Raw genomic sequence first — 57,671 nt, 5'->3', positions numbered from 1 at the left:
GCAGGCTAAAAATGGTTTGATAAAGGAAATCCGCAAAGCGATCAGCATATCTGTTTTTATTTTGTACAGCAAAATACACATAGTGGTTACTTAAAACCACTATGTGTAAAATTTATTTTCTAAAATGGATATACTGAAGCGATAAATGACTTATCAGTAGGTGATAATACGGTATTCCATCCCACCTCGAAATCACCAATGGTTAATTCGTTTGGAACCGAATAGTGCATGATCGAATATTTATCGTAAGCGCTATAATTGGTTTGTGTTGTACTGTATTTTGCAAATAAGTTATTGTCTACATCTGCCTGGCTCCAGTAATTTGGTGCAGCAGCATAATAGGCATAAACAGCAGGTTTATCCCAAGGAATAGCCACTAATGGGTGTTGGTGTTCATGGATCAATCCTAAGGCATGGCCGAATTCGTGGATGACCACGCGGCTATATTCAGAATCTGCGGTAGTTGCAGTTAACCAACCATAGTTCATGGTTGCACCGGTGCTAGGCGTTGATTTTCCAATGTACGACCAAGATCCATCCCCGCTTACAAAACTTACCCTGATTTTGGCTGTATTATCGTTTGTTACAAAGTTGAATTTGATGTTGGCATATTGTTCCCACGCTTTCGCATATTGGATTACTTTAGCTCTGATGGCCGATGTGCTTCCGTTTAAACTTACTTTAATCGTAGTTCCCGGAATCCATTTTGTTGACTTTAGAACGGCGCCTCTTGGGGTAGTTCCATCCAATGATCTTTCTGTACAGATCTGGATGTCGCCAAGGGGATTAACAGCTGATAATTCAGGTTTTTGTAAATCTGCCGTCTCTGTAGGTTTTTCTTTTTTACATGCGAATAATACTGTGGTTAGCGCCAGGGCAGTTAATAGGGTTTTATTTAATTTTAAGAATTTCATGTTTAGGTTTTTTAGGTAAAAATTAATGATCTGTATTTGACTTAGAAATCAAGTTAGAAGATCGTAAAAACAGGAATTCTTCTTCTTTGAAAAAGAATAATCAGGTTGAAAAACATAGATAGACATTTAGGTTAATTGCCTCTGCATTTGCAAAGTACAATCCTAAAGTAAAGGAATATTATATCAACACCAAGAGAATTGTAATATTTTTATTGCATATGTGTATTTTTTACACTAGTTTATTTGTTTAATATAAACTATTTTATTGTAGTTTAAATATTACATATATCAAGAAATACACAAGTGAAGCCACTTGCTATTTTGTTATCAATTCAGAGATTGTTGGGCTATTTTTAATTGTAATTAAGGCTTCTTCGTGTGCCAGCCAATAAATATCTTCTGCACGTTTCATATCGAATGTGCTAATGGCCCCTAAACCTTTTGGTTCGATTAATACGTTACAGAATTTTGCCTTTCTTTCCATATCGTGGTTAATAGACATGATACCCGCACGCCCCATCAAATTGGTAATACCGGTAATTTTATCAACTGGTTTAAGGTGGTTACAGGACGAGCCTATAATGAAGTCGCAGTCATCCATTAAAGGTTCGACCGGGAAATTATTTAAAATGCCGCCATCCACATACATCTGGCCATCAATCATAATGGGTTTAAAAATACCAGGTATACAGCTAGAGGCATGAATAGCCCTAATAAGCGGTCCTTTTGTAAAATAAACCAATCGGCCTTCGCTAAAATTTACGGCAGCAATGGTTAAGGGTATTTTTAGCTTTTCAATGGAATCTTCCGGAAAATATTCCTTTAAAATCAGAGAAGTGTTTTCGATATTGATTAAACCCAGAGAACCCACCGCCGGACGAACGAAGCGCCAGAGTTTCGTTTTAAGGAAAATATTCAAACCTTCCTCCGGATCTATGCCTGCGGCAAAAAAGGCCCCGGCTATCGCTCCTGCACTTGTTCCGCTAATGTGACTGAAGGTAATACCCAAATTGCTAAAGGCTTTTAAAACGCCTAAATGTGCTATTCCCCTAATGCCTCCACCTGATAATACAATGCCAACTTTCATAGGTTTAATTTAGATGATTACTTTAAAGTTCAACTGATCGATTTTATTGCTTAATTGTGGTATTGTTCCGGCCTGTAAACCGATAACTAAAAACTGCAAACTGATAAACTATCGCTGTTGTTTCGGTTTATACTTCGATTGATTTAAAATTTTCTGTGCATCGTTATCTGTCATTAATTGTTGTAAAGTAACATCTGGGTGTTCTTTCATATATTTTCTTACAATTTGCCAACCCATCCATACGCCCAATTTTGGTGCCGAATCTCTATTTTCACCTAAACCTGGTGTAAAAGGTCCTTCAGATAAAAACACCTGAATTTTTTGATAGTCGGTTTCATACAGGTAATTGTTCTCCAAAAAATATGCCCAAATATCGCCTTCGAAATTTTGTGTCCAGTCTAACTGCTGTTGAGTATATCCGATTTTGGTAGAATCGCTTAAGCTTTCAGGTAAAACCTGATCTAAGAAGTATAAAATCTTTCCCTGGAAGATCATTTTAGACAAGAGGGTTCTATTGTCATCAGGCTCTGTAAAAAGTTCTTCGTGGGCGTATGTTTCGGCTACACGGGGCACAATATATTCAGGTGCAAACCTTCTTGATAGGTATAAGGGCACACTTTGCACAATCGCCTTATAAAATTTGCTGTCTTTGCCCAGAAACATATCCAAGCCAATGCCCAAATAGTTATCACCTACCGGCATTTGGTAAGCGAAACCTGAAGCAAAAGAAATAAATTTTGGAATCTTCGCTTTCGGGTAATAGTATTTAATGTATTTAAAAGTTTCGGTCAATCCTTCTTCGTGCGCTTTTAAGTTTGGAAAAACACTATCAACTTCTTTGCTTAAATCGGTATAAGCCTGGTCGCGGTACAGGTTGGTCAACGATTCGGTGTTGGAATATTTACTGTCCAGAATCCGGTGGATAAAATCGTCATAAAACACACCATATTTTGAACTAAGCTGTTTATCTACCTCAATAACATTTTTGTTTTTCCCGTCAAATAGCTCGTTATCAAATCTTTCGATTCTAATGTTTACCTGTATATTGCTTACATCGGGCCTGTTGCTTTGCCTACAGGAAATAAATGTGACGGCAAAAAGAAAAATTAGATAAATTTGCCAGTGTTTTACGTTATACATCATGTACAACAAATATATATAAACACCTATAGCATGAAAAGAATATCGACCATTTTAATTTTGTCTCTTTTAAGTATTGGCGCATGGGCGCAAAATTCTCCTTTAACCAATTACGGTTTTAGGTTAGGTTTAACCGCTACGCCAACTTTTGGTTGGATTAAGCCTGAACAAGGAAAAACAGACGGAATAGCTTTGGGCTTTTCTTATGGATTAATTGGTGATTTTAATTTTGCGCCGAATTATAGTTTTTCTACTGCGCTAACCATAACTTCGATAAATGGTAAAAGTACAGAGGCGAATGTTCTCCCTTATTATAGCGCCAGTAGCAGCACTGCACCGAAAGCTTACGATTTAAAATACAAATTACAATATGTAGACTTGCCTTTAACCATTAAACTAAAAACAGTTAAGGCTGATGGAAAACGTTGGTATGGTCAGTTTGGATTATCTAATTCAATCAACATCAGTGCTAAACAAGATGCTGTAACAGGCGGAACGGTTGTTGGCGATAATTTAAATGTATCCGATAACATTAAACTTTACCGTGCTGGATTAATCATCGGTGGCGGCGGCGAATTCGACATTTCGGGCAATACCAGCATCGTAGCTGGTTTAACTTTTAATAACGGTTTCACTAATATTGTAACAGATAAAGCCAGAGATGTTAGAAATCATTATTTGGCACTTAATTTCGGTGTATTCTTTTAATCTGGATAGTTGTCTTGATATCTGATACTCACTACTTGATACATTAATATGAAAATAGCACTAGCACAACTCAATTACCATATCGGGAACTTTGAGGCAAACACGAAAAAAATAACTGAAAATATTCAATTGGCGAAAGATAAAGGCGCAGATTTGGTTGTTTTTGCCGAGCTTGCTATCTGTGGCTATCCGCCAAGAGATTTTTTGGAGTTTGATGAGTTTATCGTATTGTGTGAAACTGCTGCTCAGGAAATAGCCAAACATTGTACAGATATTGCCTGTATTGTGGGCCTACCTATTAAAAACGAAGTATTACAGGGAAAAGATCTGTTTAATGCTGCCTATTTTATCGAAGAAGGGAAAGTTAAAGCCGTGGTTAAAAAAGCACTTTTACCAACTTACGATGTATTTGATGAATATCGTTATTTCGAACCTGCCACACAATTTAACTGTATCGATTTTAAGGGAAAAAAAATTGCCTTAACCATTTGTGAAGATCTGTGGAATATCAACGATAATCCACTATATGTTTCTAATCCAATGGATGAGCTGATTAAGGAGCAGCCAGATGTGATGATTAATATTGCGGCATCTCCTTTCTCTTACACCCATGACGATGAACGCATTAAAGTATTAGGCGATAATGCAAAAAAGTATAACCTGCCTGTGTTTTATGTAAACCAGGTTGGTGCGCAGACTGAAATTATTTTTGATGGCGGTTCTTTGGTTTTTGATGCTGATGGAGCCGTGAAAGCAGAGATGAAGTATTTTGAAGAGGATATTCAGGTTTTTGATCTGGAAGAGGTTGAAAATGTGCGTAATAAATATCCCCAATCGGAAAGATTGACCGATATTGAGCAGATTCACGACGCGTTGATTTTAGGTATAAAAGATTATTTCAGTAAATCTGGTTTCAGTAAAGCCGTTTTGGGCTTATCAGGTGGGATCGACTCCGCTGTGGTTTGCGCTTTGGCTTGTCGTGCGTTAGGCCCAGAGAATGTAATGGCCGTTTTAATGCCTTCTAAATTCTCTTCCGACCATTCTGTTCAAGATGCTTTAGATTTGGCTAATAATATTGGTTGTATGCACGAAATTGTGCCAATTAAAGAAGTTGCAGAAGCTTTCGATCATATACTTGCACCAGCTTTTAAAGGCCTGCCTTTCAACCTTGCCGAAGAAAATGTGCAGGCCCGTATCCGCGGCATTATTAATATGGCCATGAGTAATAAGTTTGGCTATATTTTATTGAATACATCAAACAAAAGCGAGTGTGCTGTTGGTTATGGTACTTTATACGGTGATATGTGCGGTGCTATTGGGGTAATTGGCGATGTGTATAAAATGCAGGTCTTTGAGCTGGCAAAGCACATTAATAAAGAAAGGGAAATTATCCCGGTCAATACCATTGTTAAACCACCATCTGCAGAGCTGAGGCCCGATCAAAAAGATTCTGATTCGTTACCTGAATATGAAATTCTCGATAAAATATTATATCAGCATATCGAAAAGAAACAGGGCTCTAAAGCCATTATCGCTCAAGGTTTTGATGAGGCATTAGTGCTGCGGATTCTCAAAATGGTAAACATTGCAGAATTTAAACGTTATCAAACTCCACCTATTTTAAGGGTATCGCCAAAAGCATTTGGTATGGGCAGAAGAATGCCTATCGTTGGAAAATATATGGCTTAGTTATTTTAAGGCTGTAAAGTTAGGTTAACTGTTTAAACTGCGAACTGCAAATTGCCAACTGAAAACGGTCTAATTATGGTTGAGCTGATTTAATGCAATTTGCCTGATGTCGCTCTCCTTCTCAAAAGAGATGATGTGGTTTAGATGTGCCTGATTGCTCATTTTACCAACGGCAAGTTTTCTTACTTCTTTGTCCTGATCAAAACAAGCAATGTGAAATAAATTTGCTTGATTATTTAAGTTACCAACTGCAAGTTTCCTTACCGCTACATTCGTATCAAAATTAGCAATGTGAAATAGGTTTGCCTGATTATTTAGGTGTGCCACAGCGAGCTTCCGTACGTCTATATCAGCATCAAAACTGGCAATATGAAATAAGTTTGCTTGATTATTTAGGTGTGCCACAGCGAGTTTTCGTACGTCTACATCAGCGTCAAAACTGGCAATGTGAAATAGGTTTGCCTGATTATTTAGGTTTGCAATAGCTAGCTTCCTTACGTCTACATCAGCATCAAAACTGGCAATGTGAAATAGGTTTGCCTGATTGTCTAAGTTGCCAATAGCGAGCTTCCTTACATCTACATCAGTATCAAAACTGGCAATATGAAATAAGTTTGCCTGATTGTCTAAGTTGCCAACAGCAAGTTTCCTTACCTCTACATCAGCATCAAAACTGGCAATATGAAATAAGTATGCTTGATTATTTAATTTGCTAACGGCAAGCTTCCTTACTGCGGTGTCAATATCAAAACTAGCAACATGAAATAGATTTGCTTCGTTATTTAACCTACTAACAGCGAGTTTTCTTACCGCCACATCAGTGTCAAAACTGGCAAAATGAAATAAATCCTCTTCAGAGGATGCATTATTGACGCCTTCAGTAGCAGCAACTGTACTAAATGTTGTTTCCTTTTTACTGCTAAAAGAGACACAACTGCTTAAGAATAAAACAGTGCTTAAGAATAGGAGAGATTTTTTCATGTTAACTTAGCTTGTAAAGCTAAGTTATACAATTAATTTTATATTGTAATACAACGAATAAGTAGTCGTGCTAAGGTTTAATTATGTTTCATAATCAATGTAAATAACATGGTTTTTAGGGAAGTGTAGTCTGCATGAAATCGTCATTCCCAACTCGATTGGAAATCCTAATGCAATAAGCTTTAAGATTCCCGCCTGCGCGAGAATGACGACCACTTTATTGGCATCTTGTCAATGGTAAGTACGAAGAGAGTCTATTTCAGCTCACGATGATTCGTGCCTCAGCATGATTATAGGCTATGCTAAGGTTGCATCTACAGTAATCGTTGTGTTTAATAATTTAGAGATTGGGCAGTTTTTTTCTGCATCTGCTACCAATTCATCAAACTTCTCCTGAGTTAAATTTGGTACAGTTGCTGTTAAAGTTAAATGCGATTCTACAATTTCACCTTTTGATGGATCCAGGTTAATTTCACATTTGGTTTCCAATTTATCTGCTGTAAATCCTGCTTCAGTTAAGTTAGCAGATAATTTCATGGTAAAACAGCCTGCGTGTGCAGCAGCAATTAATTCTTCTGGATTTGTGCCAACACCTTCAGCAAAGCGAGAATTAAAAGAATATTGAGTATTATTTAAAGTGGTACTTTGTGTAGTGATGTTGCCATTACCTTCTTTAATAGAACCTTGCCATACGGCTGTTGCATTTCTTTTCATGATTGGATTTTATTTTTAGATTGTTTAACACCTAAAGATAAAAATATGTTTGTTTAAAGGTGGCAATTCTTTGTTAAGAAATTCCTTTATTAAAATCATTTGCAAATATTGTTTCAAAAAAGAAGCTGCTTCAGAGAAACAGCTTCCATTGCATTACGATCTTTTTAGGTTATTTGTCTGATTTTTAATTATAAAGGGTACAATACTGCGGTAGCTTGTTTATCTTTTGCTGATAAAACAGTTGCACCACTTCCACATTGCCCGCCGTTCATTAATGATAGCGCATCGGTTCCCCCAACTCCAGGGACATTAATAGTTGTAGATTGGTTGGTGTGTTTAAACGCAATCGTGTGCCCAAATTCATGTGTTATGGTTCTCGTACGTTGTGCAAAAGAATTATTCTGGATCAGGTTCTGGTTAATCCAAACTGTGTTGCCAGCTTTACCGTTTGAAGTTGATAAATAGGCCTGTCCGCATGTAGAACTTCCAATGGTATTGTCTACCTTAATTAGAATATCATAAATAGTACCTGTTGTAATTACAAATTTGATTTTAGAATTAGGTACCGTATTCCATTGGTTGATTGCAGAATTGATTTCACTGATCATCCCATTTATAGAAGGGTCTACTTTAACGCGTATATTAGTGCTATTGGTTACAATATATCCATTATAATATTGTTCGGTTATTGGTTTTCCATTATCGGCAGGAACTTCCATGTTTTTGCTAAATACGATATCGCCGTCTACAACGTAATTATCTCCGCTTTCTACAATCTGTGCATCTGTAAAACCAAGATTTTTGATGTAAGCGAGAACTTTTTGGTTTTGAACGGTTTCGTTTTCCTGATCTGCTGGTAGCTCATTTTTCTTCGAGCACGAGATTATCATTACTGAGAGCAATGCAATCAGCATAGTTTTTGTTAATAGGTTTTTCATAGTTAGGTTTTTGGTTTAGATCGTAATATGCTGCAATTGAGTATTACATGAATAAATATAATACAAAAAATACATATTTGTATTTTTAATTTACATTTTTTGTATTCTTAATTAGTATTACGAAATCTTGCCTGCTATCCTAATCTACCTCGTGTTTTAGCCTTTTACTTCTAATCGACTGGAAAAGTAATATACCTACACCAATCATGATCGAAATATCAGCAAAATTGAAAACACCTGTTTGGAAGAGGTAAAAATCCATATGCATAAAATCGGTAACCGATCCGTGTACAATCCGATCATATAGGTTGCCAATTCCGCCGCCTATCAGAAAACACAAAGCAATTTGCATACTCATTGGTAAATTGCGTTTGGCAAAGAGGAAATATAAGCCATAGCCCAAAAATAGTAATGGCAAGCCTGTTAGAATAATGAGCCTAAATATATAGGGCATATTATCACCAAGACTTAAAAATGCACCACTGTTTTCTACTTTGGTTAAGGTAAAACGGTCTTTTATAATGCTGATGTGTTCGTAATCGCTGATCTCGGTACGCACAATTTTTTTTGAAACCTGATCGCAACCAAAATTTAATGTGAGCAGTAATAATAAAACGGACCACCTAAGGTTTTTAAACTGTTGCATGTTTTTTTAATTAGAAGTTTACAGACGGGTTTTTATTTCTTTACCCATTTTCTATAAGGGATAATCAAGGCTAAGACAATAGCCAAAGCACTCAATATTTTTGCAATAATATCGCCGCTTTTTACATAAAAGGTAATCTCGTCGTTTAGGTTGATGTTGGCCTTGATAGCAGTTCTTGTCCACCATTCTGTGCTTTGTGTAATATCGCCACGTTGATTAATGAAACAGGAGATTCCAGTATTTGCTGAGCGGGCTACATCACGGTGGGTTTCAATTGCCCTGAGTTTTGCATACATCTCGTGTTGATCTTTGCCTGATGTATTGCCCCACCAGCCATCATTAGTGATAATAGCAATAAATTGAGCCCCATCTTTAACCTGTTGGCCAATCCAGTCTCCCCATAAACTTTCGTAACAAACCACTGGTGCGGCGCCAATGCCACTTTGTGCATAAAGTACACTTGGCTTTTCTTGCCATCCCCAACCACCAACTGTTCCACCCAATTGCGCAAAAACACCATCTAAAAATGAAAATACTTTGGGGAAAGGCATTTTCTCTACCCCTGGTACCAGCTTGGATTTATGGTAAAACTGAACATTGGCAGAATTTTCTACCTGCATGGCTGTATTGAAATTGTCGAAATAAAGGCCTTTCTGATTGTCAAATTTAGCTGTTATTGTTTTTTTGTCAGGATAGATTTTAATACTTTCTATCCCTGTAATTAATGTTCCATTTTTATACTTGGCCAAAAAGCTTTGTAGGTTAATAAAATCAGGATTGCTCCGGATTCTATCCTCATTTGCATAATTTGGGATGGCCGTTTCTGGCCAGATAAAATATTCAGTATTGGTTTGTCCGATCGAATCAGATAAATGAGTTAGTATCCTGATCTGTTCAGCAGGGGGAATATTCTCCAGCTTTTGATAAGGATCTATATTGGGTTGAACCACTACCACATTACTCGGCGTCCCCTTTTGTTCAGCAGTAAAGTATTTGGTTAATGAAATGCTGATGGGAATAATCACTACCAAAGCCCAGATTCCCCCAGTTCTAAGCCTTAAATAACCTGTTTGTGATTTAAATTTCTTGTAGGCTTCAAAAGCCAGGATATTGCTCACTAAAATCCACAGTGAACCTCCGTAAACGCCGGTAAAATCATACCATTGCGCCAGCTGATGCATTCCTGCTAAGCCATTACCTAAAGTCATCCAAGGGAAAGCTAAATCCCAGGTTTGTTGCAAATATTCCAAAGCGATATAAAAGGCAATTAACCCAAGGTAGGCGATCTTTTTATTTACGTATTTGCCCAATCGATAGTATAACCAAAAAGCAAAAGTCATTAAAAGTGCACCTAATCCATAAGGAATTAAAGAAACTGGTAAGGCTACCGCCGGACCATTATAAGCACTTATCGCGTTGTACACCCAATAAATTGATGCTGTATTCCAAACTAAAAAAGTTAAGCCTGCGGTCAGGAAAATTCTTTTTCCCTGCTTTTTTTCAGCATTGCCTGAAATGGAATTGAGCGCAATGAATAAAGGCACCAGGCCGATCAACAACAAAGGTGTGGTAAAAGGCATTGGTGGCCAGGCTAGCCAAAGTAAAAATGCACTTAAGAGGGCGAGGAGGTAAGTTTGTTTAGATTTCATTACTAGGCGGTAAAATCGTCATGCTGAATTTATTTCAGCATCTTAAATGCTGTTTTATGGTAAGGATTTAAAGGAGCGAAGCAGTTATTCAAGTGTCAAGAATAAATCATCCCAATTAGGATTTAATTTATTTATTAGGTTTATTTTTCATGCCCTTTTCCAATTCTTTAATTGCTTTTCTCTTATTATGGCTCCTTCAATGCTGTCAAATTGTTCAAAAAAGACCAACAGATTACAGTTATACTTTGCCGAAAATGAATTAGGATAATATTTATCTTTATGCTCTTTAATCCTGAAATATAACTCTGATGTTACGCCAACATAAAGAACTGTATGTTTAAAATTGGTTAATATATAAACACATCCGCCTCTTTCCATCTTTTACATCAATTAACACCCTGAAATAAATTCAGGGTGACGCAGCTTGTTTACAAACTATCTAAAATATTTGCTTTTTTAGCTTCGTATTCTTCCTGAGTAATCAGGTGTTTATCGTACAAAGTTTTAAGCTTGCGTAATTTTAATGTGGTTTCGTCTTCTGGTTCTTCTACAACTTCAGCGATCTGAATAACAGGTTGTACTGGCTCAGGAGTTGGTTCGTAAGCAGGAATTTCGGCGAACGGTTGAGCGTTTAAATTAGTTGTAGAAGCGGTTGCACGGTTTTCTTCCAGCTTTTGCTGACGGAGCATTTCCTTATACTCATCCAATTGCTGGTTTGCAGCCTGATGCAATTTACGCGCCTGTACTTTCGGAATAAATTCAGTTACGATGTTTTCGCCATGTTGTGGTACACAGATAAATTTAGAACCAAAAAATTCTTCCTTAAACGAAACCTCTTTAATGCTTTTCCAGGAAATATCTTTAAAGTTCATGGTTAAACCTAAATTACCTGGCTCGCAATAAAAAATACGCTTATTTGAAATTGCAATACTGTCTGGTAACAAGTTTACCGCAGGTTTTTTCTGTACAGCTAAATATAAAAGTTCTTCGCCCGTAGTTAAAAGGTCGTTTAATTTTCCAATAACTTTTTCAACCGCTTTTGGGTCTTGTTCGTCACTCAGAAATCTATCTATGCTAATCATAATATTTTTAAATTGTTGTGTTGGTTACGTTTTTGATGCTACTCTTCAGCAGCTTCATATTTGTTTTTGCTTTTAATGTTGGGTTTCCCCGCTATGCAAATTACAAATTCTCCTTTTAAAGTATTGTTTTCAAAATGTGATTTTATTTCCACCAAAGTTCCCCGAACCGTTTCTTCGAACATCTTGGTGAGTTCTCTACTTACCGAAGCTTGCCTATCGGCACCCAAATACTGTGCAAATTCCTCTAAAGTTTTTAATAAACGGTGTGGGCTTTCATAAAGTATAATGGTGCGGTCTTCTTCTGCCAATTTTTTAAACTTTGTTTGTCTGCCTTTTTTAACGGGTAAAAAACCTTCGAAACAGAATGCATCTGCAGGTAAGCCTGAGTTAACCAAAGCAGGTACAAAAGCTGTTGCACCAGGTAGGCACTCTACCGCAATATCATTTTTAATGGCCTCGCGAACCAGGAAAAAACCCGGATCGGAAATGGCAGGCGTTCCGGCATCAGATATTAAGGCAATTTTTTGCCCTTCATTTAAAAACTTGATGATTTCTGAAGTGGCCTTATGTTCGTTGTGCTGGTGGTGAGAAAAAACCCTTTTATCGATGCCAAAGTGTTTAAGCATCGGGGCACTTGTGCGGGTATCTTCCGCTAGGATTAAATCGCATTCTTTTAATATACGGATTGCCCTAAAGGTCATATCCTCCAAATTGCCTATGGGCGTTGGTACGAGAAATAGTTTGCCATCCATATTTCGGTTTGCAGTTTACAGTTAACGGTTTGCAGTTTTTTCCAAACTCCTTACCCCAAACTCCAAACTCTTGCTATCTTTGCTTAAAAAATTAAATAATGCTGCAAGTTAACTATATCCGCGAAAATAGAGAGAAAGTTTTAGAACGTTTAAGTATCCGTAATTTTAAACAGCCAGAACTGGTAGATGAAATCATTAAAATTGATGAAGACCGCCGTTCTACACAAACTTCCCTGGATAATATTTCTGCTGAAGCGAATGCAGCTGCCAAACAAATTGGCGATTTAATGCGTACAGGTAAAAAAGAAGAAGCAGAGGCAATTAAAGCACAAACGGCTTCTCATAAAGAAAATATTAAAACTCTGAGCGATAAATTAAATGAGCTGGAAGCTGCCCAGCATAATTTAATTGTTCAGTTGCCAAATTTACCATACCATTTGGTAAAACAAGGATCTACGGCAGAAGAAAACGAGGTTGTTCTAACACATGGAGCGCCTGCTAAATTACCAAACAAGGCTTTGCCGCACTGGGAATTGGCTGCGAAATATGATATTATCGATTTCGAGTTGGGTGTGAAAATTACTGGTGCAGGTTTTCCGGTTTATAAAGGAAAAGGGGCAAAGTTACAGCGTGCCTTGATTAATTTCTTTTTAGATCATGCTACTGAAGCAGGTTATAAAGAAATGCAGGTACCTCATTTGGTTAATGCGGCCTCGGGTTTTGGTACGGGACAGTTGCCGGATAAAGAAGGACAGATGTATCATTCAACTGTTGATGATTTATATTTAATTCCAACAGCCGAAGTTCCGGTAACCAATTTATACCGTGATGTAATTGTTAAAGAAGAAGATCTTCCAATTAAAAATACCGCTTATACGCCTTGTTTCCGTAGAGAAGCGGGCTCATACGGTGCACATGTACGTGGTTTAAACCGTTTACACCAGTTTGATAAGGTTGAAGTAGTACAGATTACGCATCCTGATAAATCTTACGAAACCTTAGAAGATATGAGCCAATATGTTCAGTCTTTATTAAAGGAGCTGGGATTACATTACCGTGTATTGCGTTTATGCGGTGGCGATATGGGCTTTACTTCTGCCATGACTTATGATATGGAGGTTTGGAGTGCCGCACAAGAGCGTTGGTTAGAAGTTTCTTCTGTATCAAATTTCGAAACTTATCAGAGTAACCGTTTAAAATTACGCTTTAAAGGAAAAGAAGGGAAGGCACAACTGGCTCACTCATTAAACGGAAGCGCATTGGCATTACCACGTATTGTGGCTTCTATTTTAGAGAACTACCAAACCGAAAACGGAATTAAAATTCCGGAGGCTTTAGTAAAGTATACCGGTTTTGATATTATAGATTAGTCAGGGAAACTAATGAAGTTTCAATGGACTTGTGGCAGTGAATCTCGTTAGTTTTGCTTAGGCCACGCGGAGACTTGCGAAGTTCTCTTTCGCGCAAGGCTGAGTAAACTTCGCAAGATGGCATAAAAAAAGCTTTGCAGCAATGCAAAGCTTTTTGTTTTTATATAGATAGGTGTAATGCGGTATTGATTATAAAATCAAGATCAACAATAAAATGATGATAATGATTGCACCAACTGAAAGGTAAACACCTCCAGAAACTGCGCGGGCCTGGCCTTTTAATTCTCTTAACTCGCTACGTAAAGCTTTACGTTCTGCTCTTGTTAAGTTCGATTTGTCCATGTCTCTGATCTCTTCAACACGGGTTTTAATTCTTTCCAGTTTCACTGCTTGTTCGGCAGTTAATTCTGTTGGATTTTTCGCAGGTTTATCAGCTGCCTGAGCTGAATTAAAACTAATGCCTAAAGAGAAAACCAAGGCTAACGTGTAGATGAATTTTTTCATAATATTTAATTTTTTAGTGTTCGACCTCTACGTAACAAAAAACCTACCAAAATGTTCTGGTAGGTTTTAAAAAGCATTGATTTAGCTGTAAAACGTCTTATTTGATCTCGAAAATGGCATTTACGGTGAAATTCAGTTTAATTTTTTTGAAATCAATTTCAGGAGCGCCAGCAGCATCGGCCATTTCAGCTTTCATCGCATAATTTCTGTAAACAGGTTGTATTACATTGTCTCCACCATCTTGTATCTCAATTACGCCACCTAATTTATCGCCTAAAGCCTCAACCATATAAGCTGCTTTCTCTTTTGCTGCCAATAAAGCTTTAATTTTAAGCTCTTTTTTTATGGTTTCAATTTTAGAGTAATCGTAGCTTTCAATATTCGTGTTGGAGATTCCTTTGGCATCTATTGATTCTAATATTGCATTAAACTTGTTTAGATCACTAACTTTTAAGCGGTATTGTTTGCTGGCTAAGAAATCGGGGTTTTTCTTTTTTTCTGTAGCATAATTCCAGCTGCTTAAATTGCTGATGGTTAAATTTTCTTTTGCAATGCCTGCTTTTTGTACAGCGGCATACAATTGTTTTTCCAATTCTGTAATGTCTACTTTTTTCTTTCCGTTTAAGTATTCTTTAAGTGAAATGCCGATATAAATAATATCTGGTGTTACTTCTGTTTCTGCAGTTCCGCTAACATTAATTTTTCTGCGTAAATCTACTTGTTGAGCCATCGCTGATGATAATCCTAAAAATGCAACCAGTGCAAGTGCTATTAACTTTTTCATAATTCAATTTTTCTTTGTGTGTACTGTAATGATGTAAGCCGTGCACAAATTCCACACCGAGATTATCATTTTTTTTATTTTTTTGGAAATGAGCGTCAGTATTTCAGGGCAAAACCTGTCCCGCTATACACTTTAGCCCCGGAGAAAAATCGGGAGCTGCCGTTGTTATCGGGTTTATTAACAACGGATTATGCTACTATCGAAAAAGATCTATCAAACTTTAGCGATCGTTACAGGAATAAGTTTTAACCTGAAAAATATTATTCTCTTATCGTACAAATATTCATTCAGATATTTCATCCATTAAAAAAAGCTATTGTTCTAGCCACCTAAACCCGACAAGGCAGATAGCCCGGAATGAAAGTGCAGTGAAACGAGGAAAATAGCGACGGCGTGACCGAATTGGCCAATGCACATTGAAACCTGATTTTCTAAAATAAATAGAGAGAGAGTAAAATTATGCGCAAGGTTTTATGCTTAAATAGACGGAATTATAAATGGTTATAAAACCTAGCGCAGCAGAGTTTTCTGCAGAATTTTAATCATGTTTTGCAATTAGAAACTGCAAAAAGAATTGAATTGTGGTTGTTAAACCTTTGATACTTTAACAGCAGTTGGCCCTTTTTGACCCATTTCTACTTCGAACGTAACTTTATCACCTTCTTTAATCTGGGTGATTAAACCGTTTGCGTGAACAAAAATACTGTCTTGTGTTTCAGTGTTTTTAATAAAACCGTAACCTTTACTGTCGTTAAAGAAAGTAACTGTTCCTTTTTTAACAGGATTTTCATCGATGATGTCCTCTTGTCTTGAAATACCGATCTGAATATCTTCTGTATTAATTACTTTCTTTTTCTTCGGATCTGGTGGAGTAGAAGAGATGTTTCCGTTTTCATCAACATAAGCCATCATATCTTCAAGCGCTAAACCTTTTTTTGCATTAGCTTGGCGCTCTTCTTTTTTCTCTTGTTTGTCTTTTTGTTTTTTTAATCGTTTTTTTTCGTTCTCTTTTTTACTGTATGTTGCCTGAGATTTAGCCATATTTTATTTAATTGTTTTGTTTTGAAGGGTGAGTGGAATGGAGAATTATACAAAGATAACAATACTAAAGCATAAACACGATTTTATTCGGTTATGCTCTTGTCATTTGGATGCGAACCACAGGTGATTATAAATCTGTTTGCCACGGAAGCATAGATTTACACGGAATTAAGATCTATTCTTTAACCTTGTGTGTTTTTTGAGGCGATTGTCTTTTTTTTCACCACAGATGGAGAGGATGAGCACAGATGTTGGGTTGAGGTTTATACATTTTCTGTGGATTCAGTGTTTCCGTGGCAGGCTTTTTTTTGAAAAAATCAGTAGTTAAAATTAGTATTTGCCAGGGAAGCACGGGTTTACACGGAATTAATTTTTTCCTAAATTAAGTGTCTTTGCTGCCAGTAGTTTTTTCTTTTTACCACAGGTGAAGTGGATGAACACAGATGAGGAGGACATCGTATCTATGTTGATATGTGAAAATTTGTGGTTAAAACCTGCTATTAATTAGCTACTTACTGCATTACAAATGCAAACCCTTGGTCTTCCTCTTTATTCAAAAGGAATCACTTTGTGACAAACGAGGACGATCGAATGTTTATACCTTTTCCGTGGCAGACTCTTTCTGTGAAAATCTGTGGTTAAAACTTTAAGAACCTTTATTTACCCACTTATCTTTATCCACCTGATAAACAAAGTTCCATTTCAAGGGCTCACCGTAATAGGCTACCTCTAATTCGGCGATTTTAACGGCTCCTAATTTTTCTGTCGCTTTTTGTGAACGGAAATTAGTAGCACCGATATGTAAGATTACTTTACCTACAAATTGAAAAGCATAATCAAACATTAAAGTTTTTAAAGCCCTGTTATGCCCCTTGCCCCAAAATTCGCGGGCAATAAAAGTGTAACCAACGGCAACTGAATGGTCTGTTTCATTTAATTCGTAGTACCTGGAACTGCCCACAATTTTGTTGCTTTCTTTTTCATAAACGATAAAAGCACCCTTCGATTCTATTGCACCTTTAAAGAAATTTTCGAAAACCTCTCTTTTATACCGGTCTTTGTTTGGATGCTGCTCCCAAATCAAGGGATCAGAAGCTACCGCAAAAAGGGCTTCAAAATCCTCTTCTTTTAAGGGAACTATAGTAATTAAATCGTTTGCCAATGTAGGCTGTAAATCGAAATTCATATAGTTTGGATATAAAAACGGCTGGCTATAGGGCCAGCCGTTGTAATTAATGATTAGATTTCTCCATTCCGCTTTGCTCCAGTCGAAATGACGATGGAGGTTCAGGGTGACGAATCTAAGTAGTTAGTTTACTAAACCTTCAATTTCTACTACTTCCTGGGCATCTTTTTGATAATCAACTTTATCAATTTCGAAACCGAATAAGCTTAAGAAATCAGATCTGTAACCTGGTAAATCACCTATTGCCGGTAAAGTTTCGGTTGTTGCTTCATTCCAAAGTTCTGCAACTTTAGCCTGGATATCTTCACGCATTTCCCAATCGTCGATTCTGATTCTTCCTTTCTCATCAACAGGGATAGCGCTTCCAGTATACAAACGATCAGCATATAAACGTTGGATCTGCTCAATTGTACCTTCGTGCACACCTTCGGCTTTCATTACTTTGTACAACAATGAAATATATAACGGGATTACCGGAATAGCAGAACTTGCCTGTGTTACCAATGCTTTATTAACCGATACATAAGCTTTGCCATCAATATCTTTTAGTTTATCGCTGATTTTAAAAGCAGTAGCTTCTAAATCATCTTTAGCTCTGCCGATGGTTCCTTTACGGTATACTGGCTCAGTTAAAGCAGGGCCGATGTACGAATAAGCTACTGTTGTTGCACCATTGGCAAGCAGGTTTTCTGTTTTTAATGCATCAATCCACATGGCCCAATCTTCGCCACCCATTACGGCAACGGTATTGGCAATATCTTCTTCGGTAGCGGGCTCGATAGAAATTTCGGTCACATTACCAGTGTGGAAATCGACGGTTTTATTGGTATAGGTTCCACCGATAGGTTTTAACGTAGAGCGGTGAAGTACTTCTGTATCAGGATGTTTCCTAACTGGCGATGCCAGGCTATAAATGACTAAATCAACTTGGCCAAGATCAGCTTTGATCAATTCAATTGTTTTTTCTTTAATTTCTTTTGAGAAAGCATCGCCATTAATACTTTTTGCATATAAGCCAGCAGCATGTGCTTCTTTTTCAAAAGCTGCACTATTGTACCAGCCTGGTGATGCAGTTTTGCCTTCAGAAGGTGCTTTTTCGAAAAATACGCCAATTGTAGAAGCGTCAGACCCATAGGCAGCAGCAATACGCGAAGCTAAACCAAAACCGGTTGATGCCCCAATTACCAATACTTTTTTAGGACCATCTATAGCTCCTTTAGATTTTACATATTCAATTTGATTCTTTACGTTTTGTGCGCAACCATCAGGGTGTGCGGTTAAACAGATAAAGCCCCTCATTCTAGGTTCGATAATCATTTTTGTTCTATTTTACGTTTTGTAATGTTAAAATAAGGGCAATTTTAAGTGTATTGAAAATGCCGTAATGCCCAAATCTTTAACGAAGATAAATTTTTAATCGCTTAACATTAAATGAAATTTAAATAATGAACGTATTTAACCGCAAAGAAACGCAAAGGTGGTTATGTTTTTACCACAGAGGACATTGAGTTTTACACAGAGAATAGAGAGCACAGTTTTTAATAAATTGTACAATGGACTACAAACGCTGGACTTGAACTTTAGATCTCCGACCCCTGACTTTCTAATTAATTAACAACTCTTTTTTCACTTTACTATATTTCTCTTAATTTAGCGGCACACAGATAGAACCGGTTTATCTCTTCTTATGAAAAAAATATTATTGTCTGTCATGATGTTTGTTATCATGGCTTCTGGAAAGCTTTATGCGCAAACCCAACATCAAAATTCGGGTTGGTTTATGCTTTTAAATAACACCAAATTTAGTGATAAATGGGGGCTTCAGTTCGATGTTCAACTGCGTTCGGCTGATGATTGGGGTTATTTGAGAAATACCTTGGTGCGCCCGGCTTTACAATATTTTATTAACAATAAGCACAACGTAGCATTAGGATATTTATGGCAAACTACACATACAGAATCGGCAGGGAGCGCTGATCTTACCCTACATGAGCACCGCATATTTGAGCAGTACATTTATAGTCATAAAATAAAATCAGTTTTTGCCAGTCACAGGTTGAGGCTTGAGCAACGCTTTATTGGCCGTACCGGCGAAGATGTGTTTTCGCAACGCTTCCGTTATTTTTTCAGGTTGATCCAACCGTTGCAAAAAACACAACCAACGTTTGCTAAAGGACCATTTGTGGCTTTACAGAACGAGGTGTTTTTAAATATTCAGAATAAGGATAAAATTAACAATAGTATTTTTGATCAGAACAGGTTATATCTCGCTGCAGGTTATCGTTTTTCGAAACAGTTTGATTTGGAAGCTGGTTATATGAACCAGGCTACCCATGGCGTTTCAAATAATACGGTAAACAATATTATTCAACTGGCTGTTTACACGAGGTTTTAATGTTTTAAAGTCATTTTTTGTACAACAACTCTTACAAAATGTTAAAGCTGTTGTAATTGATTAGGCTTTTTGCTCAATTTGCCGCGTGAAAAGATTTACCATTCTATTTTTAGCACTCTTGTTTGGCAAGCGGATGCAGGCTCAAGAGATTCAGACTTCTTCAACTGATCATACCCCAACCTCAAAAAGTTTATTTAATCCTGAGCATAAAAGGAATTTTTCGCGTAAAGGCGATTTCTTTTTTCACTGGGGATACAACAGTTCGTGGTATGGTAAAAGCGATATCAGGTTTCAAGGCCCGAATTATGATTTTACTTTAAAAGACGTAGTTGCACACGATAGACAATCGAAATTGAGCTGGGCTTATTTAAACCCTGGACTTATCACCGTACCGCAATACAATATCCGTGCAGGTTATTTTATCAAAGATAACTACAGTATCTCAATCGGTTGGGACCACATGAAATACGTAATGGACATCCCACAAACTGTAGCGATCACTGGTCACATCGGGCCAAATATTTCTCCAACCAATACACCTACAGGTAATTTGGCCGGTGATTATAACGGACAAAACATTAATGTTAAGGAGAGCATGTTAACCTACGAGCATACTGATGGTTTTAATTATGCAAATATCGAAATTGAGCGTTATGATGATATTTGGGTGGCTCCGGGCGGCAATACTTCCTTAACCTTAGAAACCGGTTTAGGTGGTGGCATGATGGTTCCGCGTTCAGATGTACGTTTGTTCGGACAGGGCAGAAATAACCACTTCAGTATTTCGGGTTATGGTGTTTCTGCAAAAGTTGGACTTAAGTTTTATGTTTGGAAAAACGTTTACCTACAAAATACCACTAAGTTCGGCGCTACCAATTTAACCAATGTGCATACCACCGGTTGGGATGAGTACGATAAGGCTAGTCAGAAGATTAACTACATCGAAAATATGTGGCTGATCGGGGTTCAGTTTTAAAAGATATGGAAGGAGGCTTAAGCCTCCTTTTTGTTTTAGGTGTGACCAATTAGCATTGGCGCACTACAGTTGTCCCGCAGATTAAAAAGATCAATGCAGAATATTCTTTTTGATTAAAAATAGCCACGGAAACTCGGAAGACACGGAGAATTTTATATATTGTCTAATTTGTCATTCTGAACGGCTGTCTTTTATTTTGGCTAAATACTGCATTACCGCATCTTCTGCCTTTTTGTTCTGTTTGATGTTTTCGGTATAAAGATCACCGCTCAGGTTTTTATAAAGCGCGGTCGCATTTTCTAACGCAGTGATTAAAGATGTTTTATTGTATTCGGCAATGGTACCTTTAAGTAGATTAAAATCTTCGGCAGGAAGCTGCGATTCTACTTTACGCACACCTCGTGGTAGGTTGTTGTTTTTGATGTGCAGTAGAGGACCAAATACTACCATCCTTAAAAAGCCGAAGAAATCTAAGGCTTCCAGATATTCGCCCCTGCCGATTTTTAAAAGGGCGTAATGCATCCAGGTCCAGAAGCGATCTTCAATCCATTGGTAATCTGGTGAAGGAAATTTAGCTTTAGTTTGATCAAGAATTTGCTGTAATTGATTGTCTCTGTCGATTAATAGCATAGGGTTTTCTACTCTTGAAGCAAATTCATCAAGAGTTAAAAACTTAATATCAACATGGAGCAATGGCTTGTCGTAAAGGCAGATCAATACGCGGGGCTCACCAACATGCTCTCCTGTAAATGCAGAAATTAAATCGCCAAGACGGCTGGCATATTGCAGCATTTTCGATTTATCTGTTGATAGTTTTTCTTTGGTCACCAAAATGAGGTCGAGGTCTGAAAATTCGTCGATTTCGTTGCTGAGCCAGGAGCCGCCCACGGCTAAACCGATAACAGATTCATCGCTTTTAAATATTTTGGTTGCATTTTGGGCAAAGAGTTGTTGTATCATGGGTAATTTTCATCTATATAGTTACTGAGTTTTAAAACTTATTAAGTTAGCAAGCATATAAAAATCATTTTTAACAAATAATTTCTATTGTACAAGGCTAAGGTCTCCCTTCATCATGATAAGATCACTTTGCATATTGTTAAGGGTAAAAAAGTTGATCAGTTCCATTAATCTTTTCTCATTATCAAAGTTTAAACTAGAATTTAATTTGCTCTGGCAATTCGAGCACAACCTTAATATACTTTTGTCAGTTTCTAACATGCTATTAGTGCCGTTCATCACACAAGATGCATAGATGCAATGCTTTAAACCGAAGATATGACCAATTTCATGTGAACTGATTTTTAACAGGCGCATTAGGCTTAATTTATAATTTTTCTCAGATAAGGGGCCGTTTTGTAATCTGAAAACAGAACTTACAGCTAATCCTTTTTGATAAGATGCTAAACCGAATACATAATTCCATTTTGGATCTGGGTATAGATCCATTTCTGTTATGCCCATAATGGCAATTGCATCTTTTGCTTTTTCTTTAGCAATTACAGTATCTCGAAGATAAGTCGCCAATAATTGTTCATGCTGTTGCGGACCAAGTCTCCTAGCGCTTGCTGGAACAGATTCATTACCAGACCGTTTTAAAATAACGGTTTTGATCTGAAAAAATATTTCTAGGTATGCTCGGCAAGCTTCAATCTCTCTTAATTGAAGGCTAGTAAAACTACCAATTGGTTTTAAATAGATAGTTTGTGTTGCTTTATTTGGTTTAAGCGGTTTTGAATTTCTAAATTCTGCCAGTGACTGTCCGGTTTCTTTATGGCTAAATAGCCAATCGCCAGCTTTGGGTTTCGGTAAAGGAACGTCATTTTTAGAAACTTTAGCGAGATAAGATGATCTTTGTCCAGAAGAACAAGATGTAAAAACTATTACTAGTATAAAGAAATAGAATGCAATTGTAATCTTTATCAATGATTTCATGATAATTTTTTCCTATAAAACTTGATTTTTACCATGACTATTACAAAAGCGAGGCAAAAAACAAATAAAATATCTACTAAAAAATTGAGCGGCTTAAAACCAAAATTCTCATAGCAATTATCGCACTTTCCAGAAAAACTATCGTAGAAAGTAAAAGGGAAACCGTATTGATCTAAACCGTCAGATGCAGCCTCCAGCTTTAATGTTGCTAAAGTAGAAATGATCAATAACAAGACAGTTAGGTATATGATTGCTTTTATGGTTTTCATTTACATATATTCTATTTTGCGAAGCAGATTGCTTCTGCTCCCGCCGACCCAGCCTCGCAAGGACGATCTAGCATAGATCGCTTTATGCTTGACGCATAGCGCCTGACTACAGTTCGTCATCCAATAATCTTCGGTGGTAATTGATCTGCCCTAAGTGATAGGCTAAATGCGTGGTAAGATGAACCAGGAAGAATTCGGTTGATGTTTTCTCCTGGAATACCAATGTTCGGTATTCGCTATTGAGCTGCTCTTCTGTTATTTTACCCACTGTTTCGTTAACCACAATTATAGTTGCTTCAATCATGTTGATAAGCTCCTGTTTAGGAACATTTTTTAATGAAAACTCCAACTCGCGGTTGCGGATGTAATTGCTGCCTCCCAGAGTTGCGCCAATGTAGGTATTGATGTTTCCGATTAAATGCAGGCAAAGGTTCCCCGCTGAGTTTGCAATGCTTTTATCTATAATCCATAAGTTCGCGTCGTTTTTATACGACTCGATTTCGGATTTTAGCTTGTTTAAGTCGCGGTTAAAAAGTGTTTTTAAGGTTTCGGTGAGCATATATAGAAATTTTAAGGGATCATTTTTTTTGCGGGCTGGGATAAAACCTGTTTCCCGGCCTTGCTAATTTCTAATAGCGCTGGCGGGGCTCCTGCTTCGCCTAAAACTGTAATGAAACAGGTGTATAAATAGTCGCCACTTTTAAATTGATAATTGTGATTGCCGCCACTACCATCAGGCGTCCATTTGCCATTGTTTAAAACCAATTTAGGTTTATCGCTCATTTTACTTTTTATTGGCCAGGAAGCATAACGGTAATTATTATTGCCTACGTCATCAATCCTGATTCTGTATTGAGCTGTTTCTAAAACTAATACAGGCTGCATAAAATTACTGATTGATGGATGCAATTTGCTTTTTTCCACATTAATTAACCTAGTTTGCTCTTTGGCTTCTAACTTTGACTGGTGGTTTACTGCAAGGAGTTTACCATCAGTGTCGAGCCATAATTCGCCGTTTAAGAGCATAATTCCGCGCCAGCCTACATCATCCCAATCTGATGAAGGCTTCGATCTAATAATTTTTTTGACTAAGTCATCATCAAAAACCTCTTTATATCTTTTTACAAATTCCTGCTTATTTTTAATGGGCGGGATCGGATAAACCCTGTTTAATGGATATTTGATTTTGTTACTCAGTTTTTCTATGGAACCGCTCTTTATTGAAGCGATAAAATTGGTAACCACAGGGAGATATTTTTTATCTAATGTTTGGCTTTGAATCGAACCGATGTTCGATATAAAAAGTACTGCTAATAATAGTTTTTTCATTGAAGAGAGGTTTTTAAGCGAATATAATAGTTTAAAGCTAAAAAGGGATCTTTCTACCCTATTACTCTACCAGCCTATGTATAAAACCCGATAAAATAGAAAATCCGATCCTAGTTGGGTTGAGGACTTGAAATGATTGCAGAAAGGTGCTGACCACGCAGTAGCTACAAGACGGTTGAAATACTATTTCTACTTGTAAAACAAGTTCAGCATGACGATGGCATTGGGAAATGGAGCTAAAAATTAATCCTTTACCAAAAAAAAACACCTGCAATTTCTTGCAGGTGTTTCTCAATTAAAAAGCTTAATTTATACTTTTCTCACTCCACCTGAGCCAACAATAGTTTTATCAACACTTGGGTTGCCAGAGTAATTTACGCTTCCTGATCCGCTGATTACGGCTCTGATGCTTTCGCTTACCGCGATGTTTATGGTTCCTGAACCACTAATGGTACTGGTTAAAGTTTTTGTAGAAAAAGATTTACCGGCAAAGGTACCTGAGCTGCTGATTACTACTTTTGCATGATCTGCACCGCCTGTAATGTTTATTGCACCAGAACCGCTAATCACACCACTGTAGTTGTCTACATCAGCGGTTGCTTTAATGCTTCCCGAACCGCTTACAGTTGTAGTTAGACTACCTGTGTTGATTTTTCCATTAACGCTTAAGTTGCCATCACCACTTACGGTTAAGCTGGCCAACTCTTTTGCTGTTACGTAAGCCGTGATTTTTTTGCCTTCGTATTTTCTAGTCCAGCTGGTAATACTGGTTTGTGGGCGGATAACCAGAACATTGCCTTTTACTTCGGTAACAATTGAGGCCAATGCATCAGCATCGCCTTCTAAACGACAGCTTTCGCTATTTCCCAAAGTTACAATTACGTTTATTGGGCCTGCTGCAGCAACTCCGTTGAAGTTTTTTACCGCTCTGTCATCGCTATTATTTTTTGAAATGTTGTGGCTGATCTGATTTTTAGCAATTACATTAATACTAGAGGTTAATGTTAAGGATGCCAATAATATTGCAAATACTTTTTTCATGGATATAGATTTTTATTTTTTAGATGAATAATGAGCTTTTTCTTATAAGACGATGATTTTGTCGAAAAGTTGCATAAGATGAAATTTATTTGGTCGATCCTTCACTTCAGGCTATGCTCGTGCTGAGGCGACTTGCGAAGTTGCCTGTGCTGGTGGCCTTTGAAACTTCGCAAGTCTGTCCGGGAGAAGCATTATCCTTTTTTGAGGTTAACATAAAACAACGGATCGTGTTTGAAATTATCTGCATTTATGCTGGCATCCACTTTAAGTGTTTTCCAATCGTTTGTAGGTTTAATCAAGGTATAAGCGCCTGTTTTTAATGTTACGCGCACAGGCATATCAAAACCTTTAACATCGGTTATCCAACGATAAGATAAAGTGCCATTGTCGATTTTATATTCTAAAACCGGGATTTTGGTAAAACGTAAATACTGATCGAAAACTTTATCCAATTTAAGCCCGCTTTGTTTGGCTATGTAATTTTCGATCTGAGCAGTGGTTACCGTTTGATGGTAAAATGTTTTGCTTAGTCCGCGAAGAATCTGTCTGAACTTTTCATCGTTATTAATTAACTGGCGAATGGTGCTAATCAGGTTTGCCCCTTTGGGATACATATCGCCTGAACCTTCTTTATTTACACCATAAGGGCCAATAACGGGAATATCGTTTTGGATGATTTTCTGTAATCCGATTACATACTCGTTTGCAGCCGCTTTATTTTCGGTACATTCGGTAAACAGTACCTCCGAATAATTGGTGAAACCTTCGTGAATCCACATATCGGCGATATCTTTTGAGGTGATGTTATTGCCGAACCATTCGTGGCCGCTCTCGTGGATGGTGATAAAATCCCATTTTAAGCCATGGCCGGTACCGCTTAAATCTTTGCCTAAATAACCTGGTTTAAACTGATTGCCATAAGCTACCGCGCTTTGGTGTTCCATCCCTAAATGTGGTGCCTGAACCAGTTTGTAGCCATCTTTGTACCATGGGTAAGGACCAAACCAATATTCGAAACATTTTAGCATGGGTTTAACATCGGCATCCCAATGTGGACGTGCTTTGGCGCTATCGGTTTGCAGCGCCCAGTAATCGATGCTGAGTTTTCCGTTTTCCCCATCGTAACTGTCTTGCCAGTGCGCATATTTGCCAATATAAAAGGTTACGTCGTAGTTGTTGATGGGATTAGCGACAAACCAATTGTATTGTTTATAACCATCCGGTTTATCTACAGTATTTCTCAGCCTTCCATTAGATATTTCCTGCAAAGTTTTAGGAACACTAATGCTGATTAACATACTATCTACCTCGTCGCTCTGGTGGTCTTTATTTGGCCACCATACACTAGCACCCAAACCCTGGCAGGCCACAGAAACAAAAGGATTGCCTGCTTCATCTTTTTTGAAGATAAAACCGCCATCCCAGGGCGGTGTTTTTGCCACCAAAGGATTTCCTGAATAAAAAACCGTGAATTTATCCTTACTATCTTTTTTAACTGCTTTCGGGAAGGTTACAAAAACTGCATTGTATTCTCGGGTAAAAGGTAAACTGGCACCTTTGTATACTACCTTATCTACTTTTAGGTTATCAAAAAGGTCAAACTGTAATTTGGTGAAATCCTGTGTGGCGGTAAAAGCAAATTCATTGCTGCCGCTTACTGTTTTCTGGTCGATATCGATCTTCACATCTAAGTGGTAATAATTAATATCGTAGCAGGTACGTAAAGGGGTAAGTGTTCCGCGGAGGCTATCGGCCCTTGAGTTTACCTGGTTTTTGCCAAGCATCTGTGCCTGTACAGCCGAAACGCTGAGGACTATGGAAAGGATGAATAGAAACTTTTTCATTTGTTATGTTTTTGTTGATCGTTAAAAACGATCGGTAATTGCACGCTCGTTAGAAACGAGCATGAGCTTATCAATTATTTTATCACATCAACTTCGATAAAACTATCGTTAAATACAGTTTGTGTAGCTTTAATATAATCGGCTTCTGTTGCTTTATATGGGTTTTCTACAAATTTTTGTGGATTACGCGCAAATAAAGGGAATGCTGTACTCTGCACCTGGATCATAATCCGGTGTCCTTTTTTAAAGGTGTGTAATACATCCTGTAGCTGAAAGTTCACATCCGTTTTCTGGTTGGCTACCAAGGCCTCGGGTTTTTCGAAACTATTGCGGAAGCGTGCAGGCATAACTTCCGAACGCACCATTTGCCAGTAATTGCTCAAAATGATATTCTTGTTTGGCATGTAAGGGTTGTTCGGCTCATCGGCAGGATAAACATCGATCAGCTTTACAATAAAATCTGCATCGGTACCTGTGGTTGCAATTTTAAGGTGCGACATAATTTCGCCTCCCAAGGTAATATCGTTATCCAATACATCGGTTTGATAAACCAACACATCTGGTCTTCTGCCCGCAAAACGTTGGTCTTCACTCATGTAATTGTGTGGCGTAAAGCCCAATGTTGTAGTTAAATCTTCGGTATATGGAACTGGCTTTAATGGATCGCTAATGTAGTTTACTGAACCAGCCGCACCGGGTGCAGTCATGCTAAGCTTACCATCTGCACCTAGATATAATTTTTGTTTAGTCGCCTTTTCAGTTGGCCATTTGGTAAAAGTTTCCCATTGTTTTTTGCCGGTATCGAACATATAGGCTTCAGGCAGGCCAGTGTTTTTATCGCCATTTCCTTTTAAGAAGTGATTAAAGAATTTAGCTTCAATTTCTTTCTGATAGAAGGTTGCAATGCTATCTCCGAAATACACATTGCTATGCATGGTATGACCGGTTTCGCGGCTCCATCTTCCGTGTCCAAATGGTCCCATTACAATCGTATTGTAGGCATTAGGGTTTTTCTTTTCGATGGTTTTATAAATGTTTAACGGGCCAGACAGATCTTCGGCATCGTACCAGCCACCAACTACCATTACCGCAGGTTTAATGGTGTTGTAATGTTTTAATAATCCACGTTTTTGCCAAAACTCATCATAGTTTGGGTGGCTAACGGTTTCTTGCCAGAAAAAATTATCCTTGTAATATTTGTCTGCATTGCTTAAAGGGCCTAAATCTAAAGCAAACTGATAACCATCTTTTGTTTTTGGAAGAATTAACTGGTTATTGTACCAGGCTTTAGAGGTAGTATCGGTTTTTTGCACACCAAATACTGGAAAAGTCATGAAATAGCTCTGCAAAAATGATCCGTTGTGGTGGAAATCATCAAAAAAGAAATCTGAAATCGGCGCTTGTGGCGATGAGGCTTTTAAAGCAGGGTGATTGCTCAAAATTCCTGCAGCAGTATAAAAGCCTGGATAAGAAATTCCCCATTGGCCAACTTTGCCGTTGTTATTGGCTACGTTTCTAACCAGCCAATCGATGGTATCGTAAGTATCAGAACCTTCATCAACCTCTTTTTTGCTTTTTTTGTTATCGATAACAGGGGTCATATTTGTCCAGGCACCTTCACTTTTCCAGCGACCGCGTACATCCTGATACACCATGATATAACCCTCTTTCATCATCAATTCTGATGGGCCTAATTTTGCAGGAAATTTATCTTCGCCATATGGGGCAACGCTATAACAGGTACGTTGCATTATCATCGGATATTTTTTATTCTTGGCGGCATCTTTAGGTGTGTAGATGGCGGTAAAAAGTTTAGTTCCATCGCGCATTGGGATATAAACTTCTTTTTTGGTGTAATTAGCTTTTGGATATCCTGTATCACTTTGCGCAAAAGCAGAAGATGCCGAAAGCAGGATAATTATTAGTTTTAAGTATTTCATTTTATTATAATAAGTTAGTTATTTATGTGTTTGGTTTGTGGTGACACGAACCAAGGCCATAGTTATTTGCTATCTATTTTAAACTCAGGCGTCATTCCCGCGTAGGCGGGAATCTTAAAGCATTATGATTCCCAATTAAGTTGGGAATGACGAACCGCGGGATTAAGAATCCAATATTTTACTTCAACACCGAAACGGTAATAAACGAACTGTTGTGCACGTCGTGATAAATTTTGTGTGTAGCTTTTTGAAAATCCTGTGGTTCTGCCTGATAGATATCCATAAATTTCTGTGGATTACGATCAGCTAAAGGGAACCATGAGTTTTGGATCTGGATCATAATTTTATGGCCTTTTTTAAAGGTATGCGCCACATCGGGTAAAGGGTAATTTACTTTTGTGATGGCACCAGGAACAAATGGCTCAGGTTTTTCGAAACTGTTACGGTATTTTCCGCGCATAATTTCTCCCCGCACCAGCATTTCGTAACCACCCATAATCAGGTTTTTAGGGTTAGGTTCTGGATTTGGTGCATCTTCAGGATAAACATCAATCAGTTTAACTACATAATCGGCATCTGTTCCAGTAGTAGAAACCACGAGATTGGCCAAAACAGGACCGGTTAAGGTAATGTCTTCTGTTAAAGCGTCGCTTTGGTAAGTTTTCACATCCGGACGGCGGGCAGCAAAACGCTGATCATCGATCATGTACTCGCGGGTACGTTTGGCCTGAATGCCATCCTGGTAAGGTACAGGATTATTGGGATCGCTCACATATTCATCCCAGCTATCGGTTCTGCCCACTTTTTCGAAACTGAGCTTTCCATTAGGTTGTAAATACAAGTTTTTGTTTTCTACTTCTTGTGGTGGCCATGTTTTGAACTTTTTCCATTCGTTACTTCCGGTTACAAAAATATTGGCTTCTGCTGCATTAAAATCGCCTTCACCTTTTAAATAATGTTTAAAGAAAGGCAGTTCGTATTGCTCCTGGTAATCGATACTGGTGGTTTTACCGAAAGGGATATCGCCGAAATAAGAACCATCACTACGTACCCAGCCGCCATGGAACCAAGGTCCTGCAACCAGGATATTATTGGCGCCGGGATTTTGTTTCTCAATTGCTTTGTAAGTATCAAAAGTTCCATAGGCATCTTCGGCATCGAAAAAGCCACCAACCACCATCACTGCAGGTTTTACGTTGGTTAAATGCGGGGTAATTAAACGTGCTTTCCAGAAGGTGTCCAGGTTCGGGTGTTTAAACAAATCATTCCAGAATTTAATACTATCTGCAAAATATTTGTCTTTTAGGTTCTTAACCGATCCAGCTTCTAAATAAAAGCGATAATTGTCTTGAATGGGAAACTGAAAACCTTTAGGTCCTTTATCTGGTGTAATCGGTTTAGGTCTCGGCACACCAAAATTGCCCATAAAACTGAAAGCATCCATTAGGAATAATGTACCACGGTGGTGGAAATCATCACCCATAAACCAATCGGTAACTGGTGCCTGAGGCGAAACGGCCTTTAGCGCAGGGTGTGCATTTGGCAATGAAGTGGTAGAATAAAACCCAGGATACGAAATGCCATAAATACCCGCATTGCCATTGTTGCCTTTCACGTTTTTAACCAACCAGTCGATGGTGTCGTAAGTATCTGTACTTTCATCAATAGCTGTTTTAGATTTTTTTCCAACCAGTTGAGGACGGATATCGGCAAAAGTGCCCTCACTCATCCATCGGCCCCTCACATCTTGATATACAAAAATAAATCCCTCACGCATCATCGCCGGAAAATTACCCAAACTCAGCTTATATTTATCTTCACCATAAGGCGCAACGGTATAGGGTGTTCGGTTAATTAAAAATGGATATTTTTTGGTTTGATTTTTGGGTATATAAATGGAAGTGAAGAGTTTAACCCCATCGCGCATGGGGATCTGGCGTTCTATTTTAGTATAGTTTTCTCTAACATATGCCGAATCGGTTTGCTGGGCTATTAATTCATTAGAAATAAACAGACAAAATAAAAGACTGAAAATTCTGGTAAGGTTCATTTAAGCTAGTTTTTAGGAATAAAATTTAAATATAGGTGATTAGTGGTTGATTAGAAAAAATAGCCCGTAAAAGGTTTGTTAGCAAAGATGGAATCATGTAAAATGGAATATTTGTGATGTATTTTGCCATTAAAATCTTCCCTTCGTCATCACTTTATCAAAATTTAGTTAAATAGTGTTAAGGGATAATCTTTTAGGAGTTTTCACCGTCATATACATAATCTACATAAACACAAAATAATGAACAGGTTATTAAATAAAGGATTGGTTGTTTTCGCTGCAGCAGCGATGATTGCAACCTTAAGTATTGAGAGCGTTTCTGCACAGCGGCCAAGTAGGAGTGGAGGTTCTTCCGGAGGTGGTAGATCTGCTTCGATAAGCCCATCAAGAGGCGGTGGTTCTATTTCCAGACAACCATCTATGCATGCGCCAAGTAGAGGTAGTTATGCACCGAGTAATGGCGGTCGTCCACCAAGACCTAATTACAGTTATAACAGACCAGGTTATCGCCCAGGTTCAGCATATGGTAGGCCAGGTTATGGTTATCGCCCGGGTTATGGAAGGCCTTATTACAGACCGTATTATAGCTATTACAATTTTTACAGGCCATTTTTAGGTTTTAGGATTGGCGTATTGCCTTATGGCTATTATCCGTTTTATTATGGCGCCAACCAGTTCTATTATTCTGGCGGATTGTTCTATCAACAAAACAACAGTCAATACGAAGTGGTAACCCCACCAGTTGGTGCTGAGGTGCCGAATTTACCATCGGATGCTAATCTGGTTACCATTAATGGTGTTGATTATTACGAATACAAAGGCGTTTATTATACCCAAAAAGAAAATGCTGATGGTAAAACTGTATATGTGGTTGCTGGAAAAGACGGTATTTTAAACACAACGGATGGTCCGGTTGATACGCATAATATAGGCGATATAATTAATCAACTACCAGAAGGATGCAGAGAAGTAACCATTAAAAACGAAAAGTATTTTGTTTCGCCTGATGATGTTTATTATGAAGAAATAGTAGATGGAACAAATATTACTTACCGTGTAATTGGTAAGTTATTTTAATCTGAGTTTTATCAGTGTCAGATGGTAACATCTGACACCACTTATAATTCCAGTAAATGTGCAGTTGGATGTTACCATCCGACTGTTTTTGTTTTATATCCGAAAGAAATTAAATGGATAGTGTCAGATGATAACATCTGACACCACCGGAAAAAGTAGCTTTCTTAATATTCTCAATCTCTTAAGATAGACTTTTTGCAGCAAAAAATCCATATTTTTACGGCCTAAACATTTCGATTTGAAACCTGTATCGCAGTTCTTCTTTGTTTATTCGGTTCTTGCCATTGTGCTCTCATCTTGTTCTACAACTAAGTATGCTGCGGTTAAGCAAAATGAAACCAGTATTTCGTCTGTAAAGTTTTTGGATGAATACATTATGCCCTTAAATCCAATTTTCCAAAATACAGTTGTTGGTGGTTTGTCGGGGATTGATTACGATGTAAAGCAAAACCAGTATTACATGATCAGTGATGATCCATCACAACATAGTCCGGCGAGGATTTATACCGCAAAGATTGATATCAAAGAAAATAAGATCGATACCGTTCGGGTAACTGGTGTTACTTATATCTTACAGGAAAACGGAAAACCATACCCTAAATACGGAACTGATAAAAGGGTAAAACCTGATGGCGAATCGGTTCGTTATAACCCCTTAACCCAACAATGGATTTGGAGCAGTGAGGGAGAAAGGTTGTTTAAAGATGGGGATACGACGATAGTTCAGCCGAGCTTAACCTTTATTTCTACAGATGGAAAGTTTCTGGACACCATTCCAATGCCTAAAGGCTTTCATTTTACAAAGACCGAAAGTGGGCCTCGCAAAAATGCTTTATTTGAAGGTTTAACTTATGCCGATCAGTACAAAACATTGTATGCCAGTTTAGAAGAACCACTTTATCAGGATGGACCTCAGGCTGCTTTTGAATATGATAAAGCCTTAACGCGGATTTTAAAATTTGATGTAGCTACTAAAAAGAATATTACCCAATATGCTTATAATCTGGGTGCAATGCCGGTTAAACCTACCGTTGAAAACGATTGGAATGTAAATGGAATTTCTGAAATACTAGCCATTAATAATCATACGCTTTTGGTAATGGAAAGAGCCTGGGCAAAAGGCCACGATGATCATACCTTTTTAAAACTTTACCTGGTTGATTTACGGAGTGCTGAAAATGAAATCGAAAATAACTCTTTTGTGCAAAATCCTCCTCGGCCATTAACCAAAAAATTGCTTTTTGATTTTGATTCCTTAAAGCGACACATCGATAATTTTGAAGGTGTAACATTTGGACCAAAATTACCAAATGGACACCAATCATTAATTTTTTGTGTTGATAATAATTTCGGTAAATCTCAGGCACAGCAATTTTTCTTATTTGAGATCATTCCATAATCATCATTCCTGTTAAAAATTTATAATGAGTAAAATAAAAGCAATACTATTCGATTTAGATGGTACATTAATTGATTCTGAGAAGTTTCATTTCGATTGTTGGAATAAGTTTTTGTGTGAATACGAAGTTGCGCTGGATTTTAAGGATTGGTTAACAAATTACGCTGGAATACCCTTGCCCAAAAATGCAAAGACTATAATAGACAGGTATAAAATTGAAGAAGAGTTAGAAGGCTTCATTAACAGAAGAGAAAAGATAACTTTTGATGGTTTTAGAACAACAGATATTCAGTTAATGCCCTTTGCATTAGAATTTATCAAGTTTGCCTACGAAAAAGGACTTACCCTGGCTGTGGTTACGGCTAGTCCGAAAATTGATGTTGAAGCCGTTTTTGAGCGTAATGGTCTGGCTAAGTATTTCAGTTTATTTATTACCAGAACAGATGTAAGTAAATCTAAGCCTGATCCCGAAAGTTATAATCTTTGTGTAGCGCGATTGGGTTTTGAAAAAGATGAGTGCCTTGTTTTTGAAGATACTTTAAATGGGGTTAAATCTGCTCTGGCTGCGGGCATAACCTGTTACGCCATTCAGAGCAATGTACGGGCACATCAAAAACTAAAAATAGCTGACGAATTGTTCCTCAGCTTTGCGAATGCCAAAGAGTTTATGCTGCAAAAGGAATTGATTTAGTTCTTGAAAATTAACTAGCTTAGTATAAAGCAATAGAACGTTGTATGGTAAAAAAAGGATTATGGATTTTATTTGCAACCTTCGCATTGCTGATTGGACTCTACCCAGCGATTTACTTTTTGATGGATAGGAAATTTGGGTTGTTAAATTCAAAGTCGGTTGACTTGTTGACCAATACTTTCTGGAACATTGGTTTTTATATGCATATCATTTTCGGAGGAATCGCTTTATTTATCGGTTGGACACAATTTAGTCCGAAAATGAGAAATAGGCGTATGGCACTTCACCGAAAACTGGGTAAAGTTTATGTGGTCGCTGTACTGCTTAGCGCACTAGCGGGTATTTATATTGGCTTTTTTGCAACAGGAGGATGGGTTTCTTCAGCTGGATTTATTTGTTTAGGCATCGTTTGGCTTTACACTACTTTAAAGGCTTATTTACACATCAAAAGCGCAGAAATTGAAAAACATCAAAAAATGATGGTTTATAGTTATGCAGCTTGTTTTGCTGCTGTGACATTGAGGATTTGGCTACCACTTTTGACAATGGTTTATGGCGATTTTTCAAAAGCCTACCTGGTTGTTGCCTGGTTATGCTGGATTCCTAATCTGATTGTTGCCTATTTAATCACCAGAAGAACCGCTAATCAATAAGTTATTTTGACGCTCCATCCTCTGCAATAATTTAGTTTATGATGTCAGCCCAGGAAATTTTAGCTAGTGTCGGATCTTTTTCATCTCACGACCTGCTTCTTTTTGAAGAATATAGTGTCAGAAAGTCGTTCCGTAAAAACGACGTGCTCTTGCATCTTGGCGAAATTTGTCAATCTGTTTATTTCATTTTATCGGGATCTTTTTTTCAATTTCATTCTAACGATACCGCGGAAACAATTATTGATCTGCATTTACCAAAAGAGTGGATGTACAATCATTCAAGTCTGATAGCGCAAAAACCTTCCGATACAACGATCAAGGCCTTTGAGAAATCTGAAGTGCTGGAGCTTAGTTTAACTAATTTACATCAGTTAATTGCCAAATCACAGTCCTTTTTAAGCCTAGGTAGAATTTTTGACCAGCCCAATAACAGGACATATTTATTTGATCGTTCGTTAAACCCAGTTGAAAAATATAATTATATTAAAAATGCCAAACCGCTCATTGTACAGGTTTTTCCGGTCAAAATGATTGCTTCATACCTTAAAATTGCCCCTGAAACATTGAGTAGGGTAAGGGCAAATCAATGAATTTCCTGATCTGGATCAAGCGCAGCTTTTCGGAAAAATACCGATTTTTGAAATAAAAAAATATGCTAACAGATATTAATCCAAAACTTCCCATGCGTGATAAAGCAATCACCAGAGATTTTTATGTAAATAAATTAGGCTTTAAAGACATTGGAAGTGCCGATTTTAAAGATTACCTGATGGTACAAAAAGACCAGGTTCAGATTCACTTTTTTCTGTTCGAAACACTAGATCCGAAAGAAAACTACGGCCAGGTTTATATCCGTACAAACGATATTGATGGGCTGTACAAATCTATGCTCGAAACTAAACAAGGCATTCATCCCAATGGAAGCTTACAAACAAAACCATGGGGGCAGAAAGAATTCGCGATGCTTGATCCGGATAATAATTTACTTACCTTCGGACAGGGGGTTTAAGAAGGGGCATTAATTCATTGGTCAATTTTTATGGCTCATTGTTAAGCGTTGATTGTTAACAGCGTAATCTACTCCAAGCCCCAAACTCCAGTTCCAAATTAAATTAGCAACTGTTCGGTAGCGATATTGATCAATTCGATAGAATTTTTAACATCTAGTTTCTGCATCATATTACGGCGGTGCGTTTCTACTGTTAGCGGACTTAGAAAAAGTTCATCGGCTATGCCTGCGGTCGTTTTTCCCTGTGCAATTAACTGAAGGATCTGTTTTTCGCGCTTGGTAAATTTTGGCCGCCGTTTTAAATCATTTACTGAAGGCTTGGCAATAATTTCTATAACTTCTCTGCTAAAGGCCAATTCTCCTCTAAGTGCAGTTTCAATGCCGTTTTTTAATTCCTCTACTGAGGCATTTTTTAAAATGTAACCACTCGCCCCATTTTGCAAAATCTGCATAATTATGCTTCTTTCGGTATGGTTGCTAATGGCAATCACGACCGTTTTGGGCGATAATTTTTTAACCTGTGCGCATAGTTCAATTCCATTACCATCAGGTAACATAATATCAAGCAGTACAATATCTATTTCGTGGTTATTTAAAAAGGAAATTAATGCGCTGCCTGACTGGAAACTGCCCACTACATGCATATTTTCGAGGTTGTTGATTAAGGAAACGATTCCTTGTATGACGATCGGATGGTCATCAACAACAGCTAATTTAATGACGTTACTCATAACTGATTGGAATTTCGATATTTATAGTTGTACCATTGCCAGGGTGCGAATCGATTTCGAAAGTGCCTTTAAGATAGGCTATCCTATTTTTAATGTTTTCTATTCCTAATCCTTTTTTATAGGTTGAGGTATCAAAACCAATTCCATCATCCTCAACCGTGATATAAAACCGTTTTTTATTTTCACTGCACTGTAAAACTACTTCAGAAGCTTGAGCATGTTTTAGTGTATTGGTGAGTATTTCCTGTACAACCCTATAAATGATTATCTGTTCTTCAAGTGCAATATGTTTAGAGATATTGAGTGCTTGAAAATCGATATGCATATGCTTGCTCATCGCCGATTCTGCCAGGTCTTTTAATGCCGTTTCCAATCCGAATTTTAATAACGTTTGTGGCATCATATTCCGGGCAATGTGCCTTAATTCGGTAACTGAATTATCCAGCTGATTAACGATTCTTTGTAGTTCTACATCATGCAATTGCATATCCCTGTGTTTTGCCCAGTTGGATAAATTAATTTTTAAACCTGATAACATTCCCCCTAAACCATCGTGTAGGTCCTGCGCTACCCTGTTTCTTTCTTTTTCTTCGGCATTGAGCATGGCTTTGCTAATTTCCAATTGCTGTTTTTGTTGTAATTCGGCCACTTTCTGCTTATAATTTATTGTTCTTTGCTCTGCAAGTTTTTTATAACCTCTAAAATAAAAGTATAACAGGATAACACTGATTAAAAGAAAGAATGATGCCGCGATTAATAGAATATTTGTTGTTTTATTGTTCTTAATAATTAATGCATTTTGTTTCTTTTCTGTATTTAAACTGGCTATTTTTTTCTGGTTCTCTGCATTTTTATATTTAATTTCCAGTGCATTAATATCTGCTTTTAGTTTACTCTCATTTAGGCTGTCACTCAGTACTTTGCTCTTATTTATCCAATTATAAGCCTCTTTTATATCACCATTGGCATAGTTTACTTCTGCAAGCGCTTCGGTCATTTTGAGCTTATTTGTTGCTAATGTATTTATTTCTGGCTGATTGATAATTTGAAGCAATGTTTTTTTAGCCATGACAATATTTTTCTGTTTAAAAAGGATCCTGTATTTTTCAAATATTACTTCCTGCAAAGAATAATTGTCATTTAGCTTTTCGGCCAGTTTAATGGCCCTATCCGCATCAACCAGTGCAAGCGAAAGTTGTTTGGTGTCAATAAAATAACGCGTTGTACTTTTGTAATAGTCGAGCCAAAATACTGCCATCGGATAGCCTGTAGCCACATGGTTTGATTTATCAAGTATGGTTTTGGCAAGATCGAGGTGTTTTTTGGTGAGGCTATAATTTTTTAGGTGATAATGGTTTCCTGCAGTTGTGAGGTACGCATTAACCAGCAGATAATATTTATCAGGAGATGTGTCTTTTAATGCATTTAGGCCTTGTTGCAGGTATGGTGTTGCTTTTTCGTATTGGCCAAGGTTTGTAAATACCGTTCCGATTGAGATGTATTCGGTGCCTAAAAAATCTTTGTCTCCAGCTTTTTTAGAAAGTGGTAAAACGCGGTTAATCAGTATATCGAGCGTTGTTTTAAGATCGTCTTTATGCTGTTGAATTAAGGCATAGTTATGCCACACCGTCGACCTTAACCGATAAACGCCCTTTGTGTTAAACTTGCTCAATAACGAATCTGTGTGGATGAGTAGTTTTTCAGCCTTTGTATAATTCCGGTCCAGGTAGATCAAAGCTTCATACCAATATGATCTGGCCACAAGCAAAGGATACTTTTTGCTCCAGGTTCTTGCCCTGTTCAAATATATTACTGCTTTGGTACTATCATGATCTACCCAGAAATCAGTTAGTTTAAAACCCGCCTCCGCTTTAATACTATCGCGCGAGCCACTGCTTAAGATGCGATTTAAGCTATCCGTATATTTTTGGTCGGCCGTTTGCAGCTGCGCCAGGCTATTCAGCGAATAGAAAATCAGTAACGCCAGAAAGATGATATAATTTCTCATTAAACTAAAAATGCACGCTTTATTTATCAACCAGAAATTAAACCAGTAATATACCTGAAATCAGGTAGAAAAAAATGGTATAATCTGGTTATTGCAGGGCAAAGTGCTCATTTGTTAATTTGTAGTTCTATTTTTTAAATCTAATTATGAAAAACATCAAAATTAAAACATTTGTACTTTCTTTTTTTGCCTTAGTGTTGTTTACAGGTTTAATGTCGTGTAAAAAAGATGAAGGCGAGTCGCCGTCAAAATCTTCACACAAGGTGGTTTTTAAACTCGAAGCATCAGCAGGTAGCAACATTAGCACTGTGGTTTACGGCTACGATTCGCAGATTACCACGGCAACAAGCCTTAGCGGAACTACCTGGACAAGTCAGGAAATTACAGTGCCAGCAGGAACCATTTCTATAAACATTGCCGCAAGTGCGACAGGTGCCAATGCAAATTCTACGCTAAAAGCGCAGATTTATGTTGATGGAGAATTAAAAAGAGAAGGCACATCTAGCGGTGCAATCTTAAGCGCATCAGCATCGTTAGGATTGTAGTTGGTTCATTAATTCACTCGTCATTAGTTTATTTATAATGGCATTTGGGGTTCATTAGTCCATTAGGTTTGTTTGGGTTAGATCAAAACATTTTATAGTCTTAAAGTAAAATGTTTTCATACGCTCATCAACCTATGGACTTTTGAACTTTTATGAATTATCCTATTGAGCCTCAATATTGAACCATAAGCTATTGCTATAGGCCAATAACTTATAAACCAATGACTAAGAAACCGATTTCTATTGCACGATGGACTTTCAGCTTTCCGCCTTTTTTCCCTACATTTGGCTAATCAAAATTCTCAAAAAATTATGCAATACGATGTCGTTGTTATCGGTTCAGGGCCGGGCGGTTATGTAGGCGCAATCCGTTGTGCTCAGTTAGGTTTAAAAACTGCAGTTGTTGAAAAATATAAAACTTTTGGAGGCACTTGCTTAAATGTAGGTTGTATTCCATCTAAGGCTTTGTTAGATTCTTCAGAGCATTTTCACAACGCTGCTCACACATTCACTACCCACGGTATCAACTTAAAAGATTTAAAGGTTGATATGAAACAAATGATCGCCCGTAAAGACGATGTTGTTGCCCAAAATACAGCAGGCATCACTTATTTGTTCAAGAAAAATAAAATCGATTCTTTCGAAGGTGTAGGTTCTTTTGTTGATAAAAATACCATTCTGGTAACTAAAGCCGATGGTTCTACAGAAACCCTATCTGCTAAAAACGTAATTATTGCTACGGGTTCTAAACCAACAGCTTTACCGTTCTTACCAATCGATAAAAAACGCATTATAACTTCAACCGAAGCTTTAAATATTAAAGAAGTGCCAAAAACGATGGTGGTAATCGGCGGTGGTGTAATCGGTTTAGAGTTAGGTTCGGTATACGCCCGTTTAGGTACAAAAGTATCTGTTGTTGAGTTTTTACCATCTATCATCGGTACTATGGATGCTGGTTTGGGTAAAGAACTTCAGCGTGTGTTAAAGAAAACTTTAGGCATGGAGTTTTACATGGGCCACAAAGTAACCGGCGCTGCCACAAAAGGTAAAACGGTAACTGTTACGGCTGATACCCCTAAGGGCGAATCCATTTCTTTAGAAGCCGATTATTGTATCGTTGCTGTTGGTCGTACGGCTTATAGCGAAGGTTTAGGTTTAGATAAAATCGGTATCACTGTTGAAGAAAGAGGTAAAAAAATTCCGGTTAACGAACATTTAGAAACTTCGGTTAAAGGTGTTTATGCTATTGGCGATGTAATTACCGGCGCCATGTTGGCTCACAAAGCAGAAGATGAAGGTACTTATGTTGCCGAAACAATTGCCGGTCAGAAACCACATATCAATTATAACTTAATTCCTGGTGTAGTTTATACCTGGCCAGAGGTTGCTTCTGTAGGTTTAACCGAGGAGCAGTTAAAGGAAAAAGGTGTTAAATATAAAGCAGGTTCATTCCCTTTCAAAGCCAGCGGACGTGCAAAAGCGAGTATGGATACCGATGGTTTCATTAAAGTTTTGGCCGATGCCACTACTGATGAAGTTTTAGGTGTACACATGATTGGCCCACGTGCAGCAGATATGATTGCAGAAGCAGTTATTGCAATGGAATTCCGTGCATCTGCAGAAGATATTGCACGTACCTGCCATGCCCACCCAACCTATACAGAAGCCTTAAAAGAAGCAGCACTTGCCGCAACTGATAATAGAGCCATACATATTTAATCGATCGATGTTACTGTCGATTAATTAATTTAATATTTTGGGCATGTCCCAAGCTGCGCAAGGGTCGGGCTATACGTTTCAATCTTTTGTTGTGCTTTCAGCTAACAACAAAAGGATTTACACTGCTATCCCTCATGCAAAAACCTAAAGCCGATAAGAAATTGTCGGCTTTTTTAATTTTAGAGTTGTCAACTTTCTAACAAGTTGATTATTAAAGTTGACAACTCTTCGAAAAATACTTCTTCCCCTTCAGTCTTTATATTTTCTTAATGAAATGATAACAAACAACACCTAAAATTAGCGTTATGTGCGGCTATTTTTGCGGTTCAGATATTAAAAAACCATGAACTGTAAAAAACTATTTGGTGCAATCCTTATTGCTTCATTGGCATTTACTGCCTGCAAAAAAGATCCAACTGACGATCCGATTGTAGATCCCCCTGTTGAAGCGATCGTTCCTGAAAAAATCGACAGTTTTAAAGAAACCGCTTCTATTGATTTAGGTGGAGAATTTGCTTCAGAAATTTCGGCTTACGATCCCTTAACCAAGCAATTATTTGTGGTGAGTAACGATGGCGGAACCAAGGTTGATGTAGTTGATATGAGTAAATACCCAACCGTTACAAAATTAAAAACCTTATTATACCCAAATAACGCTGGTATTAATAGCGTGGCCGTAAGTAATGGTTTATTAGCAATCGCTTTAGATGGTGCAGATAAGCAGGGAAATGGTGATGTAGTGGTATTAAAAACATCAACTTTAGAAGAGGTTAAAAAAATAACGGTTGGTGCCATGCCCGATATGGTAACTTTCAGCCCCGATGGAAATTACATTTTATCGGCTAACGAAGGTGAACCAAATCTTGCCTATACCGTTGATCCTAAAGGAACCATTTCGATCATCAACATCAAAGACAACTATGCTGTAAAAACATTAGGTTTCGCCGCTTTTGAATCGCAAAAAGCAACTTTGCTTGCAGGTGGTTTCAGGATTTATGGTTTAAATGCAAGTTTTACACAAGATATCGAACCAGAATATATTGCAGTAAGCGCTGATTCTAAAAAAGCATACGTTACTCTACAGGAGAACAATGGCGTTGCCGAAATAGATATCGTTGGTGGAAGCATTACCAAAATCAATCCCTTAGGCACTAGAGACATCAGCCTGACCGATAATGCCTTTGATGTAAGCGATAAAGACAGTAAAAAAGTTTTAGGTACATGGCCAATCAAGGCTTTTTACCTGCCAGATGCAATCTCATATTTTACTGCTGGCGGTACTGCCTATCTGGCCTTGGCCAATGAAGGCGATACCAGGCAGGATTATACACCAAAAGATGCAAAAGAAGAGGTGCGCGTAAAAGATCTTGTATTAGATGCAGCTAAATTCCCGAACGCTGCAACCTTACAGTTAGACGCTAATTTAGGAAGGCTTACGGTAACAAATACTGTTGGTTATACCTTAGTTGGTACTAATAAAGTATATCAGGAATTATACTCAACAGGTGGAAGAAGTGTGAGCATCCTTAATGCAAATACTGGAGCTTTGGTAGCCAACATTGGTAAAGATTTAGAACAGCATGTAATTGATGCAGGTAAATACGATGATGATCGGTCTGACAATAAAGGTGTAGAGGTTGAAAGTGTAACCGTTGCACAGGTAAATGGGCAAACCTTAGCTTTTATTGGTATGGAACGTGCAGATATGATTGCTGTTTATGATGTAACTATACCAGCCTCACCAAAATTTGTTCAACTATTCTCTACGGGCGATGCCCCTGAAGGTTTACTGTTTGTTAAGCCAAAAGATAGCCCTAACGGAAGAAGTTTGTTGATTGTTTCAAACGAGGGAGATGGTACCGTTCGGTTCTATCAGCCCGATAAAATATAGTCTCTCTATCCCTTTATTAATTATTATGTTTAGCCCCGGTGTAAAATCGGGGTTTTTGTTTTTTGAGTTGCCAACTTTAATGGGCTTCTCGCTATTAAGTTGACAACTCTTCTTATATAATTCCTTTATATAAACGAAGAATAAAAAAAGCCCTATATTGCGCTACAAAATAAAACTTTAGGGGTGCCTTCAAATAAGTTGGCTGAGAACATACCCATTTTGAGGTTAAAGGTAGAAGGTAAAAAGGTAGAGGGTGATTCCTTCAGCCTTAAAACCCTCCAACCATCAACCTCAAATGAACCTGATCCGGATAATGCCGGCGTAGGAAATTAGTTTGTCTGCAAAAATTGCGCAAAATGCATACTGCATTTGAAGACTCCTGAAGTTGTACAACAAAATGAAGTCTTTAAGCAATGAATTATATTAATGTATTAACAATAGCCGGCTCAGATAGTGGAGGTGGTGCGGGCATCCAGGCCGATTTAAAAACCTTTTCTGCTTTGGGCTGTTTTGGCACCTCGGTAATCACAGCTGTAACGGCACAAAATACAATGGGTGTGCGGTCGGTGCATGGCATCCCGGCAGAAATGATTAAAGATCAGTTACAGGCAGTATTGGGAGATATAGCGCCAGTAGCCATTAAAATCGGCATGATCAACCGTGCTGAAGTAGTGCAGGTAATCGAAAAGGAATTAAAAAACTATAATCAAGATGTTCCCGTTATTTTAGATCCTGTTATGGTGGCCACCAGTGGCGATCGGTTAATCGAAGCTGATACCGTTACCCAGTTAGTTGAAAAATTATTCCCCTTGGTGACATTGGTTACCCCAAATATAGACGAGGCCATTATCCTTTCAGGGCAGGAGATCCATAATCTCGATGGCATGATTGCGGCGGGTAGAAAAATCATTAAAAAGGGTGCAAAAGCCGTTTTAATAAAAGGCGGACATTTAATCGGCCCAATCATTTACGATGTTTTTATCTCAGGAAACGATGCACCTGTTATATTGGAAAGTGCTTTTATTTCTTCTAAAAATCTACATGGAACAGGTTGTACACTTTCTTCGGCCATCGCTGCCGAAATGGCTAAGGGTAACGCTTTGCTTATCGCAATTAAAAGTGCAAAAAACTATATTAGTCAAGCGTTACAAGCTGGTAGCGAGGCAAAAACTGGCAAGGGCAATGGGCCATTAAACCACTTTTTCGAACCTTTAAAACTAATTGTACAATGAAGTGGAGTGCACAGGCCTGGGAAAGGGTTAAACCCATTTATGGCAAAATTTTAGCAATGCCTTTTAACACTGAATTGGGCAACGGCACTTTGCCAATAGAAAAATTTATCTTTTATTTGGCACAAGATGCCTACTACCTTTTGGAGTTTGGCAGAACCTTAAGTAACATTAGTAGCCGCATGCAGGATGCAGATTTGGTGATGGCCTTTGCCGGGTTTTCTACAGGTGCAATTTTCGCTGAGCGTAGTTTACATGAAAGTTATTTTGTAGAATTTGGTTTAGCTAGCGAGGTGCGACCCACACCATCTACACTTTTGTATACCAATTATATTCTTAGTCAGGCTGCCTATGCCAATGTAGAAATTGCAGTAGCAGCTGTTTTACCATGTTTTTGGATTTATAAAGCCGTTGGCAATCATATTTTTGCACAACAAGATGGCGATGAAAATCCTTACAAAAGGTGGATCGATATGTATGCAGGCGTTGAGTTTGCTGCTGCAGTAGAAAAAGCGATCGATATTACCGATCAACTGGCAGCCCAGTCAAATATAGCAACCCAACAAAAAATGCTGGATGCTTTCGAAATGGCAACCCGTTTAGAATGGATGTTCTGGGATAGTGCTTATGAACTGGAAAAATGGAAAGTTTAATATTTTAACCCTGTGTGCTCTAAATTCTTTGATAAAATGTTAAAAACTTGTCGGTATTTCCAATAGATTTAAAGAACTTTGCAATTCAATCTATAATTTAAAACATCATTTTGGAAGAAAGTACGCAAGAACAGGGAATTTTAAGTAAACAAGAAGATAAACCTGTATTAGCGCAAAGCTCTCCGAAACAAGTACGATTTGCAATATCTGCCTTTTATTTTATGCAAGGGGTGTGCTTTGCGAGTTGGGCCAGTAGGATTCCAACTTTTAAAGCTTCTATGGGCCTAAACGATGCAGAATTAGGCTCTATTCTCTTTGCATTACCTGCGGGGCAGATTATAACAATGTTTTTTTCGGCGAAATTGACCACTCATTTTGGCAGTAAGAAAATGCTAAGGGCAACTGCGCCACTTTATGCAATTGCATTAACTTTTTTAGCACTAGCCACAACTGGTTGGCAGTTGGCTGCTTTTTTGGTGCTGTTTGGTATAACCGGAAACCTTTGTAATATCGCTTTAAATACTCAAGGGGTCGCAGGTGAAAATTATTACGGCAAACCCATTATGAGTTCTTTCCATGGGGCTTGGAGTATTGGTAATTTAACGGGAGCTTTAATTGCCCTGGGGCTGGTTAACCTAAAATTAGGCATGTACACCCATTTTTGGATCATTGCACTGATATCCTTAAGCAATGTTGCGCTTAACGGGAAAAAGTTGCTTAACTATAATAAACCTGATGCCGTGATGGAAAAGGCAAAGTTTTTCACCATGCCTCAAGGTATTTTAGTGTTGCTAGGCGTTATCGCCTTTTGCAGTATGGCCACCGAAGGTACCATGTTCGATTGGAGTGCCATTTATTTTGAAGATGTGGTGAAATTGCCTCATAATAAAGCGATTATTGGTTATGCATCGTTCATGTTTATGATGGCCAGCGGAAGGTTTTTAGGGGTGTTTTTAATCGGTAAATTCGGGCGGAAAAACCTTCTTCAGATCAGTGGTGCCATTATATCGATAGGGATGGCGCTTGCCGTAATATTTCCAAACCTAATTGTTGCTATTTTTGGTTTTATGCTTATCGGCTTGGGCGTTTCGAGTATTGTACCAATGGTATATAGCATAGCTGGTAACAATAAAAAAGTACCCGCTGGTAAAGCCATAACCATGGTTTCGAGTATCGGTTATTTTGCCTTTTTGTTTGGCCCACCATTAATTGGTTATATTTCGCAACTGTCCAGCCTGCGTTATTCTTTTGCAATCATTTCTGTGTTCGGTTTGCTGATTACTTTTCTGATCACAAAAATAAAAGCAATAAACTAATATTAGGGATTAACTTAACTGTTAGAAATATTTTTATCATTTGGAGCGCAAGGCCCTGCAAAACAGTAAATGTCTTCCCGTTTTACGCTTATACGCTTTGCTTCCTCGTACCTCGTTGCTGCAGGGTAACGCTTCAACCGGGGCTAGTTGGCCACGACAGCATTTCATTTGTCGGGTTGCAAGGTGCACCAGCCTTTGTTCCTAAACCCGATTGCAATGAAAAGCCCATAGCGTAGCGAGGACTTGTAGTGGAAAGCGGGACTGTTGTCCTCCAAGAACCACAGGCCAATCATTTCCTAATTTTAAAACCATTATTTCATTTGGAGCACGCTACCTGTACATAAATATCAAATTTAGTAAGGGCAGCTATGAAAATGCTTAATAATCTACTCTTTCTTCACCAATCCATGTTCTTTTAAGGCGGCAATAGCGAGCTCAATTAATCTTAAATTTTCGTCCAGATGCCCGTGTTGTACCTCAACATTAATATAAGGAATATTATTTTGCATGGCATAAACCGAAAGCGAGCCATCATTAGAAACAAATTTAGATTGAAGAATTACGTTCACATTGGCCTTTTTTAAGCTGCTGAACAACCTTGCTTCGGTTACGTAAACAAGATCATCGCCATCCATCTGAAAGTTGATGTAAACAGAATCGGCAGTGCTGGCTAAATCGTAACCTGGTAAATAAGAAGAAATGCCAAAACCACCATCGGCATTGTTATGCAAGGTTAAAAAATAACCTGTGGCTTTTGGATCGTAAAAATCGACAATTTGTTTGCCTGCATTAAGTATTGCTTTTTCAACTTCGTTAGAGCTGAAAAAGTCTTTTTTTAACCTTGTTTTTACACCTACCTCGGTATAAATGGCATTGGGGTCTATACGATATTGATCATCCATATAGGTGAAATAATAATCTCTTACACCGCCATATTGACTGTCGATGAGCTCGCCACCGCTCCAGCGGATATAATCAAAACCTGCTTTTACGCCAGTATCTTCATTATCATGTACAACTAAAAATTTAATGCCATTAGGTTTATAACTGTATTTTACCAGCGTGATATCTAAGTTTGAAACCTTAACGAAGCTCGAATCAATAGTCATCGCCGGGAAAACAGGCGGGTGTTGGGCATTAACCAGAAGGGTAGAACAGATCAGGAACAGACTTAGAATGAGTTTAAACATAATCCCTAATATACAATGTTGCTACATAATTTGTTTGAAGACAACATTGTATAATTATCTGGGCATCAAAATTTCTAAATGCAGCAAGTGAAAAATAAAATGGTTCGTAGCGCACACAATTATGGCGAAGGTATTGGGTTGGCAAAATTGATGGGCGACTCATTAGGCATAATTTTCCATGCCTCCGCGTTCCGTGACAAAAAAGAAATGGTTCGCGCGGACACGAACCATGGCTGCGGATTGGGGTACCCGTTTGCGGACAAATTTTCCGTGTTTTCTGTGCTTCCGTTGCTAAAACAAAATCCACAAAAAAGCCCCGATTTTGGGATCGGGGCTAAATTGATTGTTAATCTGGATGTTTATTAATGTCCGTGATCTAAATCGTATTCGTTTACATCTTTGTGTTTGTATGGTTCTACCATTAACTCATCGATTGTTTTTCCTTTTTTGTTAAAGCCTAAACGTTCTAACATTCTGTCGAATATTAAGTATACTACTGGCACCACAATTAAGGTTAAGAATAACGAACTGGTTAATCCACCAACAATAACCCAGGCCAAACCATTTTTCCATTCGGCACCTGCACCGCTTGCCAATGCAATTGGAAGCATACCAAATACCATGGCGATGGTGGTCATTAAAATTGGACGTAAACGTGCGTGGTTGGCCAATACAAGCGCTTCTTTAGTCTCTTTACCTTCAGCTTTTAAGTGGTTGGTAAAATCGACCAGGATAATCGCGTTTTTCGCTACCAGACCCATTAACATAATCAAACCTAAAATGGTGAAGATACCGATTGAGTTATTGGTTAAAGCTAAAGCTAACAATGCTCCGATTACCGCTAAAGGCAGCGAAAACATTACCACTAACGGATAGATAAAACTATCGTAAAGCGCAACCATAATCAGGTAAACCAAAATAATCGAAGCCAATAAAGCGATACCCAAAGTACCAAAACCTTCGCTCTGATTTTCCTGATCACCCGCCCAGCTATAACTTACGCCAATTGGGGCTTTCAGTTTGCCGTTTTTTTGCAGCTCTTCCAGTTTCGCCTGGAACTCAGCAACTACGGTTCCTGTTGGTCTACCGATTGACTGTGCCTTAACTGATACTGAAGTAGATTTATTTAAACGCTCTAACTGACTCGGACCTGAACCTTCTGTAATGGTTGCAAACTGTGATAACTTGATCTGTTTACCATCGCTGTTTACAAAAATCAGGTTACGCACGTCATCAATATTCTGGCGGTTGAAGTTTTGATACTGAATATTGATATCGTACTCGTATTCACCTTTACGGTATTTACCGTCGGTATTACCCGCAAAAGCAGTCTGCATGGTTGAGCCTACAGTTTGTAAAGTTAAGCCAACGGCCGACATCTTATCGCGGTCTACCTGAACGTTAATCTCAGGCGTTCCTTTTTCTACTGATAATTTAATCTCTGTAGCTCCAGGGATAGCCGCAAGCACTTTTTGAGCACCTTCAGCATACTTCAAAGCACTATCTAAATCAGAACCCATTACCACCAATTGGATCGGTGCGTTTTCTGCAATACCCAAAATACTGATCGGAACGGTTTTAACTTTTGCTCCAATTAATTCTTTAGCCAGTGCACGGCTCATTTTAGTGGCAAAAATATCTGAAGAAACACCTTTACGCTCATCGCGTTCAACCAGCTTAACATTAATCTCCGATTTATAGGCTGTAGCCTGTGTACCACCGAAATCACCGGTCGATTGTCCAACTGTAGTAATTAACTGTGTAATTTCTGGTTGTTTATCCAAGAAAGCCTCAGCTTTTTGTGTTAAAAAGTTGGTTTGCTCTAAAGAAGCATCTTTTGGTAACTCTAACTGCACCAGGAACTCACCCTTATCTGATTTAGGGAAGAATTCCGATCCGATAAAACCACCTACCAGTAAACCGCATGAACTTAAGAACATCACCACAACCATAACTAATGTTAAAGCTTTATGGTTTAACGACCATGTTAAAATGCTGGTAATCCAAAGGGTAAATTTCTTTAACTGTTTCTCGAACCAAAGAATGAAACGGCCAAATAGGTTTTTACCTTCAATACGTTCTAACTTACCAAAACGAGAGAAGATAAGTGGTACAATGGTAAATGAAGCTACTAACGAAAGTAACGTTGCGATAATTACCACAATACAGAACTGACGTAAGATGTTCGATACCAAACCCGTACTTACTGCAATCGGGAAGAACACTACCACAATTACGAAAGTGATCGATACTACGGTAAAACCAATCTCTCTTGTTGCATCAGATGCTGCTCTTACTTTGTTCTTACCCATCTCCATGTGTCGCTGGATATTTTCCAGTACCACAATCGCATCATCCACCAGGATACCTACCACGAGTGACAGACCTAGTAACGACATTAAGTTTAAGGTAAAACCGAACAAGCTGATCCCGATAAACGTAGCGATTAATGAAACCGGAATCGATACCATTACAATTAACGCGTTACGCAAACTGTGCAAGAAGAAAAGCATTACGAAAGCCACCAAAATAACCGCCAGGATTAAATCGTGGATTACTGCATCAGCTGATTCTAAGGTAAAGATCGAACTATCGTTAACAATTCTGATGTCTAATTTATTTGCTGCGTATTCAGTTTTAAGTTTTGCAATAATGGCATGTACACCTTTACTCACTTCTACCGCATTTGCATCACTTTGTTTAATGATCTGGATGGCGATAGATGCTTTACGATCGATACGTGCCAGTTTTTCAGTTTCTTTTTGCGAATCCTGAACGTCGGCAACATCACCTAAACGGATCTGTGCACCATCTTTAGTCGTTGTTAAAACCAGGTTTCTCAACTCTTCCATACTTCTGTATTTACCCGATAAACGGATCAATACATCCTGGTTTTGGGTTTTAACACTTCCTGTAGGGAAATCTAAGTTGGAACTTAAAATTAATTGCTGTACCTGCGGAACTGAAAGGTTGTAACCTTGTAATTTATCCGCATCTAACGATACCTGAATTTCGCGTTCCGAACCACCAACTAAGTTAACCTGTGCGATACCGCTCACCCTCGAAATTACCGGAGCAATACGTTTATCAATTAAATCGTAAAAGGTAATATCATCCATATTGGCTGATGCCGACATGGTAATTACCGGTAAATCATCCAAAGAGAATTTACTTAATGACGGCGTTTTTACATCCTCAGGCAGATCAGAAAGAATAGCATTTACCTTTCTTTGTGCATCATTTAAGGAAATATCGATGTTTGCCGCATCAGTTAAGGTGATGGTAACTGTAGATAAACTCTCAAACGATACAGAGTTGATTTTCTTGATGTTTTCCATTGATGATACCGCATCCTCAATCTTTTTGGTTACGGTATTTTCAACCTCATTTGGTGAAGCACCAGGGTAGATGGTTGAAATAGATACTACGTTGTTAGAGAATTTTGGAAGTAATTCATAACCCAACGAAAAGTAACTTAGTAGCCCAAGCAAAGTAAGTGCGGTAAATACCACAATAACCAGCGAAGGCCTTTTTATAGATATGTCTGTTATCTTCATTTTAATTAGTATTGCGTTTTGCGACTGGCGTATCGCGTTTTAAAGCCGAAAAATCCCCTCTAACTTATTTTACGATACTAACTGCTGTACCCTCAGTTAAGTTAATCTGCCCGCTGGTGATTACAGTTTCACCTTCTTTTAAGCCATCAAGAATTTCAACATTGTCTCCTAAAATACGGCCAGCTACTACATTACGGATTTTAGAGGTGTTGTTAGATTTATCCAATACAAAAACCTGATTGCTGCTTACACTACCTACAAATGAAGTACGTGGAATAAGAATGCTTGGCGCCTGTTTAGGGAACTTGAATATTGCAGTTCCGTACATACCGGCTTTTAAAGTGTTTTTGTGACTGTTCTCTACTTCAATTTCAATAGGGAAATTTAATGTTGCATCGGCTTTAGCAGCGATGAAAGTTACTTTTCCGGAGAAATTATCAGTTGGGAAAACCGAAGATTTGATCTCGATCTGATCGCCGATTTTAAGATTGGCAACCTGCGATTCGTTAACGTTTACTTTTAATTTCAATTTAGAAACATCAACCAGTTCGAACAATTGAGTGCCCTGGGTATTTACAAAAGCACCAACTTCGATGTATCTTTTGTTTACGATACCATTGATAGGCGATTTGATGTTGGCATCACTTAATCTTCTTTGTGAAGCCTGTAAACGCAGTTTTGCATTTTTTGTAGCCAATTTAGCTTGATCTAACTGTTGTTGCGTAACACCACCAGTTGAGAATGAGCTTTGGTATCTGGCCTCATCTCTTACTGCATTCTGGTAAGTGGCCTCAGCAGTTTCTCTGTCTGTATTGATAATTTCTGCATCAACGCGTGCCAAAACCTGGCCCTTGCTTACGCGGTCACCTTCATCAACATAGATAGCCGTAACACGACCTGCATTTTCTGATAAGAAGTTAAGTTCTTGTTTAGGGATAAAGTTTCCGTTTGCACTAAAATCTAAATTCACAGCTTTTCTCTCCACCTGAGCAACCCGAACGGCAACAGCGCCACCACCTTTAGCAATGAAAGCAGTTTTTTCTTCGTTCTTCTTTTTATTGTTGCTTAAAACATAAGCTATTGCACCAAGGGCAACAACAACTACGATAATTATGGTAATTACTCTTTTCATTTCTATTGTACTAGCGATTTAATATTCCCGTTTGATTTGATTAATTGTATTTCGGCTATTTTGTAATTCAATAAAGCCTGTGTATAGCTGTTCTGTGCCTCAGTAAGTGCATTTTCTGTATCCAGAAGATCGGTTAAAGAAGCTAAGCCATTGTTATAATTGTTTTGTGTGCTTTTGTAGATTTCCTGCGCCAAATCCGCATTTTTACGTTGCGATTTAATGGTATTGATGTTGTTTCGCAATTGGATTTTTGCATTCTCATAAGCCAGATTTAACGAGTTTACAGATTCTTTTCTGCTCTCTCGTGCTTTCTTAATATCCACATCTGCCTGGCGGATTTTTGAACGTGTTAAAAAACCATTGAAAATTGGCACTTTTAAAGTCAGACCAACGGCCGATGCGCCATATCCGATTGCAGCAGCATTAGACTTTAGGAAATCGAAACCATCACTTTGGCTCGAGTAGGTATAATTACCCGTTAAAGCCAATGATGGATAATATTCGGCAACGTATGCCTTTCTTTGCAGTGATAAAAGTTTATCCTGATTATCCAAAAGTTTAACCTCTGTTCTGTTTGCCAGATCGATAGAGTCTGTAAATACAGGTAAAGTAGTTACCTCTGTTAATTCAGTAAATGGTAAGCTGATCGGCGTAGAAACCGGCATACCCATCGAGAATTTTAACTGATTCTCCAATTGGGTAATGGCATTAATCACCTGCTCACGTTGTGTATTCAGATTAGTTAAGTTTACATTGATCCTGTCAACATCGATTTTTCTGGCTAAACCATTTTTAAACTGGTTGGAAACAATTTTTTCTACAATTTTAACGTTTTTAATATTGGTATCAATTACGTTTAACTGTTGCCTGTTTACCAAAACCTGGTAGTAATTGTTGGCCACCAGCTCGATAATCTGCTCTTCTGTTAATTTTGAAGTAAGGTTGTAATATTCCTCACTCGATCGCGCAGCCTGTAAGCCAGTAAAAACCTGTTGATTGAATAATTGTTGCGAAAGCTGAACACCTGCAGTCGAATTCCAGTTCTGGCCTAATTTGATCGCCTGTGTCTGTCCGCCGAAATTAGCAACCAGCTGGCCGATAATAGGGTTATAAGTTAAACCGACATTTCCTGTAATTTGAGGCAAGGCCTGTGCCCTAACTTCCTCTACCTTGTATCTTCCGCCTTCAATATCCAATTTCGAGTTTCGAATCTTGGTGTTGTTTTGGAGCGCATAGGTTAGCGCATCTTTTAAGGTAACTTGCTGCTGTGCAAGCACCAGCTGCGGTAAAACCGTGCCGATTAGCAGTACGAGCATTAACCTTACCATTTTTACTCTAAGCATAATGTATTGTTTTTTTGTTTTTGGGTTCTTATCTATTTAAAATTTGTGGCCTGTTTACAATCGCTTTATCATTGTTGCGGCCGCCGTATTTCAGTCTGAACATCGTAAACCTCTCACAAATATGGTAGTGAGGTTTTTTTGCTTCAGTGTCATTTTGTTTAATGCTTTTTTATCAGGGAAAAGATCTTTTCCGGTTTCCATAATACACATGGTGCAAAGGCCCATCAAACTTTCCAGATAAAGTTCTGCAACATGTGCAGTATCATCGTGCTCAATTTCTCCCTTTCCTTTTGCCTGGCTAAAAATTTCTGCGAAGAAATCTTTTTCCGAGCTTTTAAGCATTTGTAACTTTCCTTTGATCACATCGTCGTTCAATAAATCAGGGATGCCTTCCGTAATCCTTAACATGTAATATTTTTGGAAGAAAGTGTTCCTCACTTCTATGGTGCTGAAAAGAATGTCTTCCAAAGGTTGATCTGGATTGTATTTCTTTTTAATCAACTCAAAGAAGTCGTTAAACACCCTTTCTATTACTCCAATAATTAAATGCTTCTTATCCGGGAAATAATAATAAAGCGATGGTTTGGAAACGGAAAGATCTTCTGCGATATCGTTCATTGTGGTTTTACCAATACCAAAATGGATAAAGCGTTTTATAGCGCCATCAATAATTTGCTCTCTCTTTTTATCGGCTACAATCATTTTACTTTTCTACTTTCTGACTTTTTTAATATTTTAGTCAAAAATAGTGCTAAAAAACGATTAGTCATGAAAGGTTTGTTGAAAAGCGCATTAAGCTTACAATTTTATGACATAATTTTGTTTCTTGCGCTGTTTATATATCTTTACAAACCAATCGTTTAGAAAATTTGTCAGCACTAATCAACATCTTTATTGTATTGTTTACCATCATAGCAATGGAGTGCTTGTCTTGGTTTATACACAAGTATTTATTCCATGGACCACTATGGTTTATGCATAAAAGCCATCACCAAAAAGCAAAATCATTCTTCGAATGGAACGATCTGTTTGCCGCATTATTTGCTGCAGTATCCTTGTTTTTAATGTATGCCGATCGAGATAATTTAAGTTACCGGTTTTTTATCGGTTTAGGGATTACTTTATATGGTCTGATTTATTTTGTGGTACATGATTGGTTTGTGCACCGGAGATTTAAAACTTTTAAAAGCAACAACACTTATTTGCAGGCCGTGCGAAAAGTACATAAGGTTCATCATAAGAATAGGGGCAAAGAAAAAGGAAAGGCTTTTGGATTATTATTTGTGAGAAGAAGTTTGATAAAAAATGACTAAAATATTTTTTAACTAACTAATTAGTTTTATATTTAAGGTTATAAATATAAAGCCGATGAGAAAACTAATTTTTTGCGTGGCGCTACTTTTCGTAGGCTCTTTACATGCACAAACAATTAAATTCACCGTAGAAGGCGTAGTTCAAAACCCTAAAAATGCAAAATTTGCTTACCTGGTAAGTGATGCGCCAGTAGTAGGAAAAGCAGATTTGTTTTTGGTGAGGCCAATAGATGGCAATCATTTTCAACTATCGGCTACATCCAATCTGGAGGGCCAGCTATTAAGAGAAGGTTTTATTTTTATTGATGAACGTGGGGATGTTACTTTAGCTGAAATAAAATCGAAGATAAAACAGAAAGTATGGTTTGCGGGTGGTAGTGCTAATCTTAAAAAGATTTTTCTGGAAGATGTTCAATTGGATATTGAAAACCCATATAATTTGGCGCCTGCAAAAATAATTAGTGGCGGAATTTATCTTCAGCAAACCAGTGACGCCACAAATGCATTAAAAGAACGGAAGTTTTTAAATTTTATTAAGCAAAATGCCGATTCACCGGTGGCATTAATGGAGTTAGGTAACTTTGTGCGGTATATCAGTATACCAGGTTTTTTTAAAGAGTTTGATTTCAGCTCGCCTACAGAATTATACGACGCCCTTTCGAACCGGTTACAACAGACCAATGAAGGAAAGGCAATTAAAAAGAAAATTGATGAACCATTAAAAAAATAGCGTCTACTAATGCTGTTTTATGCTTTACTCATTCTTGGCAGGATGCTTGTTCTTTTTTATTAAACCTATGCCATGAGAAAAATTTACCATGCCTTTGTGCTTTTATCGCTAGTTGTCATCACATCATGTGGTAAAAAGACTGATAAAGATCGCGCTATTGCACTTGTAAAATCAAAATATGCAAACAGTAATCAGGATTTGAATTTCGATAGTTCCAAATTAGATAGCCTTTACAATATTTCACCAAAGGCTTATACTGATAGCCTAAAAAAAGGAAATGAATTAGATGATACTTTAGCTGTCCTCGAGGGTGAGATAGAACATTTGAGTCAGGCAGCGTCAGATAGTGTAGGGTTGATTAGTGCTAAATTAACCAAAGAAAGGTACCATTTATTGGACGTTGCCAAAACCAAACCAGCTTTCATCGGCTGGCAGCTTTCGAAAGTAGTAGTTGAAGGAGAAAAAGCCGACACTTTAAGCTTTAATTTCGATAAGGGGATTACCAAAATCGTTCCTTAACTATTTTTTATTTTACTTTTGCAGCATAACCCAGAATCAATATGCTTCAAATCCAGGAAAATATTTCGTTAAAACCGTATAATTCGTTTGGTATCGATGTTAAGGCAAGTTACTTTGCCGAGATATTTTCTGAAGCAGATTTAGCCAGACTGTTTAAAAACGAAATCGTAAAATCTCAAAAACTCCTGGTTATTGGTGGAGGAAGTAATGTGTTATTTACTCAGGATTATAAGGGATTAGTTGTTAAAATCAGCATCAAAGGTATTCAATCCAGAATGATTGATGATAAAGTGTTGATAACAGCCGGTGCTGGGGAAGTATGGAATGATTTTGTGAACTACTGTGTTGGACATCATTTTGCAGGCGTAGAAAATTTAAGCCTGATCCCTGGGACAGTGGGTGCATCGCCAATACAGAATATTGGTGCATATGGCGTAGAGCTTAAAGACGTTTTCGAAAGCTGCAGTGCTTTTGAGATCAAAACAGGGAAAATCAAAACCTTTACTTATGATGATTGCCATTTCGGTTACCGCGAAAGTATTTTCAAAGGTGAGTTGAAGGGCCAATATATTATTACGTCCGTTACTTTCCGTTTATCGGTAGAAGCGAAAATTAATACCTCCTATGGTGCAATTGAAACCGAGCTGCTGAACAGGGGCATCGAAAAGCCGGATATTGCCGATGTTTCAGCCGCTGTATCGCATATCCGCGTAAGCAAACTGCCTGATCCATCTACTATTGGCAACGCAGGTAGTTTCTTTAAAAATCCGGTGATTGAAAAATATGAATTTGCTGATATTGTGGCGAAACACCCCGATGTGGTACATTATCCTACAGCCGATGATAAAATTAAACTGGCGGCCGGCTGGTTAATTGAGCAATGTGGCTGGAAGGGTAAAGTGGTAGGCCAGACAGGTACCTGGAAAAACCAGGCATTGGTTTTAGTTAACCACGGGCATGCGACTGGCACAGAAGTGTATCATTTTTCTGAACAGATTATAGACAGTGTAAAGTCTACTTTTGGAGTCACTTTAGAAAGAGAAGTAAATATTCTGTGACGAAAGCTTGCCATTATGTAGTTGCACGCTTTTAACACCATGCCAGAAAATTTTGGTACTAAGTTTGTTTAGGTTTAAGTGAATGAACAATAATTCATTTGTTTTTTTATCTACCTAAAGCTAAATATCATGACAAAATTTGAATTCAATCATCTGGTTAATCATCACTCGGTATCGCTTAGATCTTATGCTTTAAATTTTACCAAAGACGCAGAAGACGCAAATGATTTGGTTCAGGATACGATGCTGAAAGCGATCACTTATTACAATAAGTTTAAAGAAGGTACGAATTTAAAAGGTTGGTTGTTTACCATCATGAAGAATACTTTCATTAACAACTATCGCCGATTGGTGAAAACAAATACTTTAATTACGCAAAGCGAAGATATATCTTCTGCAAATCTTTCATATAGTGCAACTAAAAATCAGGCAGAGAGCAAATTTGTGTTAGGCGATATAGATAAGGCCCTTTCGCAATTACCTGAAGAGTATTATGTGCCTTTTATCCGTTATTTTGAAGGATATAAGTACCACGAAATTGCAGATATGTTAGCTATTCCGATTGGAACAGTAAAAACGCGTATCCACGTAGCGAGAGGTATTCTTAAAAAATATTTAAAAACGTATTCTAAAGAAATTGCAACATCAGAAGTGATGTAAGCGTTAATCAGATTATTCTCAATTCCCGTTGAAGAACATTTTAACCAAAGCCCTGGCATATTTGCCTGGGCTTTTTTATTTATACTCGCTGAAATTAATAACAGTTGAAGTGCCGGGAGTGACGAATGAGATGCGTTTTTTACTTTTGAGACAATTGGGATCAAGCGGAAAAGTTGGGGGATTCTTTAGGCATATATTTTCGATAATCTGAATAAGAAGAACTTGATATCCCTAACGCCTCTGGATGTTGCTCTAAAAGCTTTGATCTTTGCATTGAAAGATTC

General features: G+C 37.9%; 55 protein-coding genes, 1 pseudogene and 1 riboswitch (1 of these 57 running past the window's edge). Of the genes and pseudogenes, 23 read left to right on the top strand and 33 right to left on the bottom strand.

What is annotated here, in order from left to right; translation table 11 throughout:
- The 4 genes from LQ201_RS10320 to gldB form a co-directional block, all read right to left on the bottom strand.
- Positions 1–72, bottom strand: partial view of a hypothetical protein gene (locus LQ201_RS10320; RefSeq protein ID WP_230146636.1) — the beginning only. It extends 870 nt beyond the left edge of the window; the window shows 72 of its 942 coding nt (coding positions 1–72); the start codon lies at positions 70–72; its stop codon lies beyond the left edge, outside the window.
- Between the two features lie 47 nt (positions 73–119).
- Entirely contained in the window at positions 120–914 is a 795-nt protein-coding gene (locus tag LQ201_RS10315; RefSeq protein ID WP_230142118.1) for a M12 family metallopeptidase, read from the bottom strand.
- A gap of 316 nt (positions 915–1,230) precedes the next feature.
- A complete protein-coding gene (locus LQ201_RS10310; protein WP_057931344.1) occupies positions 1,231–2,001 on the bottom strand; it encodes a patatin-like phospholipase family protein in 771 nt (256 codons plus the stop codon).
- 108 nt (positions 2,002–2,109) lie between these two features.
- The gene (gldB, locus tag LQ201_RS10305; RefSeq protein ID WP_230142116.1) at positions 2,110–3,144 is read right to left on the bottom strand and encodes a gliding motility lipoprotein GldB; all 1,035 of its coding nucleotides are present in this window, start codon (positions 3,142–3,144) and stop codon (positions 2,110–2,112) included.
- Between the two features lie 30 nt (positions 3,145–3,174).
- Between gldB and LQ201_RS10300 the strand changes: the two genes are divergently transcribed.
- Positions 3,175–3,849: a porin family protein gene (locus LQ201_RS10300; protein WP_057931342.1), complete on the top strand. Its 675-nt coding sequence runs from the start codon at positions 3,175–3,177 to the stop codon at positions 3,847–3,849.
- Between the two features lie 48 nt (positions 3,850–3,897).
- Positions 3,898–5,538 (top strand): NAD+ synthase, encoded by a 1,641-nt coding sequence (locus tag LQ201_RS10295; protein ID WP_230142113.1) that lies wholly within the window; start codon positions 3,898–3,900, stop codon positions 5,536–5,538.
- A 69-nt stretch (positions 5,539–5,607) separates the two neighbouring features.
- On the opposite strand, the gene LQ201_RS10290 is transcribed toward LQ201_RS10295, so the two are convergent.
- The 8 genes from LQ201_RS10290 to rsmI form a co-directional block, all read right to left on the bottom strand.
- Positions 5,608–6,519: a hypothetical protein gene (locus tag LQ201_RS10290; RefSeq protein WP_230142111.1), complete on the bottom strand. Its 912-nt coding sequence runs from the start codon at positions 6,517–6,519 to the stop codon at positions 5,608–5,610.
- 297 nt (positions 6,520–6,816) lie between these two features.
- The gene (locus LQ201_RS10285; protein WP_230142108.1) at positions 6,817–7,233 is read right to left on the bottom strand and encodes an OsmC family protein; all 417 of its coding nucleotides are present in this window, start codon (positions 7,231–7,233) and stop codon (positions 6,817–6,819) included.
- A gap of 188 nt (positions 7,234–7,421) precedes the next feature.
- Complete coding sequence (locus LQ201_RS10280; protein ID WP_230142105.1) at positions 7,422–8,171, bottom strand: M57 family metalloprotease; 750 nt, start codon at positions 8,169–8,171, stop codon at positions 7,422–7,424.
- Positions 8,172–8,310: 139 nt separating this feature from the next.
- On the bottom strand, positions 8,311–8,817 hold the full coding sequence (lspA, locus tag LQ201_RS10275; protein ID WP_230142102.1) for a signal peptidase II: 507 nt from the start codon (positions 8,815–8,817) through the stop codon (positions 8,311–8,313).
- 32 nt (positions 8,818–8,849) lie between these two features.
- Positions 8,850–10,466: an apolipoprotein N-acyltransferase gene (gene lnt / locus LQ201_RS10270; RefSeq protein ID WP_230142100.1), complete on the bottom strand. Its 1,617-nt coding sequence runs from the start codon at positions 10,464–10,466 to the stop codon at positions 8,850–8,852.
- Between the two features lie 147 nt (positions 10,467–10,613).
- A complete protein-coding gene (locus tag LQ201_RS10265) occupies positions 10,614–10,844 on the bottom strand; it encodes a GIY-YIG nuclease family protein (protein WP_230142097.1) in 231 nt (76 codons plus the stop codon).
- A 50-nt stretch (positions 10,845–10,894) separates the two neighbouring features.
- Positions 10,895–11,548 carry a PH domain-containing protein gene (locus tag LQ201_RS10260; RefSeq protein WP_230142094.1) on the bottom strand — a complete coding sequence of 218 codons (654 nt, stop codon included), beginning with the start codon at positions 11,546–11,548 and terminating at the stop codon, positions 10,895–10,897.
- Positions 11,549–11,586: 38 nt separating this feature from the next.
- Positions 11,587–12,300 (bottom strand): 16S rRNA (cytidine(1402)-2'-O)-methyltransferase, encoded by a 714-nt coding sequence (rsmI, locus tag LQ201_RS10255; RefSeq protein WP_131533856.1) that lies wholly within the window; start codon positions 12,298–12,300, stop codon positions 11,587–11,589.
- Between the two features lie 98 nt (positions 12,301–12,398).
- On the opposite strand from rsmI, the gene serS reads away from it, so the two are divergent.
- Positions 12,399–13,670 carry a serine--tRNA ligase gene (serS, locus tag LQ201_RS10250; RefSeq protein WP_230142093.1) on the top strand — a complete coding sequence of 424 codons (1,272 nt, stop codon included), beginning with the start codon at positions 12,399–12,401 and terminating at the stop codon, positions 13,668–13,670.
- A 189-nt stretch (positions 13,671–13,859) separates the two neighbouring features.
- Here the strand turns inward: serS and LQ201_RS10245 are convergent, their stop codons facing one another.
- The 5 genes from LQ201_RS10245 to fabV form a co-directional block, all read right to left on the bottom strand.
- Positions 13,860–14,174, bottom strand: a complete 315-nt coding sequence (locus LQ201_RS10245; RefSeq protein ID WP_029277363.1) for a seryl-tRNA synthetase — start codon at positions 14,172–14,174, stop codon at positions 13,860–13,862.
- Positions 14,175–14,271: 97 nt separating this feature from the next.
- Entirely contained in the window at positions 14,272–14,958 is a 687-nt protein-coding gene (locus LQ201_RS10240; protein ID WP_230142090.1) for an SIMPL domain-containing protein, read from the bottom strand.
- A 588-nt stretch (positions 14,959–15,546) separates the two neighbouring features.
- Positions 15,547–15,999: a cold-shock protein gene (locus LQ201_RS10235; RefSeq protein ID WP_029277369.1), complete on the bottom strand. Its 453-nt coding sequence runs from the start codon at positions 15,997–15,999 to the stop codon at positions 15,547–15,549.
- A 646-nt stretch (positions 16,000–16,645) separates the two neighbouring features.
- Positions 16,646–17,185, bottom strand: coding sequence for a GNAT family N-acetyltransferase (locus LQ201_RS10230; RefSeq protein ID WP_230142087.1), 540 nt, complete (start codon positions 17,183–17,185; stop codon positions 16,646–16,648).
- Positions 17,186–17,308: 123 nt separating this feature from the next.
- On the bottom strand, positions 17,309–18,502 hold the full coding sequence (gene fabV, locus LQ201_RS10225) for an enoyl-ACP reductase FabV (protein WP_230142086.1): 1,194 nt from the start codon (positions 18,500–18,502) through the stop codon (positions 17,309–17,311).
- A 370-nt stretch (positions 18,503–18,872) separates the two neighbouring features.
- Here fabV and LQ201_RS10220 point away from each other — a divergent pair, with 370 nt between their 5' ends.
- A complete protein-coding gene (locus tag LQ201_RS10220) occupies positions 18,873–19,580 on the top strand; it encodes a DUF2490 domain-containing protein (RefSeq protein WP_230142083.1) in 708 nt (235 codons plus the stop codon).
- 85 nt (positions 19,581–19,665) lie between these two features.
- Positions 19,666–20,556: a hypothetical protein gene (locus tag LQ201_RS10215; RefSeq protein WP_230142081.1), complete on the top strand. Its 891-nt coding sequence runs from the start codon at positions 19,666–19,668 to the stop codon at positions 20,554–20,556.
- Positions 20,557–20,727: 171 nt separating this feature from the next.
- Here the strand turns inward: LQ201_RS10215 and LQ201_RS10210 are convergent, their stop codons facing one another.
- From LQ201_RS10210 to LQ201_RS10175, 8 genes are all read right to left on the bottom strand, one after another.
- A complete protein-coding gene (locus tag LQ201_RS10210; RefSeq protein ID WP_230142079.1) occupies positions 20,728–21,516 on the bottom strand; it encodes an aminoglycoside 6-adenylyltransferase in 789 nt (262 codons plus the stop codon).
- A gap of 84 nt (positions 21,517–21,600) precedes the next feature.
- Positions 21,601–22,491 (bottom strand): archaemetzincin, encoded by an 891-nt coding sequence (locus tag LQ201_RS10205; protein WP_230142077.1) that lies wholly within the window; start codon positions 22,489–22,491, stop codon positions 21,601–21,603.
- A 375-nt stretch (positions 22,492–22,866) separates the two neighbouring features.
- Entirely contained in the window at positions 22,867–23,319 is a 453-nt protein-coding gene (locus tag LQ201_RS10200) for a DinB family protein (protein WP_230142072.1), read from the bottom strand.
- Positions 23,320–23,330: 11 nt separating this feature from the next.
- Positions 23,331–24,089, bottom strand: a complete 759-nt coding sequence (locus LQ201_RS10195; protein WP_230142069.1) for a hypothetical protein — start codon at positions 24,087–24,089, stop codon at positions 23,331–23,333.
- Between the two features lie 309 nt (positions 24,090–24,398).
- Positions 24,399–25,130 (bottom strand): head GIN domain-containing protein, encoded by a 732-nt coding sequence (locus LQ201_RS10190; protein WP_230142066.1) that lies wholly within the window; start codon positions 25,128–25,130, stop codon positions 24,399–24,401.
- Positions 25,131–25,321: 191 nt separating this feature from the next.
- Complete coding sequence (locus tag LQ201_RS10185; protein WP_230142064.1) at positions 25,322–26,974, bottom strand: M1 family metallopeptidase; 1,653 nt, start codon at positions 26,972–26,974, stop codon at positions 25,322–25,324.
- 74 nt (positions 26,975–27,048) lie between these two features.
- Positions 27,049–28,914: a CocE/NonD family hydrolase gene (locus LQ201_RS10180; protein WP_230142062.1), complete on the bottom strand. Its 1,866-nt coding sequence runs from the start codon at positions 28,912–28,914 to the stop codon at positions 27,049–27,051.
- 178 nt (positions 28,915–29,092) lie between these two features.
- Positions 29,093–30,964: a CocE/NonD family hydrolase gene (locus tag LQ201_RS10175; RefSeq protein ID WP_230142059.1), complete on the bottom strand. Its 1,872-nt coding sequence runs from the start codon at positions 30,962–30,964 to the stop codon at positions 29,093–29,095.
- A gap of 240 nt (positions 30,965–31,204) precedes the next feature.
- Here LQ201_RS10175 and LQ201_RS10170 point away from each other — a divergent pair, with 240 nt between their 5' ends.
- From LQ201_RS10170 to LQ201_RS10145, 6 genes are all read left to right on the top strand, one after another.
- Positions 31,205–32,041, top strand: a complete 837-nt coding sequence (locus LQ201_RS10170) for a DUF6515 family protein (RefSeq protein WP_230142057.1) — start codon at positions 31,205–31,207, stop codon at positions 32,039–32,041.
- Positions 32,042–32,279: 238 nt separating this feature from the next.
- Complete coding sequence (locus tag LQ201_RS10165) at positions 32,280–33,440, top strand: esterase-like activity of phytase family protein (RefSeq protein ID WP_230142055.1); 1,161 nt, start codon at positions 32,280–32,282, stop codon at positions 33,438–33,440.
- A 25-nt stretch (positions 33,441–33,465) separates the two neighbouring features.
- Positions 33,466–34,131, top strand: a complete 666-nt coding sequence (locus LQ201_RS10160; protein WP_230142052.1) for an HAD family phosphatase — start codon at positions 33,466–33,468, stop codon at positions 34,129–34,131.
- Between the two features lie 44 nt (positions 34,132–34,175).
- Complete coding sequence (locus LQ201_RS10155; protein ID WP_230146635.1) at positions 34,176–34,784, top strand: DUF2306 domain-containing protein; 609 nt, start codon at positions 34,176–34,178, stop codon at positions 34,782–34,784.
- Positions 34,785–34,822: 38 nt separating this feature from the next.
- A complete protein-coding gene (locus LQ201_RS10150) occupies positions 34,823–35,374 on the top strand; it encodes a Crp/Fnr family transcriptional regulator (RefSeq protein ID WP_230142047.1) in 552 nt (183 codons plus the stop codon).
- Positions 35,375–35,436: 62 nt separating this feature from the next.
- A complete protein-coding gene (locus tag LQ201_RS10145; RefSeq protein ID WP_230142044.1) occupies positions 35,437–35,793 on the top strand; it encodes a VOC family protein in 357 nt (118 codons plus the stop codon).
- A gap of 98 nt (positions 35,794–35,891) precedes the next feature.
- Here LQ201_RS10145 and LQ201_RS10140 read toward each other — a convergent pair whose 3' ends face one another.
- Positions 35,892–36,524: a response regulator transcription factor gene (locus LQ201_RS10140; RefSeq protein WP_230142042.1), complete on the bottom strand. Its 633-nt coding sequence runs from the start codon at positions 36,522–36,524 to the stop codon at positions 35,892–35,894.
- Positions 36,517–38,532, bottom strand: coding sequence for a sensor histidine kinase (locus LQ201_RS10135; RefSeq protein WP_230142039.1), 2,016 nt, complete (start codon positions 38,530–38,532; stop codon positions 36,517–36,519). The genes LQ201_RS10140 and LQ201_RS10135 overlap by 8 nt, the downstream gene beginning before the upstream one ends.
- Positions 38,533–38,678: 146 nt before the next feature.
- On the opposite strand from LQ201_RS10135, the gene LQ201_RS10130 reads away from it, so the two are divergent.
- The 6 genes from LQ201_RS10130 (at position 38,679) to LQ201_RS10105 (ending at position 45,885) form a co-directional block, all read left to right on the top strand.
- On the top strand, positions 38,679–39,077 hold the full coding sequence (locus tag LQ201_RS10130; RefSeq protein WP_230142037.1) for a hypothetical protein: 399 nt from the start codon (positions 38,679–38,681) through the stop codon (positions 39,075–39,077).
- Between the two features lie 312 nt (positions 39,078–39,389).
- Positions 39,390–40,796, top strand: a complete 1,407-nt coding sequence (gene lpdA, locus LQ201_RS10125) for a dihydrolipoyl dehydrogenase (RefSeq protein ID WP_230142035.1) — start codon at positions 39,390–39,392, stop codon at positions 40,794–40,796.
- A gap of 343 nt (positions 40,797–41,139) precedes the next feature.
- Entirely contained in the window at positions 41,140–42,687 is a 1,548-nt protein-coding gene (locus LQ201_RS10120) for a choice-of-anchor I family protein (protein WP_230142032.1), read from the top strand.
- A 169-nt stretch (positions 42,688–42,856) separates the two neighbouring features.
- Positions 42,857–43,033: riboswitch (TPP riboswitch) on the top strand.
- A 67-nt stretch (positions 43,034–43,100) separates the two neighbouring features.
- Entirely contained in the window at positions 43,101–43,919 is an 819-nt protein-coding gene (gene thiD / locus LQ201_RS10115; RefSeq protein WP_230142031.1) for a bifunctional hydroxymethylpyrimidine kinase/phosphomethylpyrimidine kinase, read from the top strand.
- A complete protein-coding gene (locus tag LQ201_RS10110; RefSeq protein WP_230142028.1) occupies positions 43,916–44,569 on the top strand; it encodes a TenA family protein in 654 nt (217 codons plus the stop codon). Before thiD ends, LQ201_RS10110 begins: the two co-directional genes overlap by 4 nt.
- A 110-nt stretch (positions 44,570–44,679) precedes the next feature.
- Positions 44,680–45,885 carry an MFS transporter gene (locus tag LQ201_RS10105; protein WP_230142025.1) on the top strand — a complete coding sequence of 402 codons (1,206 nt, stop codon included), beginning with the start codon at positions 44,680–44,682 and terminating at the stop codon, positions 45,883–45,885.
- A 386-nt stretch (positions 45,886–46,271) separates the two neighbouring features.
- Here LQ201_RS10105 and LQ201_RS10100 read toward each other — a convergent pair whose 3' ends face one another.
- Positions 46,272–47,075: a hypothetical protein gene (locus LQ201_RS10100; RefSeq protein ID WP_230142023.1), complete on the bottom strand. Its 804-nt coding sequence runs from the start codon at positions 47,073–47,075 to the stop codon at positions 46,272–46,274.
- A gap of 78 nt (positions 47,076–47,153) precedes the next feature.
- Here LQ201_RS10100 and LQ201_RS10095 point away from each other — a divergent pair, with 78 nt between their 5' ends.
- The gene (locus LQ201_RS10095) at positions 47,154–47,441 is read left to right on the top strand and encodes a hypothetical protein (RefSeq protein ID WP_230142022.1); all 288 of its coding nucleotides are present in this window, start codon (positions 47,154–47,156) and stop codon (positions 47,439–47,441) included.
- On the opposite strand, the gene LQ201_RS10090 is transcribed toward LQ201_RS10095, so the two are convergent.
- The 4 genes from LQ201_RS10090 to LQ201_RS10075 form a co-directional block, all read right to left on the bottom strand.
- Complete coding sequence (locus LQ201_RS10090; RefSeq protein ID WP_230142021.1) at positions 47,438–50,632, bottom strand: efflux RND transporter permease subunit; 3,195 nt, start codon at positions 50,630–50,632, stop codon at positions 47,438–47,440. The genes LQ201_RS10095 and LQ201_RS10090 overlap by 4 nt on opposite strands.
- Positions 50,633–50,696: 64 nt before the next feature.
- Entirely contained in the window at positions 50,697–51,764 is a 1,068-nt protein-coding gene (locus LQ201_RS10085; RefSeq protein WP_230142020.1) for an efflux RND transporter periplasmic adaptor subunit, read from the bottom strand.
- A gap of 2 nt (positions 51,765–51,766) precedes the next feature.
- Complete coding sequence (locus LQ201_RS10080) at positions 51,767–53,107, bottom strand: TolC family protein (RefSeq protein WP_230142019.1); 1,341 nt, start codon at positions 53,105–53,107, stop codon at positions 51,767–51,769.
- Between the two features lie 90 nt (positions 53,108–53,197).
- Positions 53,198–53,809 carry a TetR/AcrR family transcriptional regulator gene (locus tag LQ201_RS10075; RefSeq protein ID WP_230142018.1) on the bottom strand — a complete coding sequence of 204 codons (612 nt, stop codon included), beginning with the start codon at positions 53,807–53,809 and terminating at the stop codon, positions 53,198–53,200.
- A 167-nt stretch (positions 53,810–53,976) separates the two neighbouring features.
- Between LQ201_RS10075 and LQ201_RS10070 the strand changes: the two genes are divergently transcribed.
- From LQ201_RS10070 to LQ201_RS10050, 5 genes are all read left to right on the top strand, one after another.
- Positions 53,977–54,420, top strand: a complete 444-nt coding sequence (locus LQ201_RS10070; RefSeq protein ID WP_371823044.1) for a sterol desaturase family protein — start codon at positions 53,977–53,979, stop codon at positions 54,418–54,420.
- Positions 54,421–54,475: 55 nt separating this feature from the next.
- A complete protein-coding gene (locus tag LQ201_RS10065) occupies positions 54,476–55,150 on the top strand; it encodes a hypothetical protein (protein ID WP_230142015.1) in 675 nt (224 codons plus the stop codon).
- Between the two features lie 72 nt (positions 55,151–55,222).
- A complete protein-coding gene (locus LQ201_RS10060) occupies positions 55,223–55,669 on the top strand; it encodes a hypothetical protein (RefSeq protein ID WP_230142013.1) in 447 nt (148 codons plus the stop codon).
- A 41-nt stretch (positions 55,670–55,710) separates the two neighbouring features.
- Entirely contained in the window at positions 55,711–56,727 is a 1,017-nt protein-coding gene (gene murB, locus LQ201_RS10055) for a UDP-N-acetylmuramate dehydrogenase (RefSeq protein ID WP_230142011.1), read from the top strand.
- Positions 56,728–56,856: 129 nt separating this feature from the next.
- A complete protein-coding gene (locus tag LQ201_RS10050; RefSeq protein WP_057931296.1) occupies positions 56,857–57,387 on the top strand; it encodes an RNA polymerase sigma factor in 531 nt (176 codons plus the stop codon).
- 185 nt (positions 57,388–57,572) lie between these two features.
- Here LQ201_RS10050 and LQ201_RS10045 read toward each other — a convergent pair.
- Positions 57,573–57,671 (bottom strand): annotated as a pseudogene (locus LQ201_RS10045) (DDE transposase); the annotation flags it as partial.

It is taken from the genome of Pedobacter sp. Bi126 (assembly GCF_918698245.1).
In the GTDB taxonomy this organism is placed as follows: domain Bacteria; phylum Bacteroidota; class Bacteroidia; order Sphingobacteriales; family Sphingobacteriaceae; genus Pedobacter.
Note: the sequence above shows the minus strand (reverse complement) of the source record. Positions and strands in the feature narration are given on the sequence as shown.

Excerpts from the sequence above, each read along its gene's own strand:
- LQ201_RS10315 (WP_230142118.1), bottom strand. The coding sequence starts at position 914 with ATGAAATTCTTAAAATTAAATAAAACCCTATTAACTGCCCTGGCGCTA.
- LQ201_RS10310 (WP_057931344.1), bottom strand. The coding sequence starts at position 2,001 with ATGAAAGTTGGCATTGTATTATCAGGTGGAGGCATTAGGGGAATAGCA.
- gldB (WP_230142116.1), bottom strand. The coding sequence starts at position 3,144 with ATGATGTATAACGTAAAACACTGGCAAATTTATCTAATTTTTCTTTTT.
- LQ201_RS10300 (WP_057931342.1), top strand. The coding sequence starts at position 3,175 with ATGAAAAGAATATCGACCATTTTAATTTTGTCTCTTTTAAGTATTGGC.
- LQ201_RS10295 (WP_230142113.1), top strand. The coding sequence starts at position 3,898 with ATGAAAATAGCACTAGCACAACTCAATTACCATATCGGGAACTTTGAG.
- LQ201_RS10290 (WP_230142111.1), bottom strand. The coding sequence starts at position 6,519 with ATGAAAAAATCTCTCCTATTCTTAAGCACTGTTTTATTCTTAAGCAGT.
- LQ201_RS10285 (WP_230142108.1), bottom strand. The coding sequence starts at position 7,233 with ATGAAAAGAAATGCAACAGCCGTATGGCAAGGTTCTATTAAAGAAGGT.
- LQ201_RS10280 (WP_230142105.1), bottom strand. The coding sequence starts at position 8,171 with ATGAAAAACCTATTAACAAAAACTATGCTGATTGCATTGCTCTCAGTA.
- lspA (WP_230142102.1), bottom strand. The coding sequence starts at position 8,817 with ATGCAACAGTTTAAAAACCTTAGGTGGTCCGTTTTATTATTACTGCTC.
- lnt (WP_230142100.1), bottom strand. The coding sequence starts at position 10,466 with ATGAAATCTAAACAAACTTACCTCCTCGCCCTCTTAAGTGCATTTTTA.
- LQ201_RS10265 (WP_230142097.1), bottom strand. The coding sequence starts at position 10,844 with ATGGAAAGAGGCGGATGTGTTTATATATTAACCAATTTTAAACATACA.
- LQ201_RS10260 (WP_230142094.1), bottom strand. The coding sequence starts at position 11,548 with ATGATTAGCATAGATAGATTTCTGAGTGACGAACAAGACCCAAAAGCG.
- rsmI (WP_131533856.1), bottom strand. The coding sequence starts at position 12,300 with ATGGATGGCAAACTATTTCTCGTACCAACGCCCATAGGCAATTTGGAG.
- serS (WP_230142093.1), top strand. The coding sequence starts at position 12,399 with ATGCTGCAAGTTAACTATATCCGCGAAAATAGAGAGAAAGTTTTAGAA.
- LQ201_RS10245 (WP_029277363.1), bottom strand. The coding sequence starts at position 14,174 with ATGAAAAAATTCATCTACACGTTAGCCTTGGTTTTCTCTTTAGGCATT.
- LQ201_RS10240 (WP_230142090.1), bottom strand. The coding sequence starts at position 14,958 with ATGAAAAAGTTAATAGCACTTGCACTGGTTGCATTTTTAGGATTATCA.
- LQ201_RS10235 (WP_029277369.1), bottom strand. The coding sequence starts at position 15,999 with ATGGCTAAATCTCAGGCAACATACAGTAAAAAAGAGAACGAAAAAAAA.
- LQ201_RS10230 (WP_230142087.1), bottom strand. The coding sequence starts at position 17,185 with ATGAATTTCGATTTACAGCCTACATTGGCAAACGATTTAATTACTATA.
- fabV (WP_230142086.1), bottom strand. The coding sequence starts at position 18,502 with ATGATTATCGAACCTAGAATGAGGGGCTTTATCTGTTTAACCGCACAC.
- LQ201_RS10220 (WP_230142083.1), top strand. The coding sequence starts at position 18,873 with ATGAAAAAAATATTATTGTCTGTCATGATGTTTGTTATCATGGCTTCT.
- LQ201_RS10210 (WP_230142079.1), bottom strand. The coding sequence starts at position 21,516 with ATGATACAACAACTCTTTGCCCAAAATGCAACCAAAATATTTAAAAGC.
- LQ201_RS10205 (WP_230142077.1), bottom strand. The coding sequence starts at position 22,491 with ATGAAATCATTGATAAAGATTACAATTGCATTCTATTTCTTTATACTA.
- LQ201_RS10200 (WP_230142072.1), bottom strand. The coding sequence starts at position 23,319 with ATGCTCACCGAAACCTTAAAAACACTTTTTAACCGCGACTTAAACAAG.
- LQ201_RS10195 (WP_230142069.1), bottom strand. The coding sequence starts at position 24,089 with ATGAAAAAACTATTATTAGCAGTACTTTTTATATCGAACATCGGTTCG.
- LQ201_RS10190 (WP_230142066.1), bottom strand. The coding sequence starts at position 25,130 with ATGAAAAAAGTATTTGCAATATTATTGGCATCCTTAACATTAACCTCT.
- LQ201_RS10185 (WP_230142064.1), bottom strand. The coding sequence starts at position 26,974 with ATGAAAAAGTTTCTATTCATCCTTTCCATAGTCCTCAGCGTTTCGGCT.
- LQ201_RS10180 (WP_230142062.1), bottom strand. The coding sequence starts at position 28,914 with ATGAAATACTTAAAACTAATAATTATCCTGCTTTCGGCATCTTCTGCT.
- LQ201_RS10175 (WP_230142059.1), bottom strand. The coding sequence starts at position 30,964 with ATGAACCTTACCAGAATTTTCAGTCTTTTATTTTGTCTGTTTATTTCT.
- LQ201_RS10170 (WP_230142057.1), top strand. The coding sequence starts at position 31,205 with ATGAACAGGTTATTAAATAAAGGATTGGTTGTTTTCGCTGCAGCAGCG.
- LQ201_RS10160 (WP_230142052.1), top strand. The coding sequence starts at position 33,466 with ATGAGTAAAATAAAAGCAATACTATTCGATTTAGATGGTACATTAATT.
- LQ201_RS10155 (WP_230146635.1), top strand. The coding sequence starts at position 34,176 with ATGGTAAAAAAAGGATTATGGATTTTATTTGCAACCTTCGCATTGCTG.
- LQ201_RS10150 (WP_230142047.1), top strand. The coding sequence starts at position 34,823 with ATGATGTCAGCCCAGGAAATTTTAGCTAGTGTCGGATCTTTTTCATCT.
- LQ201_RS10145 (WP_230142044.1), top strand. The coding sequence starts at position 35,437 with ATGCTAACAGATATTAATCCAAAACTTCCCATGCGTGATAAAGCAATC.
- LQ201_RS10140 (WP_230142042.1), bottom strand. The coding sequence starts at position 36,524 with ATGAGTAACGTCATTAAATTAGCTGTTGTTGATGACCATCCGATCGTC.
- LQ201_RS10135 (WP_230142039.1), bottom strand. The coding sequence starts at position 38,532 with ATGAGAAATTATATCATCTTTCTGGCGTTACTGATTTTCTATTCGCTG.
- LQ201_RS10130 (WP_230142037.1), top strand. The coding sequence starts at position 38,679 with ATGAAAAACATCAAAATTAAAACATTTGTACTTTCTTTTTTTGCCTTA.
- lpdA (WP_230142035.1), top strand. The coding sequence starts at position 39,390 with ATGCAATACGATGTCGTTGTTATCGGTTCAGGGCCGGGCGGTTATGTA.
- LQ201_RS10120 (WP_230142032.1), top strand. The coding sequence starts at position 41,140 with ATGAACTGTAAAAAACTATTTGGTGCAATCCTTATTGCTTCATTGGCA.
- thiD (WP_230142031.1), top strand. The coding sequence starts at position 43,101 with ATGAATTATATTAATGTATTAACAATAGCCGGCTCAGATAGTGGAGGT.
- LQ201_RS10110 (WP_230142028.1), top strand. The coding sequence starts at position 43,916 with ATGAAGTGGAGTGCACAGGCCTGGGAAAGGGTTAAACCCATTTATGGC.
- LQ201_RS10100 (WP_230142023.1), bottom strand. The coding sequence starts at position 47,075 with ATGTTTAAACTCATTCTAAGTCTGTTCCTGATCTGTTCTACCCTTCTG.
- LQ201_RS10095 (WP_230142022.1), top strand. The coding sequence starts at position 47,154 with ATGCAGCAAGTGAAAAATAAAATGGTTCGTAGCGCACACAATTATGGC.
- LQ201_RS10090 (WP_230142021.1), bottom strand. The coding sequence starts at position 50,632 with ATGAAGATAACAGACATATCTATAAAAAGGCCTTCGCTGGTTATTGTG.
- LQ201_RS10085 (WP_230142020.1), bottom strand. The coding sequence starts at position 51,764 with ATGAAAAGAGTAATTACCATAATTATCGTAGTTGTTGTTGCCCTTGGT.
- LQ201_RS10080 (WP_230142019.1), bottom strand. The coding sequence starts at position 53,107 with ATGCTTAGAGTAAAAATGGTAAGGTTAATGCTCGTACTGCTAATCGGC.
- LQ201_RS10075 (WP_230142018.1), bottom strand. The coding sequence starts at position 53,809 with ATGATTGTAGCCGATAAAAAGAGAGAGCAAATTATTGATGGCGCTATA.
- LQ201_RS10065 (WP_230142015.1), top strand. The coding sequence starts at position 54,476 with ATGAGAAAACTAATTTTTTGCGTGGCGCTACTTTTCGTAGGCTCTTTA.
- LQ201_RS10060 (WP_230142013.1), top strand. The coding sequence starts at position 55,223 with ATGAGAAAAATTTACCATGCCTTTGTGCTTTTATCGCTAGTTGTCATC.
- murB (WP_230142011.1), top strand. The coding sequence starts at position 55,711 with ATGCTTCAAATCCAGGAAAATATTTCGTTAAAACCGTATAATTCGTTT.
- LQ201_RS10050 (WP_057931296.1), top strand. The coding sequence starts at position 56,857 with ATGACAAAATTTGAATTCAATCATCTGGTTAATCATCACTCGGTATCG.